General features: G+C 65.6%; 47 protein-coding genes, 2 pseudogenes and 1 riboswitch (2 of these 50 cut by a window edge). Of the genes and pseudogenes, 25 read left to right on the top strand and 24 right to left on the bottom strand.

What is annotated here, in order from left to right:
* From CXY78_RS14370 to CXY78_RS14355, 4 genes are all read left to right on the top strand, one after another.
* On the top strand, positions 1-854 hold the 3' portion of the coding sequence (locus CXY78_RS14370) for an extracellular solute-binding protein (RefSeq protein WP_092338785.1). It extends 265 nt beyond the left edge of the window; the window shows 854 of its 1,119 coding nt (coding positions 266-1,119); the start codon falls outside the window, past its left edge; it ends in the stop codon at positions 852-854.
* Between the two features lie 125 nt (positions 855-979).
* The gene (locus tag CXY78_RS14365; protein WP_233197209.1) at positions 980-1,768 is read left to right on the top strand and encodes an ABC transporter permease; all 789 of its coding nucleotides are present in this window, start codon (positions 980-982) and stop codon (positions 1,766-1,768) included.
* On the top strand, positions 1,765-2,550 hold the full coding sequence (locus CXY78_RS14360; protein ID WP_092338466.1) for an ABC transporter permease: 786 nt from the start codon (positions 1,765-1,767) through the stop codon (positions 2,548-2,550). The genes CXY78_RS14365 and CXY78_RS14360 overlap by 4 nt, the downstream gene beginning before the upstream one ends.
* On the top strand, positions 2,547-3,734 hold the full coding sequence (locus CXY78_RS14355) for an ABC transporter ATP-binding protein (RefSeq protein WP_092338468.1): 1,188 nt from the start codon (positions 2,547-2,549) through the stop codon (positions 3,732-3,734). Before CXY78_RS14360 ends, CXY78_RS14355 begins: the two co-directional genes overlap by 4 nt.
* A gap of 73 nt (positions 3,735-3,807) precedes the next feature.
* Here the strand turns inward: CXY78_RS14355 and CXY78_RS14350 are convergent, their stop codons facing one another.
* Together CXY78_RS14350 and CXY78_RS14345 are read right to left on the bottom strand one after the other, a co-directional pair.
* Entirely contained in the window at positions 3,808-5,100 is a 1,293-nt protein-coding gene (locus tag CXY78_RS14350; protein ID WP_092338470.1) for an NAD(P)/FAD-dependent oxidoreductase, read from the bottom strand.
* An 11-nt stretch (positions 5,101-5,111) separates the two neighbouring features.
* Positions 5,112-6,350: an NAD(P)/FAD-dependent oxidoreductase gene (locus CXY78_RS14345; protein ID WP_104089931.1), complete on the bottom strand. Its 1,239-nt coding sequence runs from the start codon at positions 6,348-6,350 to the stop codon at positions 5,112-5,114.
* A gap of 128 nt (positions 6,351-6,478) precedes the next feature.
* Here CXY78_RS14345 and CXY78_RS22160 point away from each other — a divergent pair.
* The 4 genes and pseudogenes from CXY78_RS22160 to CXY78_RS14330 form a co-directional block, all read left to right on the top strand.
* Positions 6,479-6,709 (top strand): annotated as a pseudogene (locus CXY78_RS22160) (AsnC family protein); the annotation flags it as partial.
* Positions 6,710-6,754: 45 nt separating this feature from the next.
* Complete coding sequence (locus CXY78_RS14340) at positions 6,755-7,543, top strand: Lrp/AsnC family transcriptional regulator (RefSeq protein ID WP_092338474.1); 789 nt, start codon at positions 6,755-6,757, stop codon at positions 7,541-7,543.
* A 79-nt stretch (positions 7,544-7,622) separates the two neighbouring features.
* On the top strand, positions 7,623-7,706 hold the full coding sequence (locus CXY78_RS14335; protein ID WP_233197219.1) for a hypothetical protein: 84 nt from the start codon (positions 7,623-7,625) through the stop codon (positions 7,704-7,706).
* A gap of 171 nt (positions 7,707-7,877) precedes the next feature.
* Positions 7,878-8,822, top strand: a complete 945-nt coding sequence (locus tag CXY78_RS14330) for a cytochrome b/b6 domain-containing protein (RefSeq protein WP_092338476.1) — start codon at positions 7,878-7,880, stop codon at positions 8,820-8,822.
* On the opposite strand, the gene CXY78_RS14325 is transcribed toward CXY78_RS14330, so the two are convergent.
* From CXY78_RS14325 to mmsB, 3 genes are read right to left on the bottom strand one after another with little or no spacing between them, the layout of a single operon-like run.
* Complete coding sequence (locus CXY78_RS14325) at positions 8,819-9,598, bottom strand: EI24 domain-containing protein (protein ID WP_092338478.1); 780 nt, start codon at positions 9,596-9,598, stop codon at positions 8,819-8,821. The genes CXY78_RS14330 and CXY78_RS14325 overlap by 4 nt on opposite strands.
* 56 nt (positions 9,599-9,654) lie before the next feature.
* A complete protein-coding gene (locus CXY78_RS14320) occupies positions 9,655-11,139 on the bottom strand; it encodes a CoA-acylating methylmalonate-semialdehyde dehydrogenase (protein WP_104089928.1) in 1,485 nt (494 codons plus the stop codon).
* Between the two features lie 30 nt (positions 11,140-11,169).
* Positions 11,170-12,066 carry a 3-hydroxyisobutyrate dehydrogenase gene (mmsB, locus tag CXY78_RS14315; RefSeq protein ID WP_092338481.1) on the bottom strand — a complete coding sequence of 299 codons (897 nt, stop codon included), beginning with the start codon at positions 12,064-12,066 and terminating at the stop codon, positions 11,170-11,172.
* A gap of 105 nt (positions 12,067-12,171) precedes the next feature.
* Here mmsB and CXY78_RS14310 point away from each other — a divergent pair, with 105 nt between their 5' ends.
* Positions 12,172-13,083, top strand: a complete 912-nt coding sequence (locus tag CXY78_RS14310; protein WP_092338787.1) for a LysR family transcriptional regulator — start codon at positions 12,172-12,174, stop codon at positions 13,081-13,083.
* A 71-nt stretch (positions 13,084-13,154) separates the two neighbouring features.
* Here CXY78_RS14310 and CXY78_RS14305 read toward each other — a convergent pair whose 3' ends face one another.
* Positions 13,155-14,543, bottom strand: coding sequence for an MFS transporter (locus CXY78_RS14305; protein ID WP_104089926.1), 1,389 nt, complete (start codon positions 14,541-14,543; stop codon positions 13,155-13,157).
* A 190-nt stretch (positions 14,544-14,733) separates the two neighbouring features.
* Here CXY78_RS14305 and CXY78_RS14300 point away from each other — a divergent pair, with 190 nt between their 5' ends.
* Positions 14,734-15,369: a hypothetical protein gene (locus CXY78_RS14300; RefSeq protein WP_092338484.1), complete on the top strand. Its 636-nt coding sequence runs from the start codon at positions 14,734-14,736 to the stop codon at positions 15,367-15,369.
* Between the two features lies 1 nt (position 15,370).
* Here the strand turns inward: CXY78_RS14300 and CXY78_RS14295 are convergent, their stop codons facing one another.
* Both CXY78_RS14295 and CXY78_RS14290 read right to left on the bottom strand, forming a co-directional pair.
* Complete coding sequence (locus tag CXY78_RS14295) at positions 15,371-16,837, bottom strand: MDR family MFS transporter (protein ID WP_104089924.1); 1,467 nt, start codon at positions 16,835-16,837, stop codon at positions 15,371-15,373.
* Between the two features lie 135 nt (positions 16,838-16,972).
* Positions 16,973-17,650 (bottom strand): LysR substrate-binding domain-containing protein, encoded by a 678-nt coding sequence (locus CXY78_RS14290; protein ID WP_104089923.1) that lies wholly within the window; start codon positions 17,648-17,650, stop codon positions 16,973-16,975.
* Between the two features lie 83 nt (positions 17,651-17,733).
* Here CXY78_RS14290 and CXY78_RS14285 point away from each other — a divergent pair, with 83 nt between their 5' ends.
* On the top strand, positions 17,734-17,892 hold the full coding sequence (locus tag CXY78_RS14285; protein ID WP_233197211.1) for a hypothetical protein: 159 nt from the start codon (positions 17,734-17,736) through the stop codon (positions 17,890-17,892).
* Positions 17,893-17,954: 62 nt separating this feature from the next.
* On the opposite strand, the gene CXY78_RS14280 is transcribed toward CXY78_RS14285, so the two are convergent.
* The 6 genes from CXY78_RS14280 to CXY78_RS14255 form a co-directional block, all read right to left on the bottom strand.
* The gene (locus CXY78_RS14280; RefSeq protein WP_104089921.1) at positions 17,955-20,444 is read right to left on the bottom strand and encodes an excinuclease ABC subunit UvrA; all 2,490 of its coding nucleotides are present in this window, start codon (positions 20,442-20,444) and stop codon (positions 17,955-17,957) included.
* A 73-nt stretch (positions 20,445-20,517) separates the two neighbouring features.
* Positions 20,518-21,573: a hemolysin family protein gene (locus CXY78_RS14275; protein ID WP_092338492.1), complete on the bottom strand. Its 1,056-nt coding sequence runs from the start codon at positions 21,571-21,573 to the stop codon at positions 20,518-20,520.
* On the bottom strand, positions 21,566-22,933 hold the full coding sequence (locus CXY78_RS14270) for a hemolysin family protein (protein WP_104089919.1): 1,368 nt from the start codon (positions 22,931-22,933) through the stop codon (positions 21,566-21,568). Before CXY78_RS14270 ends, CXY78_RS14275 begins: the two co-directional genes overlap by 8 nt.
* A gap of 271 nt (positions 22,934-23,204) precedes the next feature.
* Entirely contained in the window at positions 23,205-24,848 is a 1,644-nt protein-coding gene (locus CXY78_RS14265) for an AMP-binding protein (RefSeq protein WP_092338496.1), read from the bottom strand.
* Between the two features lie 55 nt (positions 24,849-24,903).
* Complete coding sequence (locus CXY78_RS14260) at positions 24,904-26,088, bottom strand: acyl-CoA dehydrogenase family protein (RefSeq protein WP_104089917.1); 1,185 nt, start codon at positions 26,086-26,088, stop codon at positions 24,904-24,906.
* 71 nt (positions 26,089-26,159) lie between these two features.
* The gene (locus CXY78_RS14255) at positions 26,160-26,897 is read right to left on the bottom strand and encodes a TetR/AcrR family transcriptional regulator (protein ID WP_092338500.1); all 738 of its coding nucleotides are present in this window, start codon (positions 26,895-26,897) and stop codon (positions 26,160-26,162) included.
* A 353-nt stretch (positions 26,898-27,250) separates the two neighbouring features.
* Between CXY78_RS14255 and CXY78_RS14250 the strand changes: the two genes are divergently transcribed.
* From CXY78_RS14250 to CXY78_RS14240, 3 genes are all read left to right on the top strand, one after another.
* Positions 27,251-32,662, top strand: coding sequence for a peroxidase family protein (locus tag CXY78_RS14250; RefSeq protein ID WP_104089916.1), 5,412 nt, complete (start codon positions 27,251-27,253; stop codon positions 32,660-32,662).
* Between the two features lie 110 nt (positions 32,663-32,772).
* Complete coding sequence (locus tag CXY78_RS14245; protein ID WP_104089914.1) at positions 32,773-34,461, top strand: multicopper oxidase family protein; 1,689 nt, start codon at positions 32,773-32,775, stop codon at positions 34,459-34,461.
* A 29-nt stretch (positions 34,462-34,490) separates the two neighbouring features.
* Positions 34,491-35,423 carry a hypothetical protein gene (locus CXY78_RS14240; protein WP_104089913.1) on the top strand — a complete coding sequence of 311 codons (933 nt, stop codon included), beginning with the start codon at positions 34,491-34,493 and terminating at the stop codon, positions 35,421-35,423.
* Here CXY78_RS14240 and CXY78_RS14235 read toward each other — a convergent pair.
* From CXY78_RS14235 to CXY78_RS14210, 6 genes are all read right to left on the bottom strand, one after another.
* On the bottom strand, positions 35,386-36,741 hold the full coding sequence (locus CXY78_RS14235) for a sensor histidine kinase (RefSeq protein WP_092338508.1): 1,356 nt from the start codon (positions 36,739-36,741) through the stop codon (positions 35,386-35,388). The two genes, CXY78_RS14240 and CXY78_RS14235, sit on opposite strands and share 38 nt — an antisense overlap.
* Positions 36,734-37,477, bottom strand: a complete 744-nt coding sequence (locus CXY78_RS14230; RefSeq protein ID WP_104089911.1) for a response regulator transcription factor — start codon at positions 37,475-37,477, stop codon at positions 36,734-36,736. Before CXY78_RS14230 ends, CXY78_RS14235 begins: the two co-directional genes overlap by 8 nt.
* Before the next feature lie 152 nt (positions 37,478-37,629).
* Positions 37,630-38,619 carry a BTAD domain-containing putative transcriptional regulator gene (locus CXY78_RS14225; RefSeq protein ID WP_104089910.1) on the bottom strand — a complete coding sequence of 330 codons (990 nt, stop codon included), beginning with the start codon at positions 38,617-38,619 and terminating at the stop codon, positions 37,630-37,632.
* 102 nt (positions 38,620-38,721) lie between these two features.
* Positions 38,722-39,309, bottom strand: a complete 588-nt coding sequence (locus tag CXY78_RS14220; RefSeq protein WP_092338515.1) for a hypothetical protein — start codon at positions 39,307-39,309, stop codon at positions 38,722-38,724.
* A gap of 355 nt (positions 39,310-39,664) precedes the next feature.
* Positions 39,665-41,335, bottom strand: a complete 1,671-nt coding sequence (gene thiC, locus CXY78_RS14215; RefSeq protein ID WP_104089908.1) for a phosphomethylpyrimidine synthase ThiC — start codon at positions 41,333-41,335, stop codon at positions 39,665-39,667.
* Positions 41,329-41,437, bottom strand: a riboswitch (TPP riboswitch). Its footprint overlaps the gene before it by 7 nt.
* A 79-nt stretch (positions 41,438-41,516) precedes the next feature.
* Entirely contained in the window at positions 41,517-42,344 is an 828-nt protein-coding gene (locus tag CXY78_RS14210; RefSeq protein WP_092338517.1) for a LuxR C-terminal-related transcriptional regulator, read from the bottom strand.
* A gap of 113 nt (positions 42,345-42,457) precedes the next feature.
* Here CXY78_RS14210 and hxlB point away from each other — a divergent pair, with 113 nt between their 5' ends.
* From hxlB to CXY78_RS14195, 3 genes are all read left to right on the top strand, one after another.
* A complete protein-coding gene (gene hxlB / locus CXY78_RS14205; protein WP_092338519.1) occupies positions 42,458-43,045 on the top strand; it encodes a 6-phospho-3-hexuloisomerase in 588 nt (195 codons plus the stop codon).
* A 70-nt stretch (positions 43,046-43,115) separates the two neighbouring features.
* On the top strand, positions 43,116-43,739 hold the full coding sequence (hxlA, locus tag CXY78_RS14200; RefSeq protein WP_092338521.1) for a 3-hexulose-6-phosphate synthase: 624 nt from the start codon (positions 43,116-43,118) through the stop codon (positions 43,737-43,739).
* A gap of 174 nt (positions 43,740-43,913) precedes the next feature.
* Complete coding sequence (locus CXY78_RS14195) at positions 43,914-45,344, top strand: FAD-binding oxidoreductase (RefSeq protein WP_104089907.1); 1,431 nt, start codon at positions 43,914-43,916, stop codon at positions 45,342-45,344.
* A gap of 11 nt (positions 45,345-45,355) precedes the next feature.
* Here the strand turns inward: CXY78_RS14195 and CXY78_RS14190 are convergent, their stop codons facing one another.
* On the bottom strand, positions 45,356-46,024 hold the full coding sequence (locus tag CXY78_RS14190) for an HAD hydrolase-like protein (protein WP_092338525.1): 669 nt from the start codon (positions 46,022-46,024) through the stop codon (positions 45,356-45,358).
* A 73-nt stretch (positions 46,025-46,097) separates the two neighbouring features.
* Between CXY78_RS14190 and CXY78_RS21735 the strand changes: the two are divergent.
* Together CXY78_RS21735 and CXY78_RS21730 are read left to right on the top strand one after the other, a co-directional pair.
* Positions 46,098-46,250, top strand: a pseudogene (locus CXY78_RS21735) (aldo/keto reductase); the annotation flags it as partial.
* Positions 46,238-46,390: a hypothetical protein gene (locus CXY78_RS21730; protein ID WP_233197221.1), complete on the top strand. Its 153-nt coding sequence runs from the start codon at positions 46,238-46,240 to the stop codon at positions 46,388-46,390. The pseudogene CXY78_RS21735 and the gene CXY78_RS21730, both read left to right, overlap by 13 nt.
* Here the strand turns inward: CXY78_RS21730 and nucS are convergent.
* Genes nucS through CXY78_RS14170 form a run of 3 tightly spaced genes read right to left on the bottom strand, consistent with a single transcriptional unit; the run spans position 46,387 to position 48,755 of the window.
* A complete protein-coding gene (gene nucS / locus CXY78_RS14180) occupies positions 46,387-47,082 on the bottom strand; it encodes an endonuclease NucS (RefSeq protein WP_092338527.1) in 696 nt (231 codons plus the stop codon). The two genes, CXY78_RS21730 and nucS, sit on opposite strands and share 4 nt — an antisense overlap.
* 9 nt (positions 47,083-47,091) lie before the next feature.
* Positions 47,092-47,469, bottom strand: coding sequence for a hypothetical protein (locus CXY78_RS14175; RefSeq protein WP_104089905.1), 378 nt, complete (start codon positions 47,467-47,469; stop codon positions 47,092-47,094).
* Between the two features lie 59 nt (positions 47,470-47,528).
* Positions 47,529-48,755 carry an MFS transporter gene (locus CXY78_RS14170; protein WP_104089904.1) on the bottom strand — a complete coding sequence of 409 codons (1,227 nt, stop codon included), beginning with the start codon at positions 48,753-48,755 and terminating at the stop codon, positions 47,529-47,531.
* A gap of 391 nt (positions 48,756-49,146) precedes the next feature.
* Between CXY78_RS14170 and CXY78_RS14165 the strand changes: the two genes are divergently transcribed.
* From CXY78_RS14165 to CXY78_RS14140, 6 genes are all read left to right on the top strand, one after another.
* On the top strand, positions 49,147-50,178 hold the full coding sequence (locus CXY78_RS14165) for an extracellular solute-binding protein (RefSeq protein ID WP_104089902.1): 1,032 nt from the start codon (positions 49,147-49,149) through the stop codon (positions 50,176-50,178).
* A 132-nt stretch (positions 50,179-50,310) separates the two neighbouring features.
* Positions 50,311-51,882 carry an iron ABC transporter permease gene (locus tag CXY78_RS14160; protein WP_104089900.1) on the top strand — a complete coding sequence of 524 codons (1,572 nt, stop codon included), beginning with the start codon at positions 50,311-50,313 and terminating at the stop codon, positions 51,880-51,882.
* Entirely contained in the window at positions 51,882-53,189 is a 1,308-nt protein-coding gene (locus CXY78_RS14155; protein ID WP_092338537.1) for an ABC transporter ATP-binding protein, read from the top strand. The genes CXY78_RS14160 and CXY78_RS14155 overlap by 1 nt, the downstream gene beginning before the upstream one ends.
* Before the next feature lie 935 nt (positions 53,190-54,124).
* Positions 54,125-56,062, top strand: a complete 1,938-nt coding sequence (locus CXY78_RS14150) for an HNH endonuclease signature motif containing protein (RefSeq protein WP_104089899.1) — start codon at positions 54,125-54,127, stop codon at positions 56,060-56,062.
* Positions 56,063-56,266: 204 nt separating this feature from the next.
* On the top strand, positions 56,267-57,073 hold the full coding sequence (locus CXY78_RS14145; RefSeq protein ID WP_092338541.1) for an IclR family transcriptional regulator: 807 nt from the start codon (positions 56,267-56,269) through the stop codon (positions 57,071-57,073).
* 104 nt (positions 57,074-57,177) lie between these two features.
* On the top strand, positions 57,178-57,671 hold the 5' portion of the coding sequence (locus tag CXY78_RS14140; RefSeq protein ID WP_233206199.1) for a cytochrome P450. 832 nt of this gene lie beyond the right edge of the window; only the first 494 of its 1,326 coding nucleotides appear in the window; its start codon is at positions 57,178-57,180; the stop codon falls past the right edge of the window.

Genomic DNA, 57,671 nt, shown 5'->3' with positions numbered 1-57,671 from the left:
AGGACGCATTCGACGCCGGCAAGCTCAAGGCAATGGTCGACAGCGGCAACGTGACCTGGGATGTCACCAACGCGACGCAGTTCGACACGGCTCGCGGCTGCGGAACGCTGTACGAGGAGTACGACTACTCGCAGGTGGATATTTCCAAGGTTCCCGAGGGAACGATCACGGACAAGTGCATGGTGCCCAATATTCTCTACGGTCTCGTTGTGGCGTACAACACTGATGCGTTCGGTGACAATCCACCAACGAGCGCCGCTGACTTCTTCGACACCGAGAAGTTTCCGGGCAAGCGCACGGTCAGCCAGTCTCCATACGTCGATCCTCAGACGGTGGAGTTCGCCCTGGCCGCCGACGGAAAAGACATCAATGATGTGAAAGTTTCCGACATCGAGACCGCCTTCGACAAGTACCGTGCCTTGGGCGACGACGTGATCGGCTGGACCTCCGGTGCTCAAGCACAGCAGCAGCTCGAATCCGGCGAAGCCGTCATGGGGCTGGTTTGGTCAGGTCGCGGATACGGTGCGGCTGCGGCTGGTGCCCCGATCGCACCCATGTGGGACGAGTGGATGATCATGGTCGATTCGACTGCGATTCCCAAGGGCGTGAAGGACCCGCAGGCGGCGTTCGCCGCGGTCAATTTCTACCTCGGCGCAGACCAGCAGTCACGCATGACGGAGCTGACCTCGTACGGGCCGGTCAACGTCGACGCGACGCCCAAGGTTGACGCGTTGTTGAACACGTGGCTCACCACGGAACACCTCAAGTCCGGTCACGCTCCGAACATCGATTTCTGGGTGGAGAACTACGATGCTCTGTCGGCGGCATGGGCCGGCTGGGTCACCGGTAGCTAACCCGCATGGTTCATGCAACGTCCACTCACAATCGGGGCAAGCGCTCTGGTGATGGCGGTGACCCGGCGAGACTGGCTCGAGAGCCAAAGAACTGGCGCCCGTTTCTCCTTCTGATCCCCGCCTTCGTGATCGTCTCGTTCTTCTTTCTCGCGCCGCTCGTTGATGTCTTCATCCGAAGCATCAGCGATCCGGTGTTGGGAATCCAGAACTACGTCTGGCTGTTCACCACGCCCACCAACATGGTGGTTGCCCTGCGTACATTCGGAACATCCTTCCTCGTGACGATCGTCTGCTTGCTTATCGCGTACCCGTACGCATATTTGATGACGATCGTGAGTGATCGCACTCGCAACATGTTGCAGTTGTTCATCATGCTGCCGCTATGGACGAGTATTCTGGTGCGCACCCTCGCCTGGTTGGTGCTGCTGCAGGACACCGGCCCGATCAACGGTCTTCTCCAGTCGTTGTTCGGCATCGGCCCGCTGCCCTTGATCCGCAGCACCTTTGGCGTGGCGCTCGGGATGTCCCAGGTGCTGCTCCCGTTCATGGTCTTGCCGATCTACTCGGCGCTGGCCAAGATTGACAAGCGGTTACTGCCCGCTGCGGCCAATCTAGGGGCGCGACCGGTGACGGCATTCTTCACGGTTTATCTGCCGCTGTCTCGACCAGGGATATTTGCAGGTTCCGTGACGGTCTTCATCCTGGGACTCGGCTTCTACATCATTCCCGCGCTGCTGGGCTCGTCAAAGGAAATCATGATGTCTGCCCTGATGTACCAGCAGATCAGCGGGTTCCTCATGTGGGGCCAGGGCACGGCGCTCGGGATCTTCATGCTGACCGCGACAATTGTGGTGCTTGTACTCGTCGGCCGTTTGGCCAAGGGTACGAGCCTGTTTGCGGGGAGGGTGAAATGACGCTGAAACGTGCACTGGGCGCACTGGCCGCCCTCATCATTCTGTGGTTGCTGCTGCCAACTCTGGTCATCATTCCCATGTCGTTCAACTCCGCGGCGTCGTTCAACTTTCCGCCGCAGGGATTTTCCCTGCAGTGGTACGAGAACTTCTTCACCGACCCGGCCTGGTTGCGCGCCTTGGGCTCATCGCTGCAGGTGGCGCTGGTCACGATGGTGGTCGCGACCTCAGTGGGGATCATGGCGGCGATCGGACTGTCCAAAGTCAGATTCCGCGGAAAGGCCCTGCTGGAGAGCTACTTCCTGACACCCTTGATCGTCCCGGGCATTGTTATCGCTATCGGGCTCTACTCGCTCTTCCTGCGATTCAATCTGCTCGGTACATTGCCCGGATTCGTGCTGGCGCACACGGTCGTGGCACTGCCGCTCGTGATCATCAACGTGACCGCCTCGTTGCAAGGCGTGGACCCGCGATTGGAGCAGGCCTCGGCGACTCTGGGCGCCGGACGGCTGCGCACCTTCTTCAGCATCACGCTCCCGCTGATAATGCCCGGAGTGACCGCGGGAGCACTGTTCGCTTTCGTCACGTCCTTTGACGAAATCATTCTGTCGCTCTTTATTCAGAGTCCGCAGTTGCAGACGCTGCCGGTGAAGATCTACAACAGCGTCACACAGGCGAGTGATCCCACGGTCGCAGCTGTCGCCGTGATAGCGATGTTCACATCTGTGCTGGTCATGCTCACCGCACAATTTGCTACCCGCAAGAGAAAGCGAGTTTCGGCATGAAACCGGAAACAACTACGTCCACACTGGATCACAACGAACGAGAACTCCGGCAATTGCACCTCAACACCGAAGTCATCAGTGTGATCAACGATGCGGGGATCAGCCTGCGCGATGTAACGAAGCGCTATGGCAAGAAGGCCGTCGTCGATGCGATCAATCTCGTGATCGAACCGGGCGAATTCATGACCTTTCTGGGCCCGTCCGGATCGGGCAAGACGACGACACTCAACATGATCGCCGGGTTCGTTACCGCCACGGAGGGGCTGCTCCATATCTATGGCAAACCCGTCGCCAAGCTGCCGGCACATAAACGAGACATCGGAATGGTGTTTCAAAACTACGCATTGTTTCCGCACAAGACCGTTGCCGAGAACATCGCCTATCCGTTGGAGCGACGCAAGATCGGAAAGGCCGAACAAAAAACGATGATCGCGGGCGCGCTCGATATGGTGCGCATGGGAGAGTTCGGTGATCGTTACCCCGCCGACCTGTCGGGCGGTCAGCAGCAGCGTGTGGCGCTCGCTCGCGCGCTCGTCTACAAGCCCCGTGTTTTGCTCATGGACGAGCCGCTCGGCGCACTCGATAAGAAATTGCGCGAATGGCTTCAGAAGGAGATAAAACGAATCCACCGAGAGGTTGGATCAACCTTCGTGTATGTGACACACGACCAGGAGGAGGCGTTGTCGCTTTCTGACCGGATCGCGGTGTTCAACAACGGTCGGATCGAGCAGGTCGGCAGTCCGGCCGAACTCTACCAAAAACCGGAAACACTGTTTGTGGGCCGGTTTCTCGGTGAATCCACGGTGTTGTCCGGCTCGATGGTCGGCACGGTCGATGGAATATCGACACTGGATATTTCCGGACATGCAATCCGCGTTCCCGGCCAGAAGAAGTCGAGTTCTCTGGCAATTCTCATTCGCCCGGAGAACATCACCCTGTACGAAGAGGGCACCGAGCCGGGGTCGTCAGACATGAATACGCTGCCGGTCACCGTTCTGGACGCCAATTATCTCGGTTCGGCCTGGCGCTGTGAGGTGGAATTGCCCGACGGCAGCGTCGGAACCGTTCGCGAAGCACACTCCGCCGCGGTGCGTGAGCCGGGCACTCGTGCCCTGATGCGGTGGAATATCGATGCGGGTGTGCTCCTCGAGGACACCGGCGACGAGGGAGTGTCGCTCACCTAGCCCTTCACCGAGCGCGCGACGCGCGGGTGAACGAGGTGGAAGCGGCCGGGCCCCGATTGGGCGCCCGGCCGCTTCAGCCTGCCAGAGCGGCCGATACCAGTCGGGCCTCGCGCAAGCCGCTCTCGATGGCGCCGTCGATGAACCCGCCCCAGAGATCGGCAGTGTCGCAACCCGCGAAGTGGAGCACACCATCCGCCAGCTGCAATTGCGGGAGGTCGCGAGTGAGCTGTCCCGGGCGGTGGGTCATCCACGTATTCTGCGACAGGGGATCCTTCATCCAATCATGGGCAGCAACACCGAGTACTTCAAGGTCGTCGCGCCACACGCTCAGGGCGGCCTGAACCTGTTCGATACTGGTCACATCGATAGCCGCGTGATCCGGGCCGAAGCCGACCAGAATCGAATGATCCTCCTCGATGAATTCGCTCTTGAGGACCGAGATCGGGTGATGCTGAGACGCGTAGGCGAAAAACCGCGGCAAGCGACCACGCACCTTGATCCAGACCTTGATTCCCTGCGAGGCCACCCGCTCACGGTTGGCTTGCCGCCAAACACCGGGGAGTGCCGGTGTCACCGCAATGGTGTCGACTGCGTTGACGGGCAGGGTCATGACCACGCGCCGTGCCCGAATTTCACCGCCATCGGAAAGAGTGACGGTGGCACCATTCTTATGGTGGTCGATGGCGGTGACCGTCGAATTCAGGCGGATGTCGCCGCTCACGTCGGCCGCAATGGCCGCGCTGAACGCGGACATGCCTCCCGCCACGCGATAGGTCGCCGAGGCTTCGTGCATCAGCGGCCAGTGGCCGCCGGTCGCACTCGCCCAGCGCAGGGCACTGGAGAGCCCAACCGACTTCAGCGGTGCGTTCACGTGCCCGACCCACACGGATTCGTTTGCCGAGCGGGCCTCATCGTCTAGGTTCAAGTCGTCTATTCGCTGCTGCAGTGACTGGCCGTCGAGCTCAGTGATCGAGCCGACCGTTGGATCGATCGCGCGCGGAATCGCGGTGAGGGCATCCTCAACTATTCGTCGTTGACCGTCGTCGATAAGTGACAGAAAATCGTCGAGCGTGCCCTTTCTGGGCGCGTCCCCGGCACCGAGCCAGTACGCTTCCTCAGCGACCGGGCTGCGAACGATGCGCCGGCCGTATCGGGCTATTTCTGCCCACACGTGGGGTTGTATCCAGTGCACCCACGTTCCACCGAGTTCGAGGTCGTGTCCGAGGACATGGTCGGTCCAGGTGCGACCCCCCACCCGGTCTCGCGCTTCGAGCACGATCACTGCGTGACCCGAGCGGCCAAGCTCTCGAGCGGCCACCAGCCCGGCGAATCCGGCGCCGATGACGATAACGTCTGTTGTTTCCACGCTGCCGCCCCTCACAGGTCCCGTTGTCGGGCCAGGTCCACGATGGCGTGGGCTGCCCGGTAGCCCGACACGACAGCACCGTTCAGGGACTGCTGGAGCCCGGTATGCTCACCGGCAATTGCGACCAACCCCGCAGCGGAGTCGAAGGCAGACGCGTCCTCCGGCCTCCAATCGAGGGCCGGTGCGGAGTAGGACCCCCTGGTCCACTCGTCGTTGGTCCAGTCAGTGAGCATGACGTCTCCGTCGATGACCAGTTCCGGACGCATCCTCTTGAGCTCGGTAATCCAACGTTCGGGCCCGTTTGCCGTATCGAGTGCAGCCAGGGCGGCGGATCCTCCCGCGAAGCAGGAGAGCGCCGGAACGCGATTCTCCCCGTCGACCGACATTGAACGCCACGACCACCAGGTCTGGTCAGCATTCTGAAGTGCCACGTCGCCATCGACAGCCGACAGGGGGACGCCCAGCTTCGCCGCCGTGCCCATCGAACGATGGTCAAGAGCAGATTGCTGTGCAACAGGAAGTGTGAACCCGAGAGTGATCTCGCGCAGAATCGGGAGCGGTACGGCGAGTACAGCCGCGCGGGCATCGACCGTGGTGCCATCGCGAAGGGTCGCCTGCACGCCGGAGGCAGACTGATCGATGGCGGCGATCGGGGACTCCAGCCTGATGGCCGCGCCCAGTAATCGGGCCACTTCAACGGCGAGTGACTGGTTGCCCCTCAGGAATCTTCCCCCGTCCTCGACGTAGCCTCCGGAGGCGGAAGACTCGTGCATCAGCGCAGCTTCTGCGCTGATGCACTGAGGGTCTCCGGCCAGCGACGTTGCAATTCGCCGATATGCCGGGTGGCGCTGAAAATCCACTCCCAAGGTCGCCTGGAACACGGTGTCGACTGAGATTCGGTCCATACCGGATGCGAGCATCGCCGTGAGCGTGGCGTTCAGCCGTTCCCCCACGGCATTGAGCTCAGCGACGGTCAAGTGTGCGCCGTCGACCGTTCGTCGGGCGTAGCGCACGTTGTGCGTGAGGATGGGCACCTCGACCTCCGCCGCTAGACGTCGAATGGCGAACTCAGTCGGAAAGACGTACTCGCCGCCGCGCTCGGTGAGCTGACCGTTGCTGAGCGTCTGGGACCACGTGCGCCCACCGACCCTATTGCGGGCCTCAAGAACCACTGGATCATGACCTTGCTGGCGCAGTTTCCATGCGGCGGTGAGGCCCGCGAGCCCAGCGCCAATTACTATAACCTTCACGATTCCCCATCAGTTTGTGGCACGAGGCCCAGCTTCTGCGCTGAGTGACGTTCAACTTCATCGTTGATACTGTTTGCACCTTTACGGCGTCAATAATGAAAAAGAGTATCTGAAACCGGTTGAAGTGTGTGCATATTCCCAAGAATCCCCGATCTGATCGCGAAATTGTGCGTCGGTGTGGCAGTATTCGAGAGACCCGACAGGGAGATGAGGTGACAGTGTCGAACAGTGACGGACCTTCCGTTGAAGAGGATCGTGTCGTCGACTGCCTACGACGAGACGGTCGTGCATCGTACTCATCCATTGCGGAAGAACTCGGTCTCACCAGAAATCGTGTTTCTGAAATCGCGAAATCGGTGGTTGATCGCGGTCAACTGCGATTCACAGCGAGCGCCAATCCACGCATGTTCGGTTTTCGGCTCGAGGGTCATCTGCACGTTGCACTCCGCGGAGACGCGTCATCGCTCTATGAAGAGATGATCGCCTCATCCTTGACAACGTACGTCTCCACGACGACCGGAGACGCCGGGCTGTGCATTCAGGTGCGCTGTCGCGTCGACACGGAACTCGTCGAGCTGCTGGCCGGAATCCGCGAACACCCGGAGGTGCTGTCCATCCAGGTGCACCATTATCAAGCCATCACCCACAACGTTTATGCGCCCACCCTGCAGACGGAAGACGAATACGCTCTTGATGAGACGGACATTCAGTTGGTCGAGACGCTTGAACGCGACGGCCGCGCTCCGGTGAGGGTGCTCGCTGAGGCCCTCGGTCTTCCCGAAAGCTCCGTGCGCCACCGGATGACACGGCTCATCGAGGGGGAGATCATCCGTGTCGTCGCTGTTCCGCGGCGCGAGTTCGGGCGCGCGCACACGCTGGCTCTCGGACTGGGAATCCGGCACTCCGGCGGTTCCCGCACGGGTCTGGACGCCCTGCGCCGACTCGGCGTGGAGTTCATGGCCTCAACGACCGGCGATTTCGGCATCATCGCCACGGCGGTGTTCAGCACGGTGCGAGAGGCGAACGATTTCGTGGAGGTGCTTCGTCGTGAGCCCTGGGTTACTTCCCTCTCAACATGGCTCCATCTGCAGATTCTTAAAGAGGACTACAGCGTGGCTGCCTACCGCCACGCTCGACAACGTATCGACACTCTCGAGCGCAGTTCCGACGACGCTGTCACGGGCACGGCCTAGGGGGCTGGCAGCAAAGGGGTCTCGGACGTCACTCCGGCATGAGGTCACGATGGGGGCGGGGAGCTAGTCGAGGTTGGATGTGTCCAGCGGCGTCGAGTCGAGCCGTGGGGTCAAAGATCCTGTCCTCATGCGAGCCTTCGTCGATGCGGTTCGAGCCGCTTGATCGCCGACCGAGACAGATAAAGACAGAGTGAATGCGCAAAGCATCCTGACCCGCGATAAGACAGGACCGGCTATGTGACCTGCCGCGTCAGCTGCCGCCACCCGGGTCGGGGCCGGGCCAGTATTCTTACGAAGACGCTGCGGCACTGTGCCATCGCGGGAACGGATAACGATGACGACGGGTGGCTCCCGGCCGGGAGAAACTCGGCCGAAACGGCGGCTCCGACTGGCCTGGATCGTTCCCGCCGGTCTCATCGTCGTGGCCCTGATCGTGCTGGCGGCGAACGGGGTGCGCGCCCTGCCGGCGGTCGAGTCCTTCCTGCGCAACTACCCCGGCGTCTCCACCCACGCGGCAGCCACGCCGGTAGGAGTTCCGGCCTGGCTGGCCTGGCAACACGGGCTCAACGCCTTCTTCATTTTGTTCGTCATTCGCACCGGATGGCAGGTGCGCACGACCAAACGCCCGTCCATCTTCTGGACGCGCACGAACACCGGGCTGCTCCGCACCAGAAATCCGCCGATTCGGATCACCCTCGACCTCTGGCAGCACATCGTCTTCGACACCCTGTGGGTGATCAACGGCATCCTCTTCTACGTTTTGTTGTTCGTGACCGGTCAATGGCTGCGCGTCGTGCCCACGAACTGGGACATTTTCCCCAACGCGATATCGGCCGGGCTGCAGTATGCCTCGCTCGACTGGCCGACTGACTCCGGCTGGGTGCACTACAACGCCCTGCAACTGCTCAGCTACTTCGTCGTGGTCTTCATCGCGGCACCGATCGCACTGGTGACCGGCCTGCGCATGTCACCGGGCCTGTCTGCGCGGTTTCGCAGGCTCGACCACGTCTTTCCCCTGCCCGTGGCTCGCAAGCTGCACTTCGCGGTGTTGATCTTCTTCGTGGCATTCATCGTCGTGCACGTGACCCTCGTGCTCAGCACCGGCGCTCGCGCCAACCTCAACCACATGTATGCGGCGCGCAACGACACGGGCTGGCTCGGCGTCTGGATCTTCGTCAGCGCACTGCTGGTCACGGCCGCAATCTGGGTCGGCGCGCGTCCCGCCGTCGTGCGTGCGATCGCGGCGCGAAGCGGCCGCATCATTCACCGCAAGCGCTAAACCGGTTCCACTCTCGACGCGAGTACGTCTCGGCTGAGCATGGCTGCGCCAGCCACAGCCGCCGGCATGACGATGACGGCCGCGCCCGGAATCAGGAACAACAGGTAGGTGAGCACGCCGAAACCTAGGCTGCGCGGGCGGCGCGCGCGCAGCATCCGCTTGCGTTGGGTGAGCGTGAAGCCGCGGGCGTCGAAAGCGAAGCCGGTGAGTTCGAGAGTGAGAATCCAGCCGCCGAACAGCGCGCCGAGGACGAGGGCGAGCAGCTGGCCGAGGCCGGGTATCAGGCCGCAGACCAGAAGCAGCAGAGCGACCCCGACGGCCAGGCCAACCAGGCGCAGGGCGTCGGCCACCGCGCGCAGAATGCTGCGCAGCAGGCCGCGTGCGGGTTCGACGGGCGCGTCGCCGAGGCTGGTCTCGACCTCGCGCCAGATTCGCGCATAGAAGGGGTCGCCGACAGTGAGCGTTACCGCCACGAAGGTATATGCCAAGAGGAGAATACCGGCAGCCGCGACGGTCGCACCGGCCACGACCCGCATGCCGGTGCGCCAGGGCTCCCCCCAGCCGCTCGCGAACGGACTGATCGCCACGGCGATGGCCTGGAGATTGACGAGGAGCAGCACGATGCCGGCGAGGTAGACGATGCCGACGATAAAGGCCGGCAGGGCGCCGAGCAGCATGAGGCGCGGTGAGGTTCCCCACATTCTGAGGCCGCGGCCGAGAAAACCGGCCCCGACGAAGAACTCGCGGGTGGCGGTGGGACGGGTTGAAGGCGGCACCCCCACACCCTAACCCGCCGGTGTCGGGTCCCCGCGAAACCGGGGACCCGCCTCACTCAGGCCATCTGCGGAAAACCGAGGTCGATCTCCGAGGTGGCCGGGTCGGGCCAGCGGGTCGTGACGACCTTGCCGCGGGTATAGAAACGGATGCTCTCCGGTCCATACATATGCGCGTCACCGAACAGCGAGTTCTTCCAGCCGCCGAACGAGAACGATCCGACCGGTACCGGTATGGGCACGTTGATGCCGACCATGCCGGCTTCGATCTCGAACTCGAACTGCCGAGCAGCCCCGCCGTCCCGCGTGAACAGGGCCACACCGTTGCCGAACTCGTGCTCGTTGACGAGTTTCACGGCCTCGTCGAAGGTGTCAACGCGCACGATCGACAGCACCGGGCCGAAGATCTCATCGTCGTAGACCTTCATCCCGGGCGTGACGTGGTCGATCAGGCTGACACCGAGAAAGAACCCGTCACTGTCGAACTTCTGTGCCCGGCCGTCGACGACCATGGTGGCGCCGGCCGCCTCGGCGCCGGCCAGGTAGGACGCGACCCGATCGCGGTGTTCTCCGGTGATCAGCGGGCCCATCTGCGAGGTCGGATCGGTTCCCGGGCCGACCCGGAGTGTCGTCATGCGCGTCTTGATCGCGGCGACGAGGTCGTCGGCGATGCCGCCGACGGCCACGAGCACGCTCACGGCCATGCAACGCTCCCCGGCGGATCCGTACGCGGCGTTGATTGCGGCATCCGCTGCCATCTCCAGGTCGGCGTCCGGCAGCACGACCATGTGGTTCTTGGCGCCGCCGAGTGCCTGTACCCGCTTGCCGTTGCCGGCAGCCCGGTTGTAGATGGACTTGGCGATCGGGGTGGAGCCGACGAAGCTGATGGCCTTGACCGCCGGGTTGTCGAGCAGTTCGTCGACGGCCTCCTTGTCGCCCTGCACGACGTTGAGCACGCCGGCCGGCAAGCCGGCCTCCGTGAAGATCTCGGCGATGAAAATAGCGGATGAGGGGTCTTTTTCACTGGGCTTGAGGAGCACCGTGTTGCCGCAGGCGAGGGCGCTGCCGATCATCCACAGCGGCACCATGGCCGGAAAGTTGAACGGGGTGACGCAGGCGACGACGCCGACGGCCTGGCGCACCGAGTGCACGTCGATTCCGTGGGAGACCTGCTGGGAGAAGTCGCCCTTGAGCATGTGCGCGAGGCCGGTGGCGAATTCGATGTTCTCGAGCCCGCGGGTGATCTCGCCGGCCGCGTCGGAGAGTACCTTGCCGTGCTCACTCGTCAGAATTGCGGCGAGCTCGCTCGTGCGCTCGGCGAGCAGCTCGCGCACCTTGAAGAAGATGGCCGTGCGCTTGGCTAGCGTGCTGGTGCGCCACTCGGGCAGGGCCGCCTGGGCCGATTCGATGGCGTCGATCACGACCGCGCGGGAAGCCAGCACGACCTGTTTCTCCTGCACGCCGGTGGCCGGATTGAATACGGGGCCAAATCGTTCGGACGACTCGACTCGCTGCCCGTTGATGTAGTGGGGAATTGTTTGCATGGAAGAGCTCTCTCTGGTGGATGACATGGTTCAGGCGTGCAGGGAGCCGTCGACGAGTTTGACGATCATGGAGCAGTCCTTGCCGCCCTCGCCCTCATCGATCAGGCGCTGAAAGAGTTCGGCGACGTGTTCGCCGATCTCGAGCGGCGTGTCGGTGGCGCGGGCGGCGACGATCGCCAGCCCGATGTCCTTGCTCGCGAGCGTTGCGGTGAAGGTCGGGGCGAAATCCCGGTTGGACGCGGCCGTCGCGACGACATCCTTGATCGGATACCAGGTGCGCAGCGCCCAGCTGTCACCCGACGAAACGGATGCGATATCCCAGAACACCTGCTTGTCCAGTCCCAGCCGCTCGGCCAGAACAGCGCCCTCCGCCGTTGCGGCGAGGTTGATGAACAGCATGAGATTGTTGCAGATTTTCGCGGCCTGGCCGGTCGTGGCGCCACCAGTCGGAATGATGTTCGCCGCCATCGGCTCGATGAACGTGCTGGCGTCAGCGACGGCATCCGCAACGCCTCCGATCATGAAGGTGAGGGTTCCGGCGGTGGCGCCGCTCATGCCGCCGGAAACCGGGGCGTCGACGAAGCGAAAGCCGGCCGCCGCTGCGGCATCGTGCAGGGCCTGGGCGGTCTCGATGTCGATCGTCGACGAGTCCACCAGCAGGGTGGCCGGATCGGCCGTGGCCAGCACGCCGTCGTCGCCGAAGTACACAGCACGGGCGTGTTCACCCTTGGGCAGCATGGTGAAGACGACGTCGGCGCCCGCGACGGCTTCGCTGATGCTCGCGACGGCGGTGACCCCCGCTGTGACGGCCGTGGCGACGGCATCCGGATTCAAATCGAACCCGCGCACCTCATGGCCGGCGGCCACCATATTGGCGGACATGGGCCCGCCCATGTTGCCCAACCCGATCCATGCGACTACTGACATTCGAAGCTCCTTTGCTTTGTGTCCCTCCACCCTCGCAGCCGGATAGAGTGCAATCAAGGCAATATTTCACAGGGGGTATGTGCGCAGATGCACACGCTCGAAAGGATGCGATCCGTGAGTTCACACCAGCTTCCGAGCCCGAACGATCTGCTCGTGCTGCTCACCGTGGCCAGGCTGGGGCGCTTCAACGCGGTCGCCGAGGCGCTCGGCACCACCCACACGACCATCTCGCGGCGCATCCTCGCACTCGATGCGGAGCTGGGCGGCCGCACGCTCGAGCGCAGCCCGCATGGCTGGGAGCTCACCGAGCTGGGCCGGCACGCGGTCAGTGCTGCCGAGGCGATCGAAGACCGGCTGGGCGCGCTCGCCACGGCTATCAGCCAGACCGACCCGCTCTCCGGGCTGCTGCGCATCAGCACCATCGACGGATTCGGGGCGGAGATCGTCACGCCAGCCCTCGTGAAACTGCAGCAGAGCCACCCGCGAATCAATATCGAGATGTTCAGCGCCACCCGCAAGGTGAGCCAGAACCGGTCGGGCGTCGACCTTGAGATCGTGGCCGGCCGCAACGATGTCAACAACGCACAGGCGATGTTTCTGACCAACTATTTTCTGCGGTTGTACGCCAGCCGCGAGTATCTGCTTGGCCGCGGCGCGCCCCGCACGCTCGACGACGTTGCGTTGCACAGTTTCGTGTCGTACGTCGAGAGTGCCCTGCTCGTGACCGACCTGGGCTATCGCTCCTCCGAGCTGCCGGAACCGGCCACGACCTTTCAGGCCACCAGCCTGTTCGCCCAGTTGGAGGCGGTGCAGGCCGGCGCCGGAATCGGACTCCTGCCGAACTTTCTCGTGCACGACCGGCCGGAATTCGTGCCTGTGTTGCGCGCAGACTTTCAGCGTCAACTGCCCATCTGGGCCGTCGTGCGGGCCGAATCGCTGCGCTCGCCCGTGGTGCGCGCCGCCATCGAGGCAATCACGCTGGAGATCGCGAATCGACCGGCCGCCTTCAGCGAGTGACTTACAAGCGGATGCCCCGCCGGAGCGAAAAAGGGCGGCCCGATCCGTGGGATCGGACCGCCCGCTACGCGCTACCGGCGACCGACCCCGGCGAGGTCGGCCTGGGCGGCGCGATCGGCCGATTCGGCGGCATCCGCTGCGTCAATGTCGTGCAGGGAGAGCCCGCGCGTTTCCTTGAGGGTGAGCACCACGAGGGCCGTGATCAGGCACGCGGCTGCGAGGTAGATGGCTACCGGCACCGAGGACTCGAAGGTGGAGAGCAGGCTCACGGCGATGATCGGGGCGATCGAGCCCGCGATGACCGAGGTGACCTGGTAGCCGAGGGAGACGCCGGAGTAGCGCATCCGGGTGGGGAACATTTCGGCCATGATGGCGGGCTGGCCGGCGTACATGAGGGCGTGGAAGAGCAGGCCCACCATGATCGCGACAATGATGATGAAGTCGTTCGCGGTGTCCATCAAGGGAAAGGCGAAGAATCCCCAGGTGCCGGCGAGCAGGGCGCCCACGAAGTACACCGGGCGCCGGCCGACCCGGTCGGAGAGGTGTCCGACCAGCGGAATGACGACGAAGTGAATCGCGTGGGCGATGAGCAGAAGGAGCAGAACTCGAGAGGTGTCCATCTGCACGATGATCTTCAGATAGGTGATCGAGAAGACCACGACGAGGTAATAGAGAATGTTCTCGGCGAAGCGCAGGCCCATCGCGGTGAACACCCCGCGCGGATAGCGGCGGAAGACCTCGACAATGCCGTAACCTTTGTCGCCGGCGACGACCTCTTTCTGCGCCTTGAGAAAGATGGGGGCATCGCTGACCTTGGTACGAATGTAGTAGCCGACCAGCACGATGACGGCGGAGAGCCAGAACGCGACGCGCCAGCCCCAGCTCAGGAAGGCCTCATCGGACAGGGTGGAGGCGAGCACGAACAGTACGGCGGTGGCCAGCAGGTTTCCCATCGGCACCGCGGACTGCGGCCAGCTGGCCCAGAATCCGCGCGACTTCGGCGGGCTGTGCTCGGCGACGAGCAGCACCGCACCGCCCCATTCGCCGCCGACAGCGAAGCCCTGGATGAAACGCAGGAGCACGAGCAACACCGGTGCGAGGTAGCCGATCTGCTGGAACGTCGGCAAGCAGCCCATCAGGAAGGTGGCGACGCCGACGAGTACGAGGCTGAACTGGAGCAGGCGTTTGCGGCCGAACTTGTCGCCAAAGTGTCCGAAGACGATGCCGCCGATGGGGCGGGCCAGGAAGCCGACGGCGTAGGTGGCGAAGGCCGCGATGATGCCCTCGAGTTCGGTGCCGGCGTTCGGAAAGAACAGGGTGCCGAAGACCAGGGTGGCGGCGGAGGCGTAGAGAAAGAATTCGTACCATTCAACGACCGTGCCGGCCATGGAGGCCGCGACGACCTTTTTCAGTCCGGACGTCTGCACGTCGTTTCGGGTATCGGATCTGGTCGTGCTCATAGGATTTCCCCTGGTGTCGTCATTGACACAACGTGCGTGCACGTCGTCTGGCTGGTCTTAGCTTGCGCTTCGCGTTGGTGGCTGTCAAAGACGATTCGCACAGGGGCGACGTGCAGAAATGCACACGGTGGCGCGGCGAACGAACGCGGCACGGTTATTCTCGAAGGAACAACAGTGAGGTGGGGCAACAGTGACGCACGCGCATCCGCTGCACGTCGACGTTGAAGTAGCGTGCCTGTGCTGCCTCGCGCCGCAGCCGTTTCACTTCACGTCGCTGAGCGACCAGGTGGTCTGCTCGCTCTGCGTGCACCACATCGGGGCCGAGAAATCCGAGCGCCGGGACCTTGAGCATGTGCGATTGTGGGCCGCGCGCTGGGCATCCTCCGAGACCGCCCACGCCGACTACATCGCCGAAACGGATGCCTTACTCGTCGGCCGGGACAAGGACCTGACCGCCCTTCGCGACCAGGTCGCCGAGCTCAGCGCCATCGTTGCCGGCCAGTTCACGGCCGGGATCGAGGGGGTGCGGAGCCTGTTGCAGAATGACCTGGTCAAGCGTGCTGAACGCAACACCGAACTGGCCCGGCGGCAGATCGACTGGGCCATGGCCGGCATCTGGCGCATCGAAGCGCTGCACCACGACGCGGCGGCGCAGAAGTGTTCCTGCGGCCGCACGGCGGGCAGCTGCGACGAGAGCGCCGCGATCGACCCGCTCCGGCAGACGCTGCTCGACTGGGAGAAGAAGAACGTGGCGCTGCTGCAGGGCGGCCGGCGGCACGGACTGCCGGCGGATCATCCCGCGGTGCTGGCCCAGCGCATCCGCTGAATCAGTGAGCGCTGACCGGAGCGCTCTCGACCGCGTCGCCGAGCGGCGGGCGCCGCACGAGGAATGCAGCTGGAATGGCGAACAGCGAGATGATCGCGCCGCACAGGAAAGCACCGCGAATTCCGGAGGCCGTCGCCGAGATCTCGGAGACGCCCTGAGCCATGAGGGCGGCCGACTGCGCGGTCATCACGGCGATGAACAGTGCCGTTCCGACGGCGCCGGCGAGTTGCTGGATGGTACCGACGACCGCGCTGCCGTGCGAGTACAGGCTCGGCTTGAGAGAGCCGAGGCCCGACGTGAACAGCGGCGTGAAGAGCAGCGAGAGGCCGGCGCTCATGCCGACGTGGGCGATTAGGAGCATCCACGGCGGGGTGGTCTGCCCCATCATGGTCATCGCCCAGAACGCGGCGCTGACGATGATCGATCCGGGAACCAGCAGGATGGTCGGGCCGCGACGGTCGTAGATGCGGCCGACGAACGGCGCAAGCAGCCCCATGGTCAGGCCACCGGGCAACAGAATCAGGCCGGTTTCGAGGGCCGTCAGGCCGAGCACGTTCTGCATGTACAGCGGCAGCAGAATGATGGTGCCGAACAGGGCGAGCATGCTGATGCTGAGCATGGAGATCGAGAGGGTGAAGGTAGGCGAGCTGAACACGCGCAGGTCGAGCAGGGCCCGATCGGTGCGCTGCAGCTGAAGCTGGCGCAGCACGAACAGGGCCAGGGCGACCAGGCCGATGCCGAGCGGAATCCAGCCGGCAGCGGATGCCCCACCTAGGTTGCTGAGGCCGTAGACGAACCCGCCGAAGCCGAAGGCCGAGAGGATGACGGAGAGCACGTCGAGCGGCAGCTTGCGCGGCGTCGTCACGTTCTGGATGCGCGAGGCACCGAGGATGAGGGCGCCGATGGCGATCGGCAGTACGAGAATGAACATCCAGCGCCAGTCGAGCACGCTGAGAATGACGCCGGAGATGGTCGGGCCGATGGCCGGGGCGACCGAGATGACGATGGAGATGTTACCCATGGTTTTGCCGCGGGAGGCCGGTGCGACGAGGGTCATTACGGTGGTCATGAGCAGCGGCATCATGATGGCCGTTCCGCTGGCCTGCACGATGCGGCCGACCAGCAGCACCTCGAATCCGGGCGCGAGCGCGGCGATCAGGGTGCCGGTGCTGAACAGTGTCATCGCGGCGATGAAGACCGGCCGGGTGTCGAAGCGCTGGATGAGAAAACCGGTGATCGGAATGACCACGGCCATGGTGAGCATGAACGCCGTCGTCAGCCACTGGGCGGCGGTGGCCGTGATACTGAGGTCCTTCATGAGGTGCGGCAGCGCCACGCCCATGATGGTCTCGTTCAAAATGACGACGAATGCCGAGACCAACAGCAGCCGAATCACGAGCTGGTTGCGCCTGGCGTCGGGGTGTTGTGCGGCCTCGGTGATCGTGTCGGTGGCGGCTGGTGCGGTCATTACTGGTCCTGACGGTCGTGCGAAAAGGGGATGTGCCACAAACGTCACGCGAAAATGAGCGGCCGCCCGCCCCGTAGGTCCCCCGGGCCAGCTCGCTGTGTGCGCCTCTAGGTGCAGCGTTTTGCAGGGTGTGAATTATTCCTGAGTCACAGAATTAGTGGGGATGCCGCGCATCGCGACGCGACCCGCCCTGGTCGCAAACAGGTCACGCAGTCGACCGATGCCCGGATCCGCGTTCAGGGACTGCCGCACGACGACGAAGTCGAGTCGGTAGACGGGATTCTCGAGCGGATGAAGCGTGACCGAGTCGGGCAGCTGCCCGACGGTGAGTTCCGGCACGAGGGCGACGCCAACCCCAGCGCCGACGAGAGCGAGGATCACGGAGAAATCGGTGGCCTCGGCGACAGACCTGGGCGCGAAGCCGGCCACTCCGCAGGCGCGCTGCACCATCTCGTGGCAGGACCACGCCGCGTGCGGCACGACCCAGTCGTGGCCGCTGAAGTCGGCCAGCCCGGTGCGGGCGATCGACGGGAAAGCGGCGACCCGATAGGTACCCGCCGAACCGCCCCTCGACGCGATCATCTCCAGTTCGGCGACCGACAGCAGATCGACGATGTCGTTGCCGGCCGGGGTGAGGGTGAGGGTTCGACCGTGTCGTTCGGTGAGGGTGAGCCCCCACCTCGCGTTCGAGCGCGGCGAGTTGCATCGAGGCCCCGGGGCCGTGAGGTGTGCAGTTCGCGAGCAACGGCGGCGATGGTGCCGAGTCGGTGAAGCTGGGCGAGCATCCGCAATTTTCTGACGTCTAACACCCATGTCATTTTTACGTAACGCGGCAGTAAAAGTAAATACATATTCGCACTGGAGCGGGCCGTGCTCGAGGACTGGGTTCTCCTCGAGTGTTTCTGGCCGGCCTCGGCGTTGTCGTGCTGTGGGCGAGCGCGTTTCCGGCCATTCGGGTGGCCGCGCCCGAGCTTGGGGTGGCCGGACCGTCCCTGGCCCGCCTCGACGTCGCGGCCGTCGCCCTCGCACTGCTCGAACCCGTGCTCAGGGTGTGATTGCCGGCCCGGCGCGACCTGCCGGTCCGGTACCGTGAAGCAACAAATATCCCGCTCTCGCGTTATGGGAGGCGGAGCCTCAGATAGGGGGCGGTGCGGCTCGTGGGGTGGGCGGCCACTGTCGCCGGGGTGCCAGCGGCGATGATCTGGCCGCCCTGGTCGCCACCGGAAGGGCCGAGGTCGATCACCCAGTCGGCGGCGGCGACCACGTCCATCTCGTGTTCGACCACAACGACCGTGTTTCCGGCATCGACGAGGCGCCCGAGCTGCTGCATGAGCAGCTCGACGTCGGCCGGGTGCAGGCCGGTCGTCGGCTCATCGAGCAGGTAGAGGGTGTGGCCGCGGCGCGCTCGTTGCAGCTCCGTGGCGAGCTTGATGCGCTGCGCCTCCCCGCCGGAGAGCTCGGTGGCCGGCTGCCCGAGGCGCAGATAGCCAAGGCCCACCTCACGCAGGGTGTCGAGGCTGCGTGCGGCGACGGTGACGTCTTCGAGAAAGAGGAGTGCGGCATCCACTGTGAGGCCGAGAACTTCGGCCACGTTCTTGCCGCGGTAGCTGACCTCGAGGGTTTCGGGGTTATAGCGCGACCCGCCGCAGTCGGGGCAAGGCGCGTAAGTGCCCGGCAGAAAGAGCAATCCGACCGCCACGAAACCCTCGCCGAGGCAGGTTTCACAGCGGCCGCCAGCCACGTTAAACGAGAACCGGGAGGTGGTGAAGCCGCGAGAACGGGCCTCGTCGGTGGCGGCGAAGGTAGCCCGCACGGCGTCGAACAGGCCGGTGTAGGTGGCGAGGTTGGAGCGCGGCGTGCGCCCGATCGGCTTCTGGTCCACCTGCACCAGCCGGTCCACGGCGTCGAGCCCGGTGACCGTGGGCAGGTCGGAGCGCTCGGCCAGCTCGATCTCAGCGTCGGGGTCGCCGAGGTCCAGCACCGGCACATCGTCGGGGTCTGGGTGCAGGTGACGACCGACGGCTTCGGCGAGCACCTGGCTGACCAGGGTCGACTTGCCAGACCCGCTGACGCCGGTGACCGCCGTCAACACCCCGAGCGGAATCTGCGCGTCGATACCCTTGAGGTTGTGCCGGGTTACGTCGGTCAGTCCCAACCAGCCAAGCGGATGCCGCAGCTCGCCGCGCGCCACCGGCTCGCGTTCCGCAGCAAACAGGTATTCGCGGGTGACTGACATCTCGACTTCGGCCAGTCCGCCTGTCGGCCCGCTGTAGAGCACCTCACCACCGCCCTCGCCGGCTCGGGGGCCGACGTCGACGACCCAGTCGGCGCTCCGTACGACATCCATATTGTGTTCGACCACGAAGACCGAGTTGCCCGAGAGTTTGAGCTGCTCGAGCACGAGCAACAGCGGCTCGGCATCTGCCGGGTGCAGGCCGGCCGAGGGCTCGTCCAGCACGTAGATGACCCCGAACAAGCCAGAGCGCAGCTGGGTGGCGATGCGCAGCCGCTGCATTTCGCCCGGAGACAGTGTCGGGGTGGAGCGGCCGAGGGCCAGATAGCCGAGGCCGAGTTCAAGCAGCACGTCGATGCGGCGCAGCAGGTCGCCGGCCAGGGTGACGGCTACCTCCGTCGACGCGGCGTCAGCAACGATCGGCCGCAGCACCTCGGCGAGAGCCGTCATCGGCAGCGCGTTGAGCGCGGCAATCGACTGCCCGGCCACGGTTACGGCGAGGGCTTCGGGCTTGAGGCCGCTGCCGGCGCAGTCCGGGCAGGGGCCGGTATCGACATACCGCAGCACCCGCTGCCTTACATTCGCGCTTTTGCTGTCGGCCAGGGTGTGCAGCACGAAACTCTTCGCGCTCCAGAATCGGCCCTGATACGGCTTGGCGATGCGGTCACGCTGCGGCACAACCTCGACCACCGGTTGTTCTTCGGTGAACAGAATCCAGTCGCGGTCGGCGCGGGACAGTTCCTGCCAGGGACGGTCAATGTCGTAGCCGAGCACGGCGACGATGTCGCGCAGGTTCTTGCCCTGCCAAGCGCCGGGCCAGGCGGCGATAGCGCCGTCCCGAATGCTGAGGGTGGCGTCCTGCACCATCGACGCCTCGCTCACGGTGTGCGCCATGCCGAGGCCGTGGCAGCGCGGGCAGGCGCCCATCGCGGTGTTCGGGCTGAAGGAGTCCGATTCGAGGCGACCGGCGGCATCCGCTGGGTATATGCCGGCACGGGAATACATCATGCGCAGCGAGTTCGAGAGGGTGGTGACCGTACCCACACTCGAGCGGGAACTCGGTGTTCCGCGGCGCTGCTGCAGGGCAACGGCCGGCGGCAGCCCGGTGATCTCGTCGACGTGCGGGGTGTGTCCCTGCTGAATGAGGCGGCGGGCGTAGGGCGCGACCGATTCGAAGAATCGTCGTTGGGCCTCAGCGAAGATGGTGCCGAAAGCCAGCGAGGACTTGCCGGAACCAGACACCCCGGTGAAGGCGACGATGGCGTCCCGGGGCACGTCGACGTCGACATTGCGCAGGTTGTTTTCGCGGGCACCGCGCACCCGCACGAACCCATCACCGAGTGCGGCGGGGTTGTCTGGCTGGTCTGAGGTCATCTGATTGGAATCGTCGCTAAGCACCCAAACAACAGTACGTTGCTTGCGTGTGCGGTGCCCGGTTTCCGGCGGGTCAGATCGAGGTGGCGTCCTCGACCTGACCGACGAGCTCCTCGATGATGTCCTCGAGAAAGAGCACTCCGGTCACGGTGCCGTTCGCATCGAACGCGGTAGCGACGTGGGCGCCCAGGCGGCGCATCGAGGCGAGTGCGTCCTCGAGTTCGCTGTCACACGAAACGGATGCGAGGCGGCGCAACCGTTTTCCCGGCACCGGCTCGGTGAAGCTGTCGCCGCCGGTGAGGTCCAGGACGTCTTTCAGGTGCAGGTAACCGCTTGGCTGCCCGTCGTCGTCGGTCAGAATGTAGCGGGAGAAGCCGTGGCGGCCGACCGCCTGCTGGATGTCGGCCGGGGAGGCGGTCGATGGCAGGCAGACCATGGATTCGATGGTCACCTGCACGTCGGTCACCTTCTTCGACGTGAACTCAAACGCTGCACTGAGTGTGCCCGAGGCATCCTGCAGCATGCCCTCGCGGGTGGACTGCTCCACGATGCTCGCGACCTCGTCGAGGGTGAACGCGCTTGTCGCCTCGTTCTTGGGCTCGACCTTGCACAGGCGCAACACCCCGTTGGCCAGCCAGTTGAGGCTGAAGATGATTGGGTTGAAGACGCGGGCGACGAACACGAGCGGCGGCGCCAAAATCAGGGCGGCCCTTTCGGGAACGGAGAACGAGATATTCTTCGGAATCATTTCGCCGAAGACCACGTGCAAAAAGGTCACCAGGACGAGCGCGAAGGTGAACGCGATCGTACTGATCATGCCTTCAGAGAGGCCGGTACCCGCGAGCGGGAATTCGAGCAGTCCGTGGATGGCTGGCTCGGAGACGTTCAAGATAAGCAGCGAACACACCGTGATGCCGAGCTGGCTGGTGGCGAGCATCAGGGTCGCGTGTTCCATCGCCCACAGGGTGGTCTTGGCCGCTTTGCTGCCCCGTTCGGCCAGCGGCTCTATCTGGGAGCGCCGAGCCGAGATCACAGCGAACTCGGCACCGACGAAGAACGCGTTCACGACCAGCAGCACGACGAGCCAGGCCAGGCCGGGGAGGTACGCGGTTAAATCGGCGCTACTCATGGATCAGGTCTTTCTTGATTTCAGTCACGATTCGGTCGTGTGTGGTGGTCAGGCTGGGATCGGTCTCGGGATTAGCGGGCGTATAGCGGATGCGGTGCACGCGCACGCCGTCGACGCGGTCGATGCGCAGCACGCCGCCGTCGATGGCGACCTCGTCGCCGAGTTCGGGAATGCGGTCGAGCTGGTCGGCGAGGAATCCGCCGACCGTGTCATAGCCCCCGTCATCGGGGATGGTGACGCCGGCGCGGTCGAACAGTTCGTCGGGGCGCAAGGCGGCGTCGAAGACGACCGAGCGGCCGGAGCGGACGACGCCGGCCTTGGCCCGGTCGTGTTCGTCTTCGAGTTCACCGACTAGTTCTTCGACCAGGTCCTCGAGGGTGACGATGCCGGCGGTTCCGCCGTACTCGTCGGCGACGACGGCGATCTGGAATCCCTGCTGGCGCAGAGCGGCAAGCAGGGAGTCGACGCCCATGGTCTCGGGAACGCGCAGGGCGTCCACCTTCAGGTCGGAGGCGGTGACTGTGGCACGCTCACTCAACGCGACAGCGAAGGCCTGTTTCACGTGCAACACCCCGACGATGTCGTCGGAGTTCTTGTCGATCACCGGAAACCTCGAGTAGCCGCTGGTCGTCGCGAGGCGCACAATGCTCTCGGCGGAGTCGGTGACGCGGACGGAAGCCATGCGCACCCGCGGGGTCATGACATCGGCGGCGGAGTGCTCGGAGAAGCGCAGGGTACGGTGCAGCATAGCGGCGTGGTCGTCGTCCAGCACGCCTTCGAGGGCGGAGCGGCGCACCAGAAAGCTCAGCTCTTCGGCGCTGCGGGCACCGGAGAGTTCTTCTTTTGGCTCAATGCCGAACCGACGAATGATCGCGTTGGCCGTGTTGTTGAAGAGCAGAATGACGGGTTTGAACACCGCTGTGAATGCGGCCTGGGCCGGCACCACGATCTTTGCCGTCGCGAGCGGTACGGCGAGGGCGAAGTTCTTGGGAACGAGTTCGCCGATCACCATGGAGAACAGCGTCGCGAGCGAGATCGCCACGATGGTTCCCACCAGCGGCACGATGCCGGTAGGCACACCGACGCTCGTCAGCGGCCCGCTGAGCAGTGAGCGGATGGCCGGCTCGAAGGTGAACCCGGTCAGTAGCGTGGTGAGGGTGATGCCCAGCTGGGCGCTCGATAGGTGCGTCGAGGTGATCTTGAGCGCTTTGATGGTCGGACCGAGGCGTTTCTCGCCACGATCACGCCGAGCTTCGAGCTCATTGCGGTCGAGCGTGACGAGGGCAAACTCGGAGGCTACGAAAATTCCCGTTCCGACGGTGAGGAGGAGTCCTGCGCCCACCATGATCCACTCATACATGTTGAGGTCCTCTCAGTGAAAGAGGCATGTCGGTGGTGGTGGGCGAGGGTTTATGCGAGGGAGGGTCTTCCATTGTGCTTATAAGGCTATAGACGGATGCTGGCAAACTGCCTGCCCGCCGCGTTTCGGTCGCGCACGGGCACCGCGTCCGGGCTGCGGGCCTTGGCTGTCCGGGTGTGCGTGCGTAAACGCGGAGAAATTCGAGTTAGCGGCGCATTCCGACTGGGGTGGCCTGTATCGGGGCGAATCTCCGCAGTTGTGCACACTCGCCCTATGACACGACGGGTTCGACGACCTCTTCTGGCAGTTCGCGCAGCACGACCTTCATGATCTTGCCGGTGGCCGTGCGCGGCAGGGCGTCAACGAAGGTGACGTAGTCGGGCACCTTGAATGCCGCGATCAGGTAGCGAGTATGCGTGAGCAGGTCGACCTCGGTCACGAGGGCGTCCGGGCGGAGCACGACGTAGGCCTTGGGCCGCTCGCCCCACTTCGGATGCGGCATGCCGACCACGGCGACGTCGAGCACAGTCGGATGGGTGAGCATGGCGTTTTCGACCTCGATCGTCGAGATGTTCTCGCCGCCGGAGATGATGATGTCCTTGGCGCGGTCCTTGATCTCGATGTAGCCGTCCGGGTGCATGACGCCGAGGTCGCCGGTGTGGAACCAGCCACCGCGAAAGGCATCCGCTGTGGCCTGCGGGTCTTTGAAGTAGCCGAGCATGATGTTGTTGCCGCGCAGCACGACTTCGCCGATGGTCGCGGCGTCGGCCGGAACGTCGGTCATGGCCGAGTCGACGATGCGAGCCGATTCGGCCTGCACCATGCCCACTCCCTGGCGGGAGATCTTGCGGGCACGTTCGTCGGCGGGCAGGTCATCCCACTCGCGCTGGTATTCGCAGATCGTGTACGGACCGTAGACCTCGGTGAGGCCGTAGACGTGCACGACCGTGATGCCGAGGGCGTCGAGCTGTTCGATCACGCTCGGCGACGGCGGGGCACCAGCTGTGGTGATCGAGAGCGGCGTCTCGAGCACGTGCTTCATGGGAGCGTTGGCGATCACGCCGCACACCGTGGGGGCGCCACACAGGTTGGTCACGCCGAGGGTGTCGATGGCCGACCAGACCGATTCGGCCCGCACCGTGCGCAGGCAGACGTGGGTGGCACCGGCCGCGGTGACCGCCCAGGGTGTGCACCAGCCGTTGCAGTGGAACATGGGCAGCGTCCACAGGTAGACGGAGTCGCTCGTAAACTTGTTGTGGAACACCTCGCCGAAGGAGTTGAGGTATGCACCGCGGTGCGAGTACATGACGCCCTTCGGCTTGCCCGTCGTGCCCGAGGTGTAGTTGATCGAGATCACCGATCGCTCGTCGGAAACCTCCCAGGCCAGCGGCTCGGCGGAGTCGTTGTCGGCATCGGCCAGAAAGGACTCCAGCGTCTGCTGGCCCACATCGAGTCCGCTCTCGGTGATGCCGAACTCGCCGTCGGCGATTTCGATCACGCCCTTCAGGGCAGCGGATGCCGCGAAAGCGTCACCGACACCGGCGACCAGTTCGGCGTCAATGAACAGCAGGGTGGCCTCTGAATGCTCGAGGACGTAGTGCACCTCCGGCCCGGCCAGCCGTGAGTTCAGCGCGACGAGCACGCCGCCGGCCAAGGGCACGGCGTAGTGCGCGATGAGCATCTCGGGTATATTCGGCGCGAGGAATATGACCCGGTCGCCAGGCGTGATGCGCGAGCGGATGGCGTGGGCCAGCTCCTCCGCAGCCTGCGAAAATTCCTGGTAACTGTAGCGACGAGATCCGTAGATGATCGCATCCTTGTTTGGGAATACTTCAGCGCTGCGCTGCAGGAACCGCATGGGTGTGAGCGGTGAGTCGTTGGGTGAGTTTGTGGTTCTCAGGGTCAGGTCGATCATGCGGGACTCCTTTGTCCGAAAAGATGATGCAAGCGAAAGCTCGTGCAGGTCGAACCTAGTGGAAGGCGCTGACCCCGGTCAGGTCGCGACCGATGAGCAACGACTGGATGCTCTCGGTGCCCTCGTAGGTGTGGATGGACTCGATGTCGGCAAGGTGCCGAATGACGTGGTTCTCCAGCAGGATGCCGTTGCCGCCGAGCATGTCGCGGGCGAGGGAGGCGAGCGAACGCGCAGCGCGGGTGTTGTGGAACTTGGCGAGGCTGGCCTGGATGGGCCGCAGGGTGCCGGCGGCGTCCAGTTCGGCCAGCCGAATACAGTGCAGCTGCATCGAGGTGAGCTCGGAGAGCATGAGGGTGAGCCGCTCCTGAACGATCTGAAAACCGGCAATCGGCTTGCCGAACTGCACGCGCTGCTGCGCATAGTTGAGGGCAGCCTCAAACACGGCTGTGGCGTGACCGAGCGCCGACCAGGCGACCCCGAGCCGGGTCGCGAACAGAACGACTGCCGTGTCTTTGAAGGTGTGGGTGCCGGGCAGAACAGCGTCGAGGGGAATCCGCACATCGGTCAGGGTGATGCGCGCCTGGTGTACCGCGCGCAGCGAACCTTTGCCGAGCATCGTCTCGCCGCGGTAGCCGGGCAGGGCCTGGTCGACCAGGAAGCCGCGTACATTGCCGTCGTCGTCGCGGGCCCAGACCACGGTGACGTCGCCGACCGAGCCGTTGCCGATCCACTTCTTCTCGCCGTTGATAACCCATTCGTCGCCGTCGCGGTGTGCGGTGGTCTCGAGGCCCACCGAGTCCGAGCCGTGGTCGGGTTCGGTCAGGGCAAAGGCACCCAGCTTCTCGGCGCGGGCCAGCGGCACCAGCCAGGTGGCCTTTTGCTCGTCGCTGCCGAACATGGCGATACTGCGCAGGGCGAGCCCGCCCTGCACGGCCACGACGGTGCCCATCGAGCCGTCGCCGCGGGAGATCTCCATGTTCACCAGGCCGGCCGCGAGCGGGGACATGGGGGTGAGGCCCGGCCCCTCGACTCCGTCGGTGAGCAGATCGAGTTCGCCCAGGCGGCGAGCCAGGTGCAACGGGTACTCCGCCTTGTCCCAGGCCTCGCTCAGCTCGTCGAGGGTCTCCACCGCGAAGGTGCGAGCCCGGCTCCAGAACGCTCGATCAGCTTCGGGCACATCGGCGAAAACACCGTAGTAGTCGGTGTCGAGCGGGGCGGAGACATCGTAATCGGGCATCATTGCCTTTCGCAATAGCAGGTGTGACTTCAGTTCTATCTGACACTGAGTCTCACGTCAAGTGACACTTGGTGTCAAATTGCTGTGGATCGAAGTCGGTTCTCGATCACGCGGGCGACGTCTGCCGGCAGGGCAGAGGCGGAAAAGACCGCGACGAGCAGCTCGCTCGCGCCCCTGGCCGATTCGCCGACGGGTGCAAAGCGATTGCGCACGGCGTGCAGCTGCGCCGCCAGACCGGCCGAATCGAGCACCGCGCTGGCGTCGATGGCGCGAATCATGCGCCGCAACTCGAAGTTGTGCGTGGCCGTGACGGCCGCCGCAAATTGAATCGCCACCACCGGGTCGACACCCGGCAGACAGCGGCGCAGATAGGCCGAGAACGTTTTCTCGTAGCGGGACACCATCACCGTTTCGCGGTCGCGCAGAACGGATGTCTGGCGCACGACCAGGTCGCGCACCCGCACGATCTCGAGGCGCTCCCGAAACCGCTCGAATACGAGCGCGGCGGCATCGCACACAGCCAGCCAGGGGTCGGGGTGCTCTGTGGCGAAAAACTCGTCGATCTGCTCGAGCAACTCGTCGTGGTCGGCGAAGATCACATCGTCTTTCGAGCGGAACTGACGAAAGAAGGTGCTGCGGGAGACGCCAGCGGCTGCGGCGATCTGCGCGGTACTGGTGGCTTCGTAGCCCTGGGCCTGAAACAGGCTGACAGCGATGTCGGCGACGGCCACGCGGCCGCGGGCATCCGTTTGGTGGGGGGCCGAATCGCGCGCGCGATCTGTGGACGCGGTGGGTGCAGACGGATCAGACATGGTCTGGCGAAAGTAGCACGGAATGAGGTGGGCGGACGCCGGGGAGTGCCGGCCCAAAGTGGACGGGGCCCAGGCCCCGTCCGTGGGCCCAGTTTATAGCCTGGGCCCCGGGACCGGGCCTGGGCCCCGTCCCAGTGGAAGGCGGGCGGGGGGACGGGCGAATGCACAAGGTTTCCATAAGGCCTACATCGCACTCTTACAGCATTCGCTCACCCTGAAGAGATAGGTGCGTCATGAGCAGGTTCGAAGGTCAAGGAATCGTTCGCAGCACGAGAAATACAACCGGAATGCGAGGTAGCCCACCGCCCAACGGCGTTGGAAGACCGAAGAGCGCCTTCCGCAGGACCACTCGCATGGTCGCGGCCGGTATGGCCGTCGTGCTCTATGCTGTGCTCGGACTGTCCACCGCGATCACCGCCACGGCGGCCGTTGCGCCGGTCGGCCAAGGGTTCACGGTCACCACGTCTGACCTCGCCTACATTCTCAAGCAGATCAAGATTGCCGAGGCTCACGCCGCAACGGCAACGCCGGCGAACCCCTGCGGAACCCTGGTCGGCAGCGGCCCCAACCAGATTCCCGACCGGTTGTCGTCCTACGGACTGCGCACCGTCGACGGATCGTGCAACAACCTGATCGCCGGCCGCGAGACCTATGGCGCAGCGGATCAGTTGTTTCCGCGCCTCACGACACCGATCTTCAACGACGCTGACCCGATCACATCGAGCTTCCCCGTCGGTGCCCCTGGTCCGACTAGCTACAAGCAGAAGTCGGGCTCTGTCGTTGACTCCCAGCCCCGCGAGATCAGCAACCTGATCGTGGATCAGACCGCCACCAATCCCGCAGCGGTCGCTGCCGCCGGGTTCCCGGTGCGTACCCAGAACGCGGTCGGCAAGTTCCCGTGCACGACCGACCCTGACCTGACCGTTGATCCGCCGGTCGTGGGCGTTCCTGCAGGTTGTGTGCCCAAGTACGAGACCCTGTTCATTCCGAACGTGACGACCGATGTTGGCCTGTCGCCGCCGTACAACTCGCTGTTCACGCTGTTCGGTCAGTTCTTCGACCACGGCGTCGACCAGACAGTCAAGGGCGGCGGTACGGTGTTCGTGCCGCTGCAGGCGGATGACCCGCTCATTGCCGGACCCGACCATAATTTCGCCACCACGGCCGACAACCTCGACCCGAACCTGCGCTTCATGGTGCTGACCCGGGCGCAGAACCAGCCCGGCGTTGACGGCGTGCTCGGAACCGCCGATGACGTGCAGGACGCGGCCAACACCGACTCGCCCTATGTCGACCAGTCGCAGACCTACACCTCGCACCCGTCACACCAGCTGCTCCTGCGCGAGTACACCAACAACGCTGCAGGCAAGCCGGTCAACACCGGTCGGCTGCTCGGTGGCCTGGCCGGTCCCACGGCCGGTGGCATGGCGACTTGGGCAACGGTCAAGACGCAGGCCAAGGACCTGCTCGGACTGCTGCTTCAGGACAAAGACGTGCTGAACATCCCGCAGATGGCGGTTGACCCCTACGGCAACTTCATTCCCGGCCCGGCCCGTGGCCTGCCCATGTACGTCACACCGACCGGTATGGTCGAGGGCGACATCGCAAATGCTGTCGCGGTGCCAGCCAACGCCATCTATTTCCACACCCCGTTCCTGACCGATATCGCGCATAACGCCGACCCGAGCCCGCAGGATACGGACCACAACCCGGCCACACCGCCGGTTGCCCCGACGCCCGACGTGAACACGACGGCCACCGCCGATTTCGCCAGCCAGCCGGCCGGAACCTACGATGACGAGATGCTCGACCTGCACTTTTGTGCCGGAGACGGTCGCGTCAACGAGAACATCGGCCTGACCAGCATTCACCAGGTCTTCCACTCCGAACACGACCGCCTGGTCGAGGAATTCAAGACCACCCTCACCAACGACGGCACCGTTAAGGGCGTTGCCGCCCTGGCCGAGTGGAAGCTGGCTGCGGGAGCGGGTGCTGGTGTGGGTAGCTGGAACGGCTCGCGCCTGTTCCAGGCCGCCCGGTTCGTCACCGAGATGGAATACCAGCACCTCGTCTTTGAGGAGTTCGGTCGCAAGGTGCAGCCGCTCATTCAGCCGTTCCACGTCTACCACACCGATTTGGACCCGGCCATCAAGGCGGAGTTCGCCCACGCGGTGTACCGCTTCGGCCACTCCATGCTGACCGAGACGATCGCGCGCACCAACGAGAACGGCTCCGGCAACGACATCTCGCTGCTCAAGGGCTTCCTGAACCCGATCGCCTATACCGACGGTGGCCCTGCTGGGCCGCTGACCTCTGAACAGGCAGCCGGAAGTGTGATCATGGGCATGAGTGACCAGGTGGGCAACGAACTCGACGAGTTCGTCACCGACACCCTGCGCAACAACCTGCTCGGTCTGCCGCTCGACCTGGCGACGATCAACATGACGCGTGCCCGCTCAGAGGGTGTGCCAGCGTTGAACGAGGTGCGGCGCCAGATTCACAACGCAACCGGTGACGGTCAGCTGGCTCCCTACACGAGCTGGGCTGATTTCGGTCAGCACCTCAAGCACCCGGAGTCGCTCATCAACTTCGTGGCTGCCTACGGCACCTACCCGACCATCACCGCCGAAACCACGATGGCTGGAAAGCGTGCCGCGGCCAAGGCAGTCGTCGACCCGGGCGTCGGGATATCCCCGAGCGCCGAAGCCATCGACTTCATGAACAGCACCGGTGCCTACGCAACCGCGGAGTCCGGTCTGAACATGGTCGACCTGTGGGTCGGTGGTCTCGCGGAAAACACCAACCTGTTCGGTGGTCTGCTGGGAAGCACGTTCAACTACGTGTTCGAGAACCAGATGACCGACCTGCAGAACGGTGACCGGTTCTATTACCTGAACCGCACCCCCGGAATGAACCTGCGATCGCAGCTCGAGGGCAACTCCTTCGCTGAGATGATGATGCGCAACACGGATGCTTCCAGCCTGAAGGCCGACTCGTTCGCCACCGCAGACTGCAAGTTCCAGCTCGCCAACCTGGCCGGCACGCCTGCCGGTTATGCGGCGACGGGTGCGAGCGTGACGGATGACCCCGCCACGACGGACTGCAACGAGAACCTATTGCTGTTGCGCAAGCCGGACGGGACCATCCAGTACAAGGCGGTCAACTCGGTCGACCCGGTCGGCATCAACGGCCAGTCGGTCTACAACGGCACCGCGGGCGTCGACCGGGTCGCCGGCGGCAACGACAACGACACCTTCCTTGGCAACGAGGGCGATGACGTGATCGAAGGCAGTGGCGGCGACGATATCGCCCTGGGCGGCATCGGCAACGACCGCTTGACGGACTCTGCCGGAGCCGACGTTTCCAAGGGTGGTCCGGGTAACGACTACATCAACACCGGTATCGGCAACGACATCATGATGGGCGGTGACGGTCAGGACTTCACCAACGGCGGAGCCAACGACAACGAGACCTTCGCCGGACCCGGCAATGACTTCGTGAGAAGTGGTGATGGTGCAGACGCGACCTTCGGTGACGGTGGCGATGACTGGATCCAGGGTGGTTCAGGCCAGGACCTGCTGATCGGTGATCACAGTGCGCCCTTCTTCAACGACCCCGCTCAAACCGCTCCCGGCAACGACATCTTTGTCGGCCAGGTCGGCGAGAACGACTACGACGCCGAGGGTGGCGACGACATCATGACCAGCAACGCAGCCATCGATCGGTTCGCTGGTTCAGCCGGGTTCGACTGGGCTAACCACCAATACGACACGGTGGCGGCCGACGATGACATGAACATCAACAACAACCTCATCGGAGTTCCGCTGCCCGCCGTGGTCAACCGTGACCGCTGGCAGGAAGTGGAGGCCAACTCGGGTTCCGCGTTCAACGACGTGATCCGTGGTGACAACGCAGTGCCCAGCACCGTAGGTGGTGCCGGCTTCAGTGGCTGCGACGTGCTCGACCAAACCGGCATTGACCGGATCAGCGGCCTGAGCGACCTTGTCTCGTCGTCGATGTTGACCGTCCCGCTCGCGGGAGTGGAAGCGTTGTCCCCGATGGGTGTCTGCCCGCTCGTTGGCAACGTCTGGGGCGATGGCAACATCCTCCTCGGCGGCCTCGGCAGTGACTCGCTCGAGGGGCGCGGCGCCAACGACGTGATCGATGGCGACCGGTACCTGCAGATTCGCATCAGCGTGCGTGATGACGCCGGTGTCGAAATCGGCAGCACCGACCTGATGGAGCGCCCGTACCTGGCTGGCAGCACCCACACCCTGGAACAGGATGTCGCTGCCGGAGTGGTGAACCCGGGCAACCTGGTCGCGGTTCGGGAAATTATCACTCCCACCGCTGCTCAGTCGGCTGGCAACATCGACTCCGCAGTGTTCTCGGGCCTGACCAGTAACTACGAGGTGACCACCCTGAATGCCGACGGCACTCCAGGCATCTTTGGAGCCGCCGGAACGGTTACCACGGTGCTTGACAACCGCGGCACCGATGGTACCGATACCCTGCGCAACATCGAACGCCTGCAGTTCAGCGACACCGTAGCTCCGGGAGCCCCCACGGCCGTCAACGCAGTTGCCGGTGATGCAACGGCCACCGTGGACTGGGTCGCATCGCTCGTCGGCATCCCCACCGGCTTCTCGGTGAAGGTGCTTGACGCGGCGGGAACCCAGGTCGGTGCGCTGCGCACCGCGGTCGGAACCGCATTCAACCTGGTTGTCACCGGGCTGACCAACGGCTCCACTTACACCTTCCAGGTGTCGGCGAGCAACGCGGAAGGAACGAGCGCATTCTCGGCTTCGTCCAATGCGGTGACACCGTCGGCACCTGTGGTCGCGGGCGCTCCGACGATCGGGACTTCGGTCGCCGGTAACGCGCAGGTGACGGTGAACTGGGCCGCCCCGGCGCCGGTGGCCAATGCGGCACCGATCACGGGCTATGTGGTTCGCACCTTCATCGGTGCGGGCACCACGCCCACGGGCACCACGACGGTGGCTAATGTCACCACCGCGGTCATCGGGTCGCTGACCAATGGCACCGGATACACCTTCGATGTCGCCGCTATCAATGCGGTCGGCACCGGAGCGGCATCCGCTCGATCGGTCGCGGTCACGCCGCGCACGGAGTTCGTGCTGCCGACAGTTACGGCGCGCACGCCGGCATCGGGCGCTCGTTCGGTCAGCCAGACCGGCAACCTGACGGCAACGTTCAGTGAAGCGGTCACGGGAGTCAGCGGCACGACGTTCGTGCTGCGGCTCGGCACCACGGTGATCCCCGCCACGGTGTCGTACAACGCCACGACTCGTGTCGCGACGCTGAACCCGAACGCAACCCTGCTCGCCGACCGCAGCTACACGGCCACCCTCTCGGGTATCCAAGATGTGGCGGGCAACACGATGGTGGCCAGTTCCTGGACCTTCATCACCGGACCGGCCCCGACGATCCTCACGAGGACTCCCGCAGCGGGAGCCACCGGAGTGCGCCGCAACGCCAACGTGACGGCGACCTTCAGTGAGGACATCACCGGAGTCAGCGCCACCACGGTTCGGATCACCCGGGTCTCCACGGGAGCGGTCATCACCTCGGTTGCGGCGTTCAACGCCACCACCAACGTGCTGACCATCAACCCCTCCGTGACCCTCGCCTCGAACGTTCAGTACCGGGTGGCCATCATCGGTGGCAACACGAGCGTTCGAGACCTGGCGGGCAACCCGCTGGTGACGGCTACGTGGACCTTCACGACCGGCACTGTGCTCTAACCGAACACCAGCAACACGAAGTCGGCCGGCGATTGGATCTCAGTCGCCGGCCGGCTGTCCCCACATTTTGCCGTACAACGAATATCAGTAGAAAGCCTTGAGGAGAGGTCATGACATCACGCAGGGAAGTTTTGCAATTGGGCGCATTCGGGGCGCTCGGTCTGGTCGGAATGGAGGGAAATGACAACGTAGTTCCGACCGTCCCCCTGATCACCCAGAGCCAGCTCGCCCCGCAGAACATGCCGGTGCCCTACGCTGGTGTCTTTCGCCGGCCCCCTGTGCTGGCACCGTATAAAACCGGTTTTGACAACGGTGATCCTTCGCGTCCCTTCGCCTACTACTCGCTCACCGAGAAGCTCGGACAGGCCCAGTTCGTACCGGGCCTGTCCACCACCGTGGCCGGTTACAACGGCATGTTTCCCGGCCCCACCATTCGGGCCGCGCAGGGCACTCGCTGCGAGGTACGCATCCGCAATGCCCTCCCGGCTCAGGGTCTGCTGCACGCCAACGCCTTCCGCACGGTCACGCATCTGCACGGCTCGGCCTCGCTGCCGCAGTACGACGGCTATGCCAACGACTACACGTCTCCCGGTTATGTGAAGAACTACCATTATCCGAACTGGCAGACCGCGCGCACCCTGTGGTACCACGACCACAATCACCACCTCACCGCACAGAACGTGTATTCCGGCCTGGCCGGGTTTTACCCACTGTCGGACGCTCACGAGCGGGCCCAGCTGCCGCAGGGTGAATTCGATGTGCCGCTCATGATCTCGGACGTCATGTTCAACGCCGACGGGTCGCTCGGCTACAACGACAATTCCCACAATGGTCTGTGGGGCGACATCGTGATGGTCAACGGGGTTCCGTGGCCGACCATGAAAGTCAAGCCACGTATTTACCGTTTTCGGGTGCTGGTCGCGTCGATCTCCCGCTCCTTTCGGCCCACACTGTCGACTGGCGACCCGATGTACGTGGTCGGCACCGACGCTGGCATGGTACCCCGCGTGCAGGCGGTCGCCTCGTGGCGGCAGGGCACGGCCGAGCGATACGAGATTCTGATCGATTTCAGAAAGTACCGGGTCGGGCAGACCATCGACCTGAAGAACCTGAGCAATAAGAACAATGTCAATTTCGTGAACACGGACAAGATCATGCGGTTCGAGGTCGTGGCCGATTCCGGTTCGAGTGCGGGCAGTATTTCGGCGATCCCGGCCACCCTGGACGACGGAGGCGCGCTTAATCTGAGCCGCGGCGGCATCGCGACCATGGACCTGACCCCCGCCATGGCCAAGGCCAAGCGTGAACTGAGGGTGGAGAAGGCCAACGGCGTCTGGAAGATCAACGGCGTCACCTGGGACGACGTCGCGGCCTCACGGTTCACCAAGTTGTTCGCCAATCCGCAGCCCTACGATGTGGAACAGTGGACCATTATTAATGCCTCCGGCGGCTGGTTCCACCCGTTGCACGTCCACCTGGTCGACGCCAAGATCATCGCGCGCAACACCAACGGCGGCAAACCGTTCGCCTGGGAAAATGGCCCGAAAGACGTCTTCTACGCCGGCGAAAACGAATCGATCACCGCGCTCATGCAGTTCGACACCGGAGCGGATGCCGGTGGCCGCTACATGATCCACTGCCACAACCTCGTGCACGAGGACCACGACATGATGGTGCAGTTCGCGGTCGGCGACTACCGGGTGAACGACCCGATCAACTCCGATCCTTCCTACCCGGACACCATGCCGCCAGACTTCTACACCCCGGCGTACCTGCCGGGGACGCCAGCCGGCACCTGATGCTGCACGCGCCTCGTCGGAGCCCAGCGGTGCTGCTTGCTCTGCTCAGTGCTGGACTACTGGGTGTATTTCTGAGCGGCTGCACCGCCGGGGCTTCCGTCCCGCCGTCCGGTGTCACGCCGACGGTCAGCGTCACCAATGCTGAAAACGGGTCCGAGATCGGCAACGGTCGCCCGACCGTGTCCTTTGACGGCCCCCTGGTGCAGCGCCGCGTGGTGCTCGCCGTTGAAGCGGATGCTGACCTGCCCGCGTTGCGCGCGCGGCTGGAGCAACGGGCATCCGCTTCGCATCTCGCGCTGACCGACATCTCGCCCGACGTATTGCCGGCCGGGGTGCTCGAACAGGGCGTGCCCCAGCTGACCGTACTGCTGTCGGCAGGCGCCACCAGGGATGAGGCGCGAGCGTTGCTCGCGAGCGATGGACCGGAGTCGATCGATTCGTACTTCGTGCTCAGTGTGCTCGTGCACGACCTGCGTTTCGTCGTGGACTCGGCCGACCCGACCGCCCTGGCCGATGCAGTCGCACGGGAAGGCATCCTCTCGGATGATCTCGGCAACTATGGCAGTGCGATCGGTGCCAACACACTGGAGGTCAGCTACCTTGGAGCGCTGCTCGGCGATGACGTGGTGGCCGACGTACGCGGCGGCATGGCCCGCAGTGCCGGAATCACCGCCGATCAGGTGCGCGTTGCGGCCGGAACGCCGGGTGGAGCCGGCGTGGATATGGCCGCCGAGCCCGAGCCGGCCGCGGTTGTCATTGCCGACAGCGATGCGAGCCACGGGCACGATGGCAGCGTGTCCGCGACAGCCGCGACCTCGCCGGGCCCGGCCGTGAACGCCTGGAGCGTCTACGGCATCGGTCTCACCGTGCTGCTGATCGGGTCCGTCGGCATCATGATCTGGACGGGTCGGCGCCGGTCGGCGGCTAGCGAGATCGAACCGGAGCCACGCGATCGAGAGTAGCCATGACGGAGGTGCCACCGCCCATCCAGGAGCGTACCTCAAGGGAGCCCCCGGCAACGTGGATGGTGTCGCGCATGATGCGCAGGCCCAGATGGTTGTCGGGGGCACCCCCGTTCAAATCGAACCCGCAGCCGTTGTCGTGAATGAGCAAAATGGTGCGGTCGTCGTCTTGCATGAGGGTGAGCTCGAGAACACCGGCCTTGGCGTGCTTCACCGTGTTGGCGAGCACCTCGCGGGCGACCCGGTAGAACATGGCGGCACGGTCGCGATCGAGGTCGCAGTTGGCCGGTACGTGAAGTTTGACCTCGATCCCCTGCTCGAGCAGCGGAGCGGTGAGGCGTGTGAGGGCGGCCGGCAGCCCGAGCTCTTCGAGGTCGGGTGGGTACAGCTCGGTGGTCATCGCCCGTAGCGTGCGCACGTTCTTCTGCAGGATGGCTTTGGCCTGGCCGAACAGTGCCCGGTTCTCCGGTGCGGAGTGCCGTTCCTCGGCTTCGAGGGCATAGGACAGCCCGGCAAGGTCTTGAATGACTTCGTCGTGCAGGTCGCGCGCAATGCGCTGGCGCTCCAGGTCGGAGGCATCGATAGCGTGTTGCAGCAGCTTGCGCTTGATGGACTGGTGATTTTGGATGCGCCGGGCCAGTTGCACGGCCGGTATGAGTTGCGCCAGCTGCAGAGCTCCGAGCGACAGCAGGAAGGCCGGGATAAGGCCGAGAAGTACGGTGTCTTGCTCATGGCGCAAGGCATCGTCGTTGAAGTAGGCCTCGAGGATGAACGCGTTGCCGTTGCTCGCGATGGAGCGCACGTAGACTTCGACAAGTTCACCCGAATCGGTTTCATACAGGTCGTCGGGGGCTGTTTGCGTCTCGAGGGTGGCGCGGCCCTGGCCGCCGGCCAGTAGCTCCGGTGCCCAATTGGGGAGGGCAAAATTTTGGCCGACGAGCAGGGGCAGATCGGAGTAGACGATTTTTCCGTTGGCGTCCCAGACCTTGATGCGCACGAGCGACCCATCGGCGAGGCGGGGGGCCAACCGCTCGTCGAGGCGCCGAGTGGATCCCGGATCGCCGGCCACGACGCCGTCAGTGATCAGCGGACCGAGCGAGTAGTCAGCCAGCCGCTGGGTGTGCAACACCGCGTTGGCCATGGCGTTGGCCTCGGACTGCGCGCGCACCCAGAGGGCGACCGGCACGGCGACCAGCACCAGGGCAACGAGTCCCATGAGCAGAAAACGCTGCACCGCAGCGCGCACCTCGGAGCGTTCGGCGGCCTGATGCTCGTCGTGCCGGTTTTGGAACGACGAGCCCGGCCGCCTTCTAGACATGCTGCGCCGGCACCAGACCGAGTCGGGTGGCAATCACGACGGCCTCGAGCTGCGAGTGCGCGCCGAGCTTGCCGAGGATGGCTTTGACGTAGCCGCGGCAGGTGTTCTCGGAAATTCCGAGAACCCTCGCGTTGGCCCGCACGTCGGAGCCCTCGCCCATCAGTCGAAGCACGGCGAGCTCACGCTTGGTCAGCTCGGGAAAGGGGATCTCTTCGCTGCGCTGCCGCCGCCGGGCACTCAATAGGCTAACGAGGGACGGATGCACGAGGAAACCGCCGATGCGCGCGTGCCGCAGGGTGTCGAGCACCGTCGCGAGGGAGCCGTCTTTGGGTAGGAACGCGCAGACCCCGATCGCGGCGGCCTGCTCGAGAGCCTCGAGGGCCGGGTCGCCGGTGAGGATGACAATTCGGGTATGAGGAGCGCGGGCGAGGATGGCTGTGGCCGCGACGAGACCGCTGCCGTCGGGTAGGTGGTAGTCCATGACCACGACGTCGGGGACCAATTCCTGGCAGGCGGCGATGCCGGTGGCCACGCTGTTAGCCCAGCCGACGCTGCACAAATCGGGTTCGCGGTTCAGGGAACCGGTGAGCAGTTCAGCGAAGGTGGTGTGGTCGTCGACGATGAGAATACGAATTTGCCCCATCGGGGTTGTGTCGACCGTGACGGAGCCGGGTAGTGACGCGGTCGCGCTGGTCCCCTGCACGCTGGGTTCGATCGGGTACATCTGCGCGCTCATCTGCGGGGACCTCTCTGCCCGATACTAAGCCTCGATGCTGCCGGAGCACACTGTGCTGTTCCGGTTGGCGAGACCATTATCAGGACAACCCGAGTTTTTGTCGAGTCCTGTCTCTTTGGCCCCCCATGTGGTACGAGGCCGACGGGGCCGGCTCAGGCACGAGTGACGGCGCGTCGCAGAAATGACGTGACAACATCAGTAGCCTCCCGGAGGGAATCCGCGACCGGCTCTGGTCGCGAAGAAGAAGTGGTGGCAGGGCGCCCAGGCTCGCTCGTCGGCGACGGGCGAAGCTGGTCGTGCAGCATGAGCAGCGCGGACAGCACGTCGGCCAGGTCGCCGTCGCCGTCAGCCGTAGCGTGCAGCAGGCGAAGCTGGGCAGCGTGCAGAATCGGGCCGGGAGCGCAGCCCAACTCGTTCTGCATCGAGCGGCGACACCGGTCGTAGGCTTGCAGGCCCTCGGCGTGGCGCCCGCTGGTCTCCAATCCGAGAATGAGGGCCGTCCAGGCTCGTTCGTTCAACGGCTCGTCGGCCAGTGCGAGGTTCGCGAAATCGAGGGCGTCATCGATGCGGTGCAGGGCTGCAGCTGTTTCCGAAGCGAGAATGCGGGCGCTGGTGAGGCGGGCGGCGTGCAGATCGCGGGCTTCCATTGCCCAGGCCGGCAGAAGTTCGTCGCCGAGCAGCGGTGCGGCGGCGAGGTCCAGAGCGCGCAGCAACAGGGGATACGCGAGGCCGGGAATGGTCTTCTGCGCTCGCTTCAGCAGCACGTCGAACTGGTCAAGGTCGACGTCGACGAGTTCACGGTCCAACACGTAGCCGCCGGTCGTGGTCTGCAGCGGGCCAAATTTTCCCGCGCCGGGCTGCAGATGGCGACGGAGAACGCTGACGTAACTTTCCAGGGTGGGCAGGGCCTCGACCGGAGCGCTCGCGCCCCAGAGCAATTCAATGAGGCGGTCTTTGGAGACCGGCAGTCCCAGGTGCACGAGCAGAATTTCGAGGATCTGGCGAGGCTTGGGCCCGCCCAGCTGATGGGCGTGCAGCACGGTCGATCCCCGTCGAACGCTGAGGTTTCCAAGTACGTGCACGCTCAAGTGGGCTATGGGTGTCGCGGTGGGCTGTTCTCGGGTGACGAATCCAGTTGTCATGCTGACCTCCACTGTTGGAATGCAACCATGCTGCCCGCTTGCCGATAGGCGGGGGTAGCCGCGTGTGGAGTAGACATTTACCCCCAATTTCGGGGGATATTCTCAGGGTGCGGTGTGGTGCCCCGTTCCGAGCGATAACCGCGCGCCCTGCGGGCCGTCCAGAACCAGGGCGATGGCCTGATTCGGGATCTCAAAGACCAGGGTTGCCAGAACGGATGTCCCGGCCGCCGCCTCCCGCTGGCTCAGGTCGACCCAGAGCGCGGTGGCATGGGATCCGACACCGGACAGGGAGTAGTCGGCGGCGTCGAAAGACAGACCGGCGGCATCCGCTGCGGTCAGTTCGAGCAGGATGCGCACGCGGTGAGCGCCGGGCTGCACAGCGCTGTCGAGCCGGTCGGCTGAGCCAGGCGGTACCCAGCCGTCGGATTCGAGCGGGATGACCGCGCTGATGCGGGCGAGCCCGCCGGGGACGGCGGTCGTGTCGCCAAACGCGGTGCTCGGCTTCGTGCCGGTGAGAAGCAGAGCACAGGCCAGCGCTGCCATCACGAGCCAGACGACGGCCAGCGGGATCAGAATCTTCCGGCGGCGCGGGGACAGGGCGCGGCGGGGCTGCGTCTGCCGAGTGGTTTCGGGATGCTTCGCGCCGTCGTCGAGGCGAACCAGACGCAGCGTCGCGTTTGTGGGAGTCATGGCGGAATCTTGGTGCCGGCACCATGGGAAAACCCTGCTGGGGTGATTGGGTCACCGCTTAGCTACTGATGGTTTCCGGGCCGGGAACGGGTTGGACGTTGCAGTGGGGGTTAGTGGTGCGGCGGCGGGGCGGAGGCGAGAATGGCGAGAACCATGAGACGGAGTGTACCCAGGTGCGCGCCAGACCTGACCGGGCCCGGTCCCGGAAACTGGGCCCATATTCTAGGCCGGGCCCGGGACTCACGGATTGGTGTCCATCGTCAAACTGTGCGTGCCGGCCGATCGCGCTGGCCCGCACGCACAATTCGGCCAGCGCGCCGGCGCGTGCCGCTGGCCGCGCCATCTGCTTCCGCGATCAGTGCTCGTCGGCTCCGAGTACGCGCAACGGTAGGTAGACCGAGCTACCCATCCTGGTGAACTCAGCCGATTTCTCCGCCATCCCGGCCTCGATCGCCTCGAGGCTGGTGAGGCCGTTCTCTGCGGCATACACCCGAACATCTGCTGAAATGCGCATGGAACAGAACTTGGGACCGCACATGCTGCAGAAATGGGCGGCTTTGGCCGGGCCGGCGGGCAGCGTCTCGTCGTGAAAGCTTTGCGCGGTGTCGGGGTCGAGCGAGAGCGCGAACTGGTCGGTCCAACGAAACTCGAAGCGGGCCCGGCTGAGGGCGTCGTCGCGTTCCTGCGCGCGCGGATGCTGCTTGGCCAGGTCGGCGGAGTGTGCGGCGATCTTGTAGGTGATCACTGCGGTCTTCACGTCGTCGCGGTTGGGCAGGCCGAGGTGTTCCTTGGGGGTGACGTAACAGAGCATGGCGGTGCCGGCCTGGGCGATGATGGCCGCGCCGATCGCGCTCGTGATGTGGTCGTAGGCCGGGGCGATGTCGGTGGCGAGCGGGCCGAGCGTGTAGAAGGGGGCCTCCTCACAGAGTTCCTCTTCGAGGCGCACATTTTCGACGATCTTGTGCATCGGAACGTGGCCCGGACCCTCGATCATCACCTGCACGCCATAAGATTTCGCGACCTTGGTGAGTTCGCCCAGGGTGCGAAGCTCGGCGAACTGGGCCTCGTCGTTGGCGTCGGCGATTGATCCGGGGCGCAGGCCATCGCCGAGCGAGAAGGTCACGTCGTAGCGGCGCAGAATCTCGCACAGCTCCACGAAGTGGGTGTAGAGAAAGCTCTCCTGATGGTGGGCGAGGCACCAGGCGGCCATGATCGAGCCGCCGCGGGAGACGATTCCGGTCACCCGGTTGGCGGTGAGCGGCACGTAGCGCAGCAGCACTCCGGCGTGCACGGTCATATAGTCCACGCCCTGCTCGCACTGCTCGATAATGGTGTCGCGGTAGATCTCCCAGGTGAGCAGGGCCGGGTCGCCGTTGACCTTTTCGACGGCCTGGTAGAGCGGAACGGTGCCTACCGGAATGGGCGAGTTGCGCATGATCCACTCGCGGGTGAGGTGGATGTCCTTGCCGGTGGAGAGGTCCATCAGGGTGTCGGCGCCCCAGCGGGCGGCCCAGACCATTTTTTCGACCTCTTCGGCGATCGACGAGGTCACGGCGGAGTTGCCGATGTTCGCGTTGATCTTCACGGTGAAGGCCTTGCCGATGATCATCGGCTCGCTCTCGGGGTGCATGCGGTTGGCCGGAATGACAGCGCGGCCGCGGGCCACCTCGTCGCGCACGAGCTCGACAGAGACGCCCTCGCGGGCGGCGATGTAGGCCATCTCCGGGGTGACGATGCCGGCCCGGGCCCAGACCAGCTGGGTCGCAGCGCCGTCGATGGGCAGCGGATGTTCCCACCCGGCCCGGGTCTTCGGCAGCCCCTTCTCGAGGTCGATCGTGGCCGTGTCATCGGTGTATAGGCCGGACGTGTCGTACAGGTCGAAGTGTTCGCCGTTGCTGAGGTTCACCCGGCGAACCGGAATTTCGAGCCCTGGCCAGGCCGGCACCGGTTCGTAGCGTTTGCTGCTGCCCTGGATCGGGCCGGTGGTGACGGTTTCAGACATGGAGATTTCGTCAATTGTGCGCATGTTCTCGAACTTCCTACGCCGGCATTACCCGGACAGGTTCAACGGTCGACGGCCCTGGCCGTCCTCTCAGCTCGCTGGTGCGCGCTCCCGTGGGTTGTGTGTCTTCTGACTCCTTCACCCTAGCGTGAGTCCTGTCCATGCTCGCGGCGGCCGGCGTGCTGGCGGCGCGCCGGGCATCCGTTCAGCGGGCGAGGGAGGCGAGTTCGGCGCGGGTCGAGGCGCCGACCTTGCGCAGCAGGTTGGCCACGTGAAACTTCACGGTGTTCTCGCTGATGGTCAGCGCCTCGGCAATCGCCTTGTTGCGCGCGCCCGACGCCACAAGCTCGAGCACGCCGCGCTCGCGCGGGCTGAGGCCCCAGGCTGCCGCCGCCGAAACGGATGCCGTGGGCGCGTCGAGCGGCAGCGACACCGCCATCTCCGACCCCCAGCCGGCGGTCGCCTCGACACCCAGCGTTCCGCTGAGCGCCACGACGCGGGCGGCCAGCTGGCGAACGCTCGGAACCTCGGCGTCGAGGTCGCCCGGCCCGTCGTCGCGAATGCGAATCAGCAGGTTGCTGCCGTCGCAGTCCCACTGAACGCGCACCCGCGCGACCCCGGTCTGCTCGACCAGGGCGAGCACGGCGCCGCGCACGATGGCCCTGGCCTCGTGGGCGACTTCGCCGGGCAGTGCGCGGCCGTTGACCGGCGGCTCGATGAACTGCACGTCGAGGTCGCCGAAGCGCACCAGCGGGCGCAGGTCATTTTTGAGACGTTCGAAGGCGCGGGCAACAGGTTCTTCGGTGAGGCTCCGGTCGAGGTCGCTCACCGCGCGCAGGGCGACCATCGCCGCGGCGGCGAGTTCGGTGGCCTTCTGGCGGGCAGCGGTGTCACTCGTGCTGCTCGAGCGCAGCACGGCGAGCAGGGATTCCAGCGTGGTCGCGTGCGTGTCGGTGAGGTCGGCGATGAGCTTGGAGCGTTCGGCGGCCATGCTGCGCGCGGTCTGCACGGGTGAATCGGCGAGGAAGGTCATGCGAATAGCCTATCCGAACCGTCCGTGGAGCCTGCCCGGAGCAATTCGTTTGGGTAGTAAAACCATTCGTTTGGCGGGCCGCACGCCCGCTCGAAGGAGTGGAGTATTGACCTATGACCGAAACGACAACCACCCCCACCACAGCGGATGCCCTCGGTCTCATTTTCGCCGAGAATGGCCGCGTCGTGGACGCGCTGCGGGCGGCATCCGCTTCTGTGGTGCTGGATGACGCGGCGAGCCTGCTCGCTGTGGCACCGCGGGTGTTCGTGCTGGGAGCCGGCCGTTCCGGGCTGGCGTTGAAGATGACCGCGATGCGGCTCATGCACCTGGGCCTTGACGTGCACGTGGTCGGCGAGGTAACCAGCCCGGCGATTGCGCAGGGCGACCTGCTGCTGGTGGCGAGTGGATCCGGAACGACGGGCGCCATCGTGCGCGCCGCCGAGACGGCTCACGGTGTGGGTGCGAACATTCTCGCGCTGACGACGGCGCCGGAGTCGCCGCTCGGGCACCTCGCCGCGGTGACCGTGGTCATCCCCGCGGCCGCCAAGCAGGACCACGCCGGGCAGGTGTCGGCGCAGTACTCGGGCGGGCTGTTCGAACAGTCCGTGCTGCTGGTGGGCGACGCCCTATTCCACACGCTCTGGCAGCGAAGCGGTGCGACGGCCGCCGAGCTCTGGCCGCGTCACGCCAACCTCGAGTAACAAACCGGATAGGGCCCAGGCCCCGTCCCGAAAACCACAGACCGCTTACCCCAACAGAAAGTAGAACCCCATGAAGCTTCAGGTAGCAATGGACGTACTGACCACCGACGCCGCGCTGGCGCTCGCCGCGCAGGTCGCCCCGCACGTCGACATCATCGAGCTCGGCACCCCGCTGATCAAGGCTGAGGGCCTGCGCGCCGTCACCGCGATCAAGGCCGCGCACCCCGACAAGATCGTCTTCGCCGACCTCAAGACGATGGATGCCGGCGAGCTCGAAGCCGACATCGCCTTCGCCGCCGGCGCTGACCTCGTGACGGTGCTCGGCACGGCCGGAGACAGCACCATCATCGGAGCCGTCGCCGCCGCGACCAAGCACGGTAAGGGCATCGTCGTCGACCTGATCGGCGTTGCCGACAAGGTCACCCGCGCCCGCGAGGTCACCGCGCTCGGTGCCCAGTTCGTCGAAATGCACGCCGGACTCGACGAGCAGGCCGAGCCCGGATTCTCGCTCGCGAAGCTGCTCAACCAGGGCGAAACCGCCAAGGTTCCGTTCTCGCTGGCCGGTGGCGTGAGCCTGGCGACCATCGCCTCGGTGCAGCGCGCCGGCGCATCCGTTGCCGTTGCCGGCGGAGCCATCTACGGCGCCGATGACCCGGCTGCCGCCGCTGCCGCCCTGCGCGCCGCGATCATCTAGATTCGCGTCTTCTCGGTGCCGTTCCGCTTCGCGCGGGGCGGCACTTTCGCGTTAACGTCCCGGTCGCATCAAGCGGATGCCCGCGCCACGCGCCGCCGTGCGGTGGGCGCCGCTAGGCTGGTGGCGCCCAGACCAGGTGGCGGCACCGTCGCCGCGAGAGGACGCGCATCCCGCATGACCAGCACAATTTTCGACCGAGCCCGGCCCGCGGCATCCGTTGTCGCAGCCTCACTCGTCGGCACCCGGCAGGGCTCCTTCTGGCTCGACGACCTCGCGCCGCGTGCGAACTACCCTCGGCTCTCCGGCAACCTCAACTGCGACCTGGCGATCGTCGGCGGCGGCTACCTCGGCTTGTGGAGCGCGGTGCTGGCCAAGCAACAGAATCCGGCGGCGCGCGTGGTGCTGCTGGAGGCGCGCACGGTCGGCTGGGCGGCATCCGGTCGCAACGGCGGTTTCTGCGAGGCGAGCCTCACCCACGGCGAAGAGAACGGGCGCACGCGCTGGCCGCAGGAGATCGACCGGCTGACCGAGCTCGGTAATGAGAACCTCGACGAAATCGAGCGAGCCGTGGCCGCACTCGGCCTGGACTGCGATTTCGAGCGCACCGGCGCCATCGACCTCGCCATCGAGGACCACCAGATCGAGTGGCTGCGTGAGGAGACGACCGACGAGAACACCGTGTTTCTCGACCAGGCGGCCGTGCAGGCCGAGGTCGCGTCTCCGACCTACCTGGCCGGGGTCTGGCACAAGCGCAGCAATGCCCTCGTGCATCCGGGCAAGCTCGCCGCCGAGCTGGCTCGCGTGGCCACCTCCAGCGGGGTCGAAATCTTCGAGAACTCGCTCGTGCAGAACCTCGACACGACCGGACTGACCGCGGCGCAGGGCACCCGGGTTGTGACGGCGGGCGGCTCCGTGACTGCCCAGAAGACGGCTCTGGCCACAAACGTCTTTCCGTCGCTACTCAAGCGCAACAAACTCGCAACCGTGCCGGTCTACGACTACGTGCTCATGACCGAACCACTGAATGCCGACCAACTCGCCGCGATCGGCTGGCAGCACCGGCAGGGGCTCAGCGACCTGGCTAACCAGTTTCACTACTACCGGCTGAGCGCCGACAACCGCATTCTGTTCGGGGGCTACGACGCCGTCTATCACTACGGGCGTAAGGTGCGTAGCGGGTATGAGAACCGCCCCGAGACCTTCGCCAAGCTCGCGAGCCACTTCTTCACGACGTTTCCGCAGCTGGCCGGGGTGCGTTTCAGCCATAAGTGGGCCGGCGCCATCGACACCTCCACGCAGTTCTGCGCGTTCTTCGGCCAGGCGCGCGGCGGGCGCATCAGCTACGCGGCTGGATTCACCGGCCTCGGGGTCGGCGCCACGCACTTCGCCGCTCAGGTCATGCTCGACCAGCTGGCTGGCCGCGCCACCGAGCGCACTGAACTGGCCATGGTGCGCGGTCGTCCGCTGCCGTTTCCGCCGGAGCCGATCGCATCCGCTGGGATTCAGGCCACGCGCTGGGCGCTCAACCGGGCCGACCACAACCGCGGCAAGCGCAATGCCTTGCTGAAAACCCTCGACGCGCTGGGCCTCGGCTTCGACTCCTAGCCGCTAGGGCGTCAGCCGAGCAGCAACCGGCCGAGCTGGTCGGTCGAGTGCACGACCGCCGTAGCAGCCTCGGCCTCAGCCGGAGAGCCGTAGCCCCATTCCACCAGAATGGCCGGAATGCCGTTGGCCTGGGCGCCGATGGCGTCGTAGCTGCGGTCGCCGACCATGACGGCGCCGCTGGTGTCGACGCCGGTCGCGGCCAGCTGGGCGAGAGCCTCGGCGACGATGTCGGCTTTCTTGCTGCGGGTATCATCGGCGGAGGCACCGACCGTGGCCGTGAAATACTTCGCCAGGTCGAAGTGCGTGAGAATGGCGATGGCACTCAGCTCGGGCTTGCTGGTGGCGAGGGCGAGCGGGATACCCGTCGCGTGAATGCGCTCGAGTAGACCGGCGATGCCGGGAAAGACAGCCGTGTCGAGGGCAGCAGCGCCGTGATACTCAGCCCGATAGACCGCGATGGCCTCCACGGCTTCGTCTGCGGTCATTCCCGCATATTCCTGGAAGGCGTCGAACATGGGCGGTCCGACGTAGGCGAGCAGTTCGGCAGCGGACGGAACCGGACGCCCGAGCAGCGTGAAAGTGCGAGCCAGCGAGCTGGTGATCGCCGGGGCGGAATCGGTGATGGTTCCGTCGAGGTCGAAGAGAATGGCGCTCCAGGTGCGCGTCAATGTTGCGTTCATTCGGCATAGCCTAGGTGTTCTGGAGGCAATGTACCCCATTTGCCCATTCTGCTCAGCCTTTCCACGGTTAAACGCGGTCGAGGCTGCGCTGTCGATCGGCGTGACCGTGTTCGACCACGCCGACATCTACCGCCATGGCAAAGCTGAGACGGCGTTCGGCGAGGTACTGAAACGCTCGCCGGGACTGCGCGAGCGGATAGAGATCCAGACGAAGTGCGGCACCCGGCGCACATCGACCCGGTGCTCGGATCGAGCGACCCGGCGCGCATTCGCGCCTGCGGTGATGCCGCCGCGCAGGCTGCGGCGATGACCCGCGACGAATGGTTCGCGCTGTATATCGCGGCGCGCGGGCGGCCGCTGCTCTAGAAGAGCTTCGAGGCCGTGTCGTCGAGGCCGCGCATGGCGTCGTAATCCAGCAGAAGGCAGCGGATGCCGCGATCCTCGGCCAGCTTGCGGGCCTGCGGCTTGATTGTTTGCGCGGCGAACACCCCGGTCACAGGCGCCAGGTGCGGGTCGCGGTTCATCAGCTCGAGGTAACGGGTAAGCTGCTCGACCCCGTCGATATCGCCGTTGCGCTTCAGTTCTACCGCGACGGAACTTCCGGCGGCGTCTTGCGCGAGGATATCGACCGGCCCGATCGCCGTCATGTACTCGCGGCGCACGAAGGTGAAACCCGCGCCGAGCAGATGGATGTGCTCGGCCAGCAGCTTCTGCAGGTGCGACTCGGCGCCGTCCTTGATCAGGCCGGGGTCGATGCCGAGGTCGTGGGCGCTGTCATGCTGCACCTCGTAGACGCTGACGATGAGCTGGTCGGCGGTTTTGGCGTGGGTGACCGTCCAGAGGGCGGTGATTCCGGCATCCGCTTGGTCGTCGTCGGGCTCGGAAATGGTGACCGAGCAAGGCGGGCTCATCCAGTTGAGCGGCTTGTAGGAGCCGCCGTCGGAGTGCACGAGCACACTGCCGTCCGACTTGATCATGAGCAGGCGGGTGGCCAGCGGTAGGTGGGCGCTGAGACGCCCGGCATAGTCAACGGAGCATTTCGCAATTACAAGGCGCACCGGTCGAGTTTACGGGTTCTTGTCGTTGGTCGGCGTCAGGATCTCGCCGACGTAGATGACGGAGTTGCAGCTAAATCCGCCACTGGTGAGGTTCGATTCCAGCTGCCAGTAAGCCCGGCCGAAGCGCTCGCAGACCAGACCACCCACATCGCCCTCGACCGCGGTGTAGCGCAGCACGCCATCGGCATCCGTCTCGACCGTGCCCATGGCACCCTTCATCGCCCCGATGTCGACGATGGGATCCGGCGTGGGGGCGGGCGAGTGGGTCGGGGCGATTTCGGTCGGAGCGAGTTCGGGGGTGGCCTCCGCCGCGCACGCCGTCAGGAGCAGCGTTGCCGCAAGGGCGCTGATCAGAATCAGGGTTCGACTGTGAGGGTTTCGGGCCATCGGTCCAGCTTGGCAACCCGCACGCGCCGCTGCCAGTCGGCTTCTTGGGGGACGAGCGGTCAATCTCGGGCGGATGCCTTCGGCCGGGCGGCCGGGGCCGCCAGCCCCGCCAGCACCATCAGTACCAAGATCAGGTAGAGGGCATTGAGGATGCCCCAGGACTCGCCGAGCAGGCCGAGCACGGGAGGCCCGACCAGGAACGCGAAGTAGCCGATGATGGCCACCGCGCTCACCCGAGCCGCGGCGTTTTTGGTGTCGTCTGCGGCCGCGGACATGCCCACCGGAAACCCGAGCGAGGCGCCGAGGCCCCAGAGCACGGTGCCGACGAACACGAGCGGGGTGTTCGGCGCGAGGATGAACAGCACGAGCCCCGTAATGCCGATTCCCGCGCAGGCGCGCAGCACGACAACACGGCCGAACCGGTCGAGCACGGGCCCGCCGATGACGCGACCCACGGTCATCGCGGCCACGAATACGCCGAAGACAATCGCCCCGTCGGTGTTGCTGAAGCCGTGTCCATCGACCGAGGCGAGGGCGAGCCAGTCGTTCGCCGAGCCCTCGGCGAAGGTCATGCCGAGCACGATAACCCCGATCAGCAGCAGTTTGCGGTCGCGCCAGACGGCGAGGCTGTCCCGTAGGCGCTCGCGCCAGGCGCGTGGCGGGGCATCCGCTTTTTCGGTGCTTTCGACGCTCACTGGAAGAAACCGCACGGCCACGACGATCGTGCCGAGAACCAGCACGGCCATGACCAGCAGGTGCCAGAACACCGAGATATCCAGAGCGGATGCGGCGGCGCCGCCCAGCGCGCCGGTCACCGTTCCGAGGCTGAAGCAGGCGTGCATGAGCGGCATGAGCGTGCGGCCGATGGCGCGCTCGGCCGCTGCGCCCTCGACGTTCATCATGACGTCGAGGGATCCCACGCCGATGCCGAACACGGCGAGGGCCGCGAACACGAATGGGGCGGAGGGTACGAGGCTGACGCCGACGCCCATGAGCACGAGCCCGGTGGCCGACAGGGAGACGCTGACCAGCATGGCCCGGCGGGCGCCGAGGCGAGCGAGCATCCCGGCAGCGATGAGTAGCCCGATGACTGAGCCCGCCGAGAGCCCGAAAATGAGGATGCCGACCTGAATGGTGTCGAGCCCGAGGCCGTCGCGCACGGCGGGAACCCGCGACATCCAGCTGGCCAGGCCGAGCCCGGCCACGAAGAACGCGGCAAAGACGGCGTTGCGCCAGCCGATCAGAGCGGGGCGCGTGGTGGTCACGGGAAATTCAGAGGAGGTCATCGGGCACACGGGTTCTCAAGCGGCGGGCGGACGCCTCGACAGCGGGTGGGTGGAAGTCTTAACGCTACAACGAATAGCGCGCGCAGAACGAGAAATGGCACTCGGCGCGCGAGAGCCCGGCTGGTGCCCCCTGGCGCGGGGGCTGGGCTCGTGGGTGAGGTGCCAGAGCTTGCCCCATCAGGCTCGCGTGAGACGGCATATCGAGTGCACTCCTGGCGGTTCTCGCCCAGGACCTGGCTAACGCTTCTGTCTCAGGACATCCCTGACCGCTCCGCCTCGAGACCTCCCCGCACCCGACCGCATGACGCCGGAAGACCCCGCCGATTCGCTCCCCACAGCGACTTAGCGTAGCCTTACCTTAGTCGTTCAAAAACCCCGTCCTTGGAGTCCTATGCGCATCCCCCTCTCTGTCGCCGCGCTCGTTGCCGGCGCCACCGTTCTTGCCCTCGCCGGGTGCACGCAGGCCACCGAGTCGACGGCAAGCACCGCAGACGGCGCCTTCACCCTGTACTCGGGTCGGGACGAAGCGCTCATCCAGCCGCTCATCGACCAGTTCGAGGAGCAGAGCGGCATCAGCGTCGAGGTGCGTTACGGCAACACCGCCGAGCTCGGCGCACTCCTGCTCGAAGAGGGCGACGCCACCCCCGCCCAGGTCTTTCTCGCCCAGGACGCCGGAGCGCTCGGCGCCCTCGCCAATGCCGACCTCTTCGCGACGCTGCCCGCAACAACGACCGATGCCGTTCCGGCCGGCTTCACCTCGACCGACGACACCTGGGTCGGCGTCACCGGCCGTGCCCGCGTGATCACCTACGACAGTGAAGCGCTCGCCGCAACCGACGTGCCAACATCCGTTGACGCGTTCACCGACCCGGCCTGGTCCGGAAAGTTCGGTATCGCGCCGACCAACGCGAGCTTCCAGGCCTTCGTCACCGCCTACCGGGTGCTGAACGGTGAAGAGGCCGCCGACGAGTGGGTCAAGGCCGTTGCCGCCAACAACCCGGTCATCTTCGACAACAACCGCGCTATCCTTGCCGCCGTCAACGACGGGGTCATCGAGGCCGGACTCATTAACCACTACTACTGGTTCGCCCAGGCCGCCGAAACCGGCGAGGCCAACATGCGCGCCCAGCTGTCGTACCCCGAAGCCGGCGACGCCGGATCCATCGTCAACGTCACCGGCGCCGGCCTGCTTGCCGGCGCAGCAGACGATGCCGACGCCCTCGAGTTCATCGACTACCTCGTGGGCGCCAAAGCGCAGCAGTACTTCGTCGACGAGACCTACGAGTACCCCCTGATCACCGGCATCGACGCCCCGGCCGGACTGCCGGCGCTCGACTCGCTGGTCAACCCCGACCTCGATCTGGCCGACCTCGACACCCTCGAAGACACCCAGGCCCTGCTCGGCAAGCACGGCCTGATCTAGCATTGAAGTAGTGAAGGCGCGGGTGCGGGCTCAGGTCGGCAGCCGCGCCCTACCCTCCAGCGCCTTCTCTCAACTGCTCATCACAGCGGATGCCCCCACTCCGCTCAGCGCGCGTCCCGCAGGGCCGCTCACATGACCGAGCTGCTCATTCCACCGCCCGAAACCGCCGTGCCGCGCCCGCCCGCCCGGTACCACTTCGGCGCGCCGCCCTGGCTGCTGGCGCTCGCCGCACTGTGCGCCGCGACTGCTGCCATCCCGCTGGTCTACCTGGTCGTGCGCACGACTGAGGCGGGGCTCACGGACCTCCTCGACACCCTGGTGCGCCCCAGGGTGCTACAGCTCACGGTCAACACGGTGCTGCTCGCCGCGGCCGTCACCCTGTCGTGCCTCGTGCTCGGCACGATCTGCGCCTGGATTCTCACGCGCATCCGCTTGCCGTTTCAGCGCACGCTGCTGCTGGCCTCGGCGCTGCCGCTCGCGGTGCCGAGTTACCTGGCTGCCTACGGCTGGCTGGTCTGGTTTCCGCACCTCAACGGGTTCTGGGCCAGCTGGTTCGTCATGACCATGGTCTGTACCCCCTACGTGACGCTGCCGGTCGCGGCGGCGCTGCGCGGGGCATCCGCTGATCTGGAATCAGTGGCCCGCACGCTCGGTCGCGGCCCGCTGCGTGCCTTCGCGGCCGCGACCTGGCCGCAGATTCGCCCGGCCGCGATCGCCGGGGCGCTGCTCGTCTGCCTCTACTCGCTGAGCGACTTCGGACTCGTCTCGATGCTGCGGTTTCAGACGCTCACCTGGGGAATCAACGCCGCCTACGGCGCGAGTTTCGACCGCAACCAGGCCGCGCTGCTCGCCCTCGTGCTTGTCGTGCTCGCGCTCGTGGTCGTGGCCGGCGAACGCCGCAGCCGCCGTCAGGTCGGCGGCATTCCCGGGCGCAGCACCATGCCGGCCAGAGCCCCCGGCAAGACGGGCCCGCTCTTCGCCGCGGTGCTGCTCGCCGCACCGATCGCCGGGGTGGTGGTTCCGGTGGTCGGCTTGCTCAGCCGCCTGCTCGAAGCCGAAACCCTGCGCGCCATCGACGTTCCACGACTGGTCGAAGCCATCGGAGCGACCCTGGGGCTCGCCCTCGCCGCCGCCGTGGTGGCCGTGTTCGTCGCGCTGCCGATCGCCGCGCTCGCCGCCCGTTACCAGGGGCGCCTGGTGGCCGTGATCGAGGCCGTCGGCTTTCTCGGCCACGCCCTGCCCGGCATTGTCGTTGGCCTGTCCCTCGTGTTCTTCGCGCTCGCCGCGGTTCCAATGTTCTACCAAACCTCCGTTGTGCTGGTCTTCGCCTACGTCGTTCTGTTCATGCCGCGCGCCATCGGCAGCATGCGCAGTGGGATCGCGGCGGTGCCCGCGAGCCTCGGCGACGTGTCGCGCATGCTCGGCCTCTCGCCCTTTCAGACCTGGTGGCGGGTGACCGCGCGCCTCGCGCTGCCCGGCATCGCGATCGGTGCACTGCTCGTGGCTATCTCGGCCATGAAAGAATTGCCAGCGACGCTGCTGCTGCGGCCGACGGGCGCGTCCACGCTCGCCACCGAGTTGTGGAGTCGCACGGCCCTGTTCGAGTTCGGCGCTGCAGCGCCCTACGCGGCGGCGCTCGTGCTCGTGGCGATGGTGCCCGCGATGCTGCTTTCCGGCATCCGCGGTACGGCAAGGGAGAACTGATGGGCTGGGTTGCGATCGACGGGCTGCGCGTCGCCTACGGTGACACGCGGGTGCTCGACGACGTCAGTTTGCGCATACCGCGCGGCAGTCTCGTCGCTGTTCTCGGCCCGAGCGGATGCGGCAAGACCACCCTCCTGCGCGCGGTCGCCGGTTTGTTGCCGGTCACCGCCGGCACCATCACGGTTGGCGGACGCCTCGTCACCGGCCCCGGCGTGCAGCGCGCGCCGGAGAAACGCGGAATGGGTTGGGTTCCGCAGGACGCCTCGCTGTTTCCGCACCTCACGGTGGGCGAGAACATCGGCTTCGGACTGCCCCGCACCAAGCAGAGCGACGACCTGTATTGCGAACCCGGCGAGGCTCCCGGGGGAGTCGCCGGGCTGTTCGCCGGTTTCACCCGGCGCGGGCGTGCGAACCGGGCAAGGCCGGCGTCGTCGCCCGTCCGCCCGCTCATCGGCGGGCCGGGTTCCGTCCCTGCTGCGCCGGGGCGCGGCCCCGCCTCCGGTACACCGGGGCACACCCACCTCGCGCCGGCGCCGATCACTCCCGACCGCAGCCGCCAATACAGCCGCGCCGCTCGCATCGTTGAGCTCGCCAGCCTGGTCGGCCTGTCCGACCTGGTAGACCGTGCCCCCTCGCAGCTCTCCGGCGGTCAGGCCCAACGCGTGTCGCTGGCCCGAGCGCTGGCCCCCCGCCCCGACCTCATGCTGCTCGACGAACCGTTTGCGGCCCTCGACCCGCTGTTGCGTTCGGCCCTGCGCACCGAGGTCGCGGCCCTGCTGCATGCCCAGCACAACACGAGCCTGCTCGTGACCCACGACCAGGAAGAGGCGCTCTCGCTCGCCGACTTCGTGGCCGTCATGCGCGGCGGCGAGATTTTGCAGTTCGGCACCCCAGCGGATGTCTACGAACGCCCGGTCGACCCCTGGGTCGCCGGGTTCGTCGGCGACACCGTCGAGCTCGACGGCATCTGGCGGGGTGGCCGCGTCGACTGCGCGCTCGGCTCGCTCCCGGCGGACTGGATGGGCGCACCGAGCGACGTGGGCGCAGCATCCGCTCCCGCCGACGGACCGAGCGTACGCGTGCTGCTTCGCCCCGAATGGTTGACCCTCGCCGAGCCCGCAGCCGACTCGAAAACGGATGCCGTCACCACAGCCATCGCGTACGCCGGCCACGACGCCCTGGTGAGTTTCACCCTCCCGGGCGGCCTCGTCGTGCGCGCCCGCGTCGCTGCCCCCGACCTGCCGCGCGTCGGCGACCGGGTCACCCTGGGCGTGCGCCAGAACGCCCTCGCCTACCCGCTCGCGTAGCTCACTGTGCAAAGAACCGGCCTGCGGAGGCGGCTGGTAGACCCAGGGTCAGGCGGCCGGGAAATAAAGGGTCGACACGATTGAATCAAATCGGAGCGCCGATATGGCGACCTGAAGTACCTGGGTCGCAGTATTTCCGGCGCAAGACACCGTCATGTCTCCGCCCCCACTCGGCATCGTCAGCAGTGTGGTCGAGGAAAAGGAGGTCATGGGTCCGGTAGTAGAGAACGGTGCGATGAATTGACCGCGCCAAGTAGAGCCACCGTCAATCTGGCAGACTCCCGCCGCACCGGCTTCGCCGACCAGCTCACTGGCAGCGGTTTGGTCCACGGCTCCTGTGGGCGTGCAACCTAGCAATGACCGTGCAAGGAATGCAACGGCACCCGTACCGAGAAACTTCGTCTTTTGACTCAGACTCCTTAAACTACAGACGAGGCAAATGGGTATCGACACATTAGGCGTGGTCGATGCATTTCGACCCTCCCGCCGCCCTGCCTCCGCTCACTAGAGTGAGCTTGCTCGCACCCGAAGCGGCGCGAAAAAACTCGAAACGAGGCTCCATGGCCGGCGGGCTGGATGCGCACGCCAAATTTGAGCGACGTGGGCGTAGCATCCGTTCCCGCCGACGGAACCCCGGTGTGCGCCAGAGCGCCCTTGCCTATCCGCTGGCGTAACCCGAGCACGTATCGCGCCGTCGGTTGCTGATCTCGCGCTTTTAGGACTGGAAATCGATCATTTCTTCGAAATTACGTAAGGGCGTCACGAGGCTACGAGGATTCGTGACGAGTAGTCAGCGGCGCACTCACTAGCTACTGCGCCGCTGCAAGGGACGACGGGGATGTTTTCGTGAAGTGTGTCCGCGATGCGCTTCTGAGTTTTACTCGCTTTTGTGTTCGATTTGCGGTAGAATTGCCGAGAAGGAGGCACTGGCGCCCATGTTCATGGAGAACCCGAGTGAGACCCGTTCGAACCCCGTTATCGAGGCGGTCGAACAGGCACGGGGCATTCTTCTGGACGCGTTGGACGGGGTGTCGTTCGGGCTGCTCGGCGATGAAGAGTCGTTGAGCATGCTGCTCGCACTGGAGAGCGTGGGCCGGGTCGTCGACGGTGCCCGAGTGCTCTCCACAACCGACGTACTGCGCCGCTCCGAGTACTTTGACGCTGCGGCCGCCCAGGCTGCCGCACAGGCTGCCGCCCAGGCTGCGGTTGCCCAGGCTGGGGTTGATCGGAGCGCCGCCACCCAGAATGCCAGCGCGCGGAATGCCGGTGCCGAGACTGCTGGTGCGGGGAATGCTGGCGGGGAGAATTCTGGCGCGGATTCCGTGACGCCGGACAGTGCTGCGCCAGCTTCGGCAGTGGTTTCGAGCGTGGCCGGCGGTGCGGCAGCGCTGGCGGCGCCGACACTGGCGCGGCGGCTGGGCTGTCGCAGCGGGGCCGAGCTGGTCTGCACCCTCGCCCGCATCTCCCGCAGTGAAGTACGGCAGCGGGCCACGCTCGGTGAGAAAGTTGGCCAGCGGATGCTCCTCGGCCGCCCCCTCACCGCCACCTATCCTGTTCTCGGTGACGCACTGCAGGGCGGGGCGCTCGGGGTGGAGCAGGCGCGGGTGATCGTTCAGGTGCTCGACGGGCTCCGCTCCGAGGTGCTGGCCCCAGACCTCGACCGGGTCGAACGCTCCCTCGTCGCGAGTGGGTCCGGTGCGATCACCCCGGAGACTGAGAGGCTGCCGGGGGCGGGGATAGCGTTCTCGCCGGAGTTGTTGCGGCAGCAGGGCATCCAGTGGAAAGCACGCCTCGCCCCCGACGGTTCGGCGCCCGGCGAGACCCCGACCGAGCGGCGCAGCTGGCTCACCTTCGGCACCCTGGCCAACGGCGGCTACAGCCTCAACGGCTGGTTCACCACCCTGGACCGGGCCATCATCGGCAACGTCTTCGACACGTATCTCTCCGCCGCAGCGGCGAACCCGGTCCCCGGTGCCACCGACACTCCCTCCCCCGACACCGCCCGAGTCGTCGACGCCACCCTGGCGCCCGATGTGACACCGTGTGCCCGGGTCGAGTTCCGTGAAACCGAGCACGATGGGCACGACAACTGCGGCACACCACCGAAGGGAACCAGCACCGCGGTGAACACGTCGGGCCGAGCAGGGGAAGCCTGCGTGCCGGGCAAGGCAGGAGTCGAACGGGGCTCCGACCCGCCCGACCCGCTCAATCCCGACCCGCCCGACCCGCTCAATCCCGCTGCGCTCAGTCCGTGTCCGCAGCAGCCCGACGACATCCGCTCCCGTAGTGAGAAGCAGGCCGGCATCCTCCGCGCCGTGTTTGAAGCCGCCGCCCGACACCCGGGCACCCCGACGATGGGCGGAGCCGCCCCGACCGTGCTCGTGCACATCAACATCACCGACCTCCTCGCCGGCCGCGGTGCCGGCTGGATTGACGGCATCGACGGCCCGCTCAGCCCCGGCCAGGTCGATGAGTTGATCTGCGCCGGCGGCTACCAGCCCGTGCTGTTCGGCCACACCGGCACCATCCTGCACCTCGGCCGCAGCAATCGATTCTTCACCGCTACACAACGCCGAGCCCTGGCGGCTCGGGACGGTGGTTGTGTCATCCCTGGCTGCACCGTGCCGCCCCACTTCACCCAAGCCCACCACGTCACACCGTGGAGCCAGGGCGGCCTCACCGATATCGATAACGCCGTGCTGCTCTGCAACGCCGCCCACAGCAGTATCGAAACATCCGGCTGGGACATTCAGATGCGCGGCGGCCGCCCGTGGATCCGCGGACCCCTCGCCTTCGACCCCACCCAAATCTGGCGCCCCGCCGGCCAGAATCGCGCCGCCACCCCCGCGGAGAAACCCACCTGGGAAAAGTAGCGCCCGTCGCACGGGCAGCGCACCCGACGCAGCGCTGGCAGGGCACGGGCACGGGCGCGCGTGCCGCAATCCGCCACAGTGACCCAGCAGCCTAGCCGAAGCCCCGAACGGGGGACCTTCGACCCTCGCGCCCACACAGCGCCGCTGACTAGAGTGAGCCTGCCAGCGCGATGAAAGCGCGCAAAAAACTTGAAACGAGGCACCATGGCCGGCCACACGAACGCCCCCGGGCAGTCGGTGACCAGCCGGGTGCTGAGCATTCTGGCGGCGTTCGAACACAGCGCATCCGCTCGGTCGTTATCGGAGATCAGCCGCGAGAGCGGGCTGCCGCAGAGCACCGCACACCGCCTGCTCGGCGAGCTCGAGACCTGGGGCGCCGTGCAGCGGGATGCCCAGGGCCGCTACCAAATCGGCCTGCGCCTCTGGGAACTCGGCCAGCACGCCGGCCGCAAACTGCGGGATGTGGCCCGGCCCTACCTGCAGGACCTGTTCGGCTTGACCCAGGAGACCGTACACCTCGCCATTCGCGACGGCGCCGAGGTGCTCTACATCGACCGGGTCTATGGCAGCCGGCGCGTGCCGCAGGCCAGCCGGGTCGGCGGTCGTCTGCCGCTGCACGCCACCGCGGTGGGCCGGGCCATTCTGGCCTTTGAAGAGGAATGGGTGCAGAACGCCGTGCTCGACGGCGAACTCGTGCGCCGCACGCCGCTGACCAAGACCGATCCGGCCGAGCTGCGCCGGGAGCTCGGCAAGATTAGCGAAATCGGTTTCGCCCTCGCCTCCGAAGAAGTACGACAGGGCTCGTGCTCGCTCGCGGTGCCGGTGTTTCAGGCGCCGGGCAAGATTTTCGGGGCGCTCGGCATTGTGCTGCCCACCTCGCGGGCGCACCAGCTGGAGCGCTACCTGCCGGTTCTGCAGGGCACGGCGCAGCGCATCCAAGCCGGAATCGCGCACCTGCCACCGGCCACCCTGCGCCTGCCGGCCAGCGTGGCGAAACCCACTCAGCCGTGAAGCCACTTCCATCCAGTGGGACACTCCGGTGATCGAAGCTACTGCCGCGTCTTAGATAGATCTCGTCGACCTCAAAGTTGAGAAAAGCAAACCAAGGAGCCATCGTGACCGCGCAATTCGCCCTCGCCCATCCGGCCGCCGCGACCGGCCAATGCCCGGTCGCGCACGGTGCCTCAGAACACGGTGTCCCAACGAAGAACCACGGCTATGCCCCCTTCGCGATGACTGACCCGTTCCCCTCCTACGCCGCCCTGCGCGAGAACGAACCGGTCATGTTCGATGAGGAGCTCGGCTACTTCATCGTGTCCCGCTACGACGACGTCAAGGCCACCTTCGACAACTGGCAGGTCTTCAGCAGCGAGAATGCCCAGGCCCCGGTGCGGCCCCGCGGCGCAGCGGCCACCACGATCATGAACGATGGCGGCTTCACCGCCTACTCCGGCCTGAGTGCCCGCATCCCCCCGGAGCACACCCGCATGCGCGCCATCGTGCAGAAGGAATTCACGCCGCGCCGCTACAAGAAGCTCGAACCCACCATTCGCGAGAACACGGCACGCCTGCTCACGCAAATGCTGTCTCACCCGGATGCCCGCGGCGA

The organism is Cryobacterium sp. N19 (assembly GCF_002929595.1).
Classification (GTDB): Bacteria; Actinomycetota; Actinomycetes; order Actinomycetales; family Microbacteriaceae; genus Cryobacterium; species Cryobacterium flavum.
The sequence above is the reverse complement of the archived record's forward strand: the minus strand, read 5'-3'. Positions and strand labels throughout refer to the sequence as shown.

Coding starts and splice junctions, on each gene's coding strand:
- CXY78_RS14255 (WP_092338500.1), bottom strand. CDS start 26,897: ATGTCTGATCCGTCTGCACCCACCGCGTCCACAGATCGCGCGCGCGAT.
- mmsB (WP_092338481.1), bottom strand. CDS start 12,066: ATGTCAGTAGTCGCATGGATCGGGTTGGGCAACATGGGCGGGCCCATG.
- CXY78_RS14230 (WP_104089911.1), bottom strand. CDS start 37,477: ATGAGCGCGCAGATGTACCCGATCGAACCCAGCGTGCAGGGGACCAGC.
- CXY78_RS14165 (WP_104089902.1), top strand. CDS start 49,147: ATGCGCATCCCCCTCTCTGTCGCCGCGCTCGTTGCCGGCGCCACCGTT.
- CXY78_RS14220 (WP_092338515.1), bottom strand. CDS start 39,309: ATGACTCCCACAAACGCGACGCTGCGTCTGGTTCGCCTCGACGACGGC.
- CXY78_RS14150 (WP_104089899.1), top strand. CDS start 54,125: ATGTTCATGGAGAACCCGAGTGAGACCCGTTCGAACCCCGTTATCGAG.
- CXY78_RS14270 (WP_104089919.1), bottom strand. CDS start 22,933: ATGTATGAGTGGATCATGGTGGGCGCAGGACTCCTCCTCACCGTCGGA.
- CXY78_RS14250 (WP_104089916.1), top strand. CDS start 27,251: ATGGTCGCGGCCGGTATGGCCGTCGTGCTCTATGCTGTGCTCGGACTG.
- CXY78_RS14195 (WP_104089907.1), top strand. CDS start 43,914: ATGACCAGCACAATTTTCGACCGAGCCCGGCCCGCGGCATCCGTTGTC.
- hxlB (WP_092338519.1), top strand. CDS start 42,458: ATGACCGAAACGACAACCACCCCCACCACAGCGGATGCCCTCGGTCTC.
- CXY78_RS14310 (WP_092338787.1), top strand. CDS start 12,172: ATGCGATCCGTGAGTTCACACCAGCTTCCGAGCCCGAACGATCTGCTC.
- CXY78_RS14145 (WP_092338541.1), top strand. CDS start 56,267: ATGGCCGGCCACACGAACGCCCCCGGGCAGTCGGTGACCAGCCGGGTG.
- CXY78_RS14160 (WP_104089900.1), top strand. CDS start 50,311: ATGACCGAGCTGCTCATTCCACCGCCCGAAACCGCCGTGCCGCGCCCG.
- CXY78_RS14260 (WP_104089917.1), bottom strand. CDS start 26,088: ATGATGCCCGATTACGATGTCTCCGCCCCGCTCGACACCGACTACTAC.
- CXY78_RS14245 (WP_104089914.1), top strand. CDS start 32,773: ATGACATCACGCAGGGAAGTTTTGCAATTGGGCGCATTCGGGGCGCTC.
- CXY78_RS14305 (WP_104089926.1), bottom strand. CDS start 14,543: ATGAGCACGACCAGATCCGATACCCGAAACGACGTGCAGACGTCCGGA.
- CXY78_RS14155 (WP_092338537.1), top strand. CDS start 51,882: ATGGGCTGGGTTGCGATCGACGGGCTGCGCGTCGCCTACGGTGACACG.
- CXY78_RS14320 (WP_104089928.1), bottom strand. CDS start 11,139: ATGCAAACAATTCCCCACTACATCAACGGGCAGCGAGTCGAGTCGTCC.
- CXY78_RS14170 (WP_104089904.1), bottom strand. CDS start 48,755: ATGACCTCCTCTGAATTTCCCGTGACCACCACGCGCCCCGCTCTGATC.
- CXY78_RS14175 (WP_104089905.1), bottom strand. CDS start 47,469: ATGGCCCGAAACCCTCACAGTCGAACCCTGATTCTGATCAGCGCCCTT.
- CXY78_RS14265 (WP_092338496.1), bottom strand. CDS start 24,848: ATGATCGACCTGACCCTGAGAACCACAAACTCACCCAACGACTCACCG.
- CXY78_RS14290 (WP_104089923.1), bottom strand. CDS start 17,650: ATGGGTGTTAGACGTCAGAAAATTGCGGATGCTCGCCCAGCTTCACCG.
- CXY78_RS14225 (WP_104089910.1), bottom strand. CDS start 38,619: ATGACAACTGGATTCGTCACCCGAGAACAGCCCACCGCGACACCCATA.
- CXY78_RS14330 (WP_092338476.1), top strand. CDS start 7,878: ATGACGACGGGTGGCTCCCGGCCGGGAGAAACTCGGCCGAAACGGCGG.
- CXY78_RS14355 (WP_092338468.1), top strand. CDS start 2,547: ATGAAACCGGAAACAACTACGTCCACACTGGATCACAACGAACGAGAA.
- CXY78_RS14295 (WP_104089924.1), bottom strand. CDS start 16,837: ATGACCGCACCAGCCGCCACCGACACGATCACCGAGGCCGCACAACAC.
- CXY78_RS14235 (WP_092338508.1), bottom strand. CDS start 36,741: ATGTCTAGAAGGCGGCCGGGCTCGTCGTTCCAAAACCGGCACGACGAG.
- CXY78_RS14280 (WP_104089921.1), bottom strand. CDS start 20,444: ATGACCTCAGACCAGCCAGACAACCCCGCCGCACTCGGTGATGGGTTC.
- hxlA (WP_092338521.1), top strand. CDS start 43,116: ATGAAGCTTCAGGTAGCAATGGACGTACTGACCACCGACGCCGCGCTG.
- CXY78_RS14360 (WP_092338466.1), top strand. CDS start 1,765: ATGACGCTGAAACGTGCACTGGGCGCACTGGCCGCCCTCATCATTCTG.
- CXY78_RS14275 (WP_092338492.1), bottom strand. CDS start 21,573: ATGAGTAGCGCCGATTTAACCGCGTACCTCCCCGGCCTGGCCTGGCTC.
- CXY78_RS14340 (WP_092338474.1), top strand. CDS start 6,755: ATGTTCGGTTTTCGGCTCGAGGGTCATCTGCACGTTGCACTCCGCGGA.
- CXY78_RS14190 (WP_092338525.1), bottom strand. CDS start 46,024: ATGAACGCAACATTGACGCGCACCTGGAGCGCCATTCTCTTCGACCTC.
- thiC (WP_104089908.1), bottom strand. CDS start 41,335: ATGCGCACAATTGACGAAATCTCCATGTCTGAAACCGTCACCACCGGC.
- CXY78_RS14210 (WP_092338517.1), bottom strand. CDS start 42,344: ATGACCTTCCTCGCCGATTCACCCGTGCAGACCGCGCGCAGCATGGCC.